The sequence below is a fragment of the Micromonospora sp. CNZ322 genome, assembly GCF_007827755.1.
Map to the genome: position 1 here is coordinate 57,672 of NZ_VITD01000018.1, position 56,812 is coordinate 114,483.

The following is a 56,812-nucleotide window of genomic DNA, read 5'->3' on the forward strand; positions in this document are numbered from 1 at the left end:
GCGTGACGACCCGGGTGGGCCCGGCCACCGACCCGCGTTCGCGGGTGGACGGCCTGGGTTGGGTGAGCCGCGCGGTCTTCCCGGACGACCGGGTCGGCCTGACCGTGGCCGGCGCCCCGCCGGCCGGTCACCAGGCGGTGGCCCGGTACGCGGTGGTGCCGTCGGTCGCCCGGGCCCGGTTCCTGGTGCCGTTGGGCGCGCCCCGGGCCGGGGCGGCGTCCCTGTTGGCGTACAACGCCCTGCGGCCACCGAAGGTGCGCGCGCTGCGGGCGGTGCTCGGTGGGCTGGCCCGGTTCGGTCGGGTGGGGCTCGCGCCCTTTCCGACGTTGACCGTCTCGGTGCCGGCCGGGGTGCCGGCCGCGGAGTTGCTGCTGAGCGAGCGGCTCTCCGCCGACCTGGGTGACACGCCGCTGCTGGCCGCGTTCGGGGTCCGCCCACCGGACCCGAACGGCAAGCCCACACTGCAACTCTTCAGCGCCGACGGGCGGCCGCGTGGCTACGCGAAGATCGGCTGGAACGACGCGACCCGCGCGCTGGTCAGCGCGGAGGCGGCGGCGCTGCGGGCGTTGCGCGAGGTGGTCGGCGTCGCCGACCATCCGATGCCGCCGCGGCTGCTCACCGAGACGTCGTGGGCGGGCCAGGTGGTCGCGGTGATCGAGCCGTTGCCCCCGGCGGTACGCGGTGTGCCGGTGGACGACCCGCCCCGGATCGCGGCGCTGCTCGCGGTCGCCCGGCGGGGCGGCCCGGCGGGCACATCTCGACCGCTGGTCGACTCGACCTTCCTGCGCCGGCTGGCAGATCAGGCCGGCCGGGCCGCCGCGACCGAGCCGGCGGGTGCGCGGGCGGTCGCCGCGGTCTCGGCGTTGGCCCGCCGGCATGGCGACACCAGCGTCGAGTTCGGTCACTGGCATGGTGACTGGGTGCCGTGGAACCTGGGCTGGCACGCCGGCCGGTTGGTCGCCTGGGACTGGGAGCACAGCGGGCCGGACGTGCCGGTCGGCTTCGACCTGGCGCACGACGCGTTCCAGCGGGCCCTCGTGCTGCGCGGGGAGCCGGCCGACGCCGCCGCGGCGGCCGTGGACGGATATCTGAGTCGGTACGGCGATCGGCTCGGCCTCGACGCCGCGCAGTGTCGGCTCGTCGCCGACGCGTACCTGGTGGAGATGTGGTTGCGGACGTGGCGGCTGGCCGACGCGGGCGCGGGCTGGAATGCCGCCCTGCATCCCGCACTTCTGGACGTCATCGAGAAAAGACATAGCGGCTGATCTGGAGGAACCGCGGCGACGACGGTGCGCCGCAGAGTGACGACATAATCGCAGGTGGTGATGACGATCGATGGACCTCGGACGTTCGGTGCACCGCACCGGCCATCGTGGAGATCGTCATCTCGGCCGGTCGCGCTATTCAACGACCGGGGATCGTGTGATCTGCTTCTGCCTGGCGTGAACTGAAATTCCAAGCGAACTTGTGGGGAGTCGCGTGGACACGAACAACGACGACAGTGGGGCGCCGGTGCTGCTGCTGGTCGGCTCCAGCGGCGGCCATCTGGCCCAACTACTGGCCCTGCGGCCCTGGTACGAACAGTGGCGGCGCTGCTGGGTCACCTTCGACACCCCGGAGGCGGTCTCGCTGCTGGCCGGCGAGGACCTGGTGCCGGCACACCACCCGACCACCCGCAACGTGCCGAACCTGCTGCGCAACGCGCTGCTGGCCTGGCAGGTGCTGCGGGCCCGGCGGGTCGCCGCCGTGGTCACCACCGGCGCCGGGGTGGCGGTGCCGTTCGTGGTGCTGGCCCGGCTGCGGCGCATCCCGACCGTCTACATCGAGGTGTACGACCGGATCGACACCCCGACGTTGACCGCTCGGCTCTGCCGGCCGTTCCTGTCCGCGATGCTCGTGCAGTGGGACGAGCAGCGCCGGCAGTACCCCGAGGCGACCGTCGTCGGGACGCTGCTGTGACCGGGGAGACGGGCACCGCCCGGCGTCCGCAACCCCGGCCGGCCACCGAGGCGGCCCGCCTGCCGCGCCAGCGCGACAGCTCGGCGGTCGCCCAGCTCCGACTGCTGGTCGCGGTGGGCACCGACAAGCACCCCTTCGACCGGCTCGTCGACTGGTTGGCGCAGTGGCACGCGCAGGCCGCCGGCCCGATCGGGCTGACCATGCAGCACGGGCACACCACCGCGCCCCAGCTGAGCGGCGCGGTGCCGTTCCTCGGCCACGACGCGTTGCAACAGGCGATGATCGATGCGGACCTGGTGGTCTGCCACGGCGGCCCGGCGACCATCCTGGAGGCCCGCCGGCACGGCCACCTGCCCATCGTGGTGCCCCGCGATCCGGCCCGCGGTGAGCACGTCGACAACCACCAGCTCCTCTTCGCCCGCCGGCTCGGCGCCGCCGGGCTGGTGGCGCTCTGCGAGACCCGGGAGGCCCTGCACGACGCGTTGGCCGCCGGGGTGGCCGACCCGTCCCGGTACGCGGTGGCCGCCGACCCGGAGGCACACGAGGCACGACGGGCGGCGGTGGCCCGGGTCGGGCAGATCGTCGACGACCTGGTGGCCCGTTCGACCCCGCGCCCACCCCGGTGGCGGGTCTGGTCCCGGCCGCGCCCGGGTACGAAGGAGATTCGATGACCCAGCAGCCGACCGTCAGCGTCGTGGTGCCCACCCGGGACCGCCCCGAGCTGCTGCGGGCCGCGGTGCGCGCGATCCTGGCACAGGACTACCCGGGCCTGATCGAGGTCGTCGTGGTGTTCGACCAGTCCGCGCCGGACGAGTCGCTGACCGAGCTGGGGAGCGGCCCGACCCGCGTGGTGCGGGTGATCCGCAACGCCCGTACCCCCGGGTTGGCCGGTGCGCGCAACAGCGGCACCCTCGCTGCCGAGGGCGAGCTGGTCGCGTTCTGCGACGACGACGACGAGTGGCTGCCGGGCAAGCTGGCCGCCCAGGTCGACGCGCTGGCCGGCGATCCGGCCGCCGAGTTCGTCTGCTGCGGCATCCGGGTCAACTACGACGGGCACACCGTCGACCGGGTGCTCGACAAGGACCGGATCACCCTGGACGACCTGCTACGGGACCGGATGACGGAGCTGCACCCGTCGACCTTCCTGATCCGCGCCACCGCGTTGCGCAATGGGTTCGGGCTGGTCGACGAGGAGATCCCGGGCAGCTACGCGGAGGACTACGAGTTCCTGCTGCGGGCCGCGCGCAGCGCGCCGCTGATCAACCTGCGGACGCCGTCGGTGCTGGTGCGCTGGCACAAGCGCTCGTACTTCGCGCAGCGCTGGGACACCATCTCCGAGGCGTTGCAGTGGTTGCTGCGGCGCTACCCGGAGTTCGCCAGTCAACCGGCCGGCGAGGCCCGGGTGGCCGGGCAGATCGCGTTCGCCCAGGCCGCCTCCGGCGACCGCCGGGGCGCGCTGCGCTGGGCCCGGCGCACCCTGCGGAGCAACCCCCGCGAGCCGCGCGCCTACCTGGCCCTCGCCGTCGCCGGTCGGGTGGTCCGGGCCGACGCGGTGCTGCGCACCCTGCACAAGCGCGGTCGGGGGATCTGAGCCGCCGCCCGCGTGAGCGGGCGGCGGCGTCCGCTGGGCGGGACGCGACGGGGAGCGCGCCGCGTCGGTGGCCCGCCGTGACAGACTGACCGCTGTGTTGCGCTGGTTGACTGCAGGTGAATCGCACGGTCCCGCCCTCGTCGCGATGTTGGAGGGGGTGCCGGCCGGCATTGAGGTGACCACCACCGAGATCGCCGACGAGCTGGCCCGTCGACGGCTGGGCTACGGGCGGGGTGCCCGGATGTCGTTCGAGCGAGACGAGGTCGAGCTGCTCGGCGGCCTGCGGCACGGCGTGACCCTGGGCAGCCCGGTGGCGATCCGGGTCGGCAACTCCGAGTGGCCGAAGTGGCAGACCGTGATGGCCGCCGACCCGGTCGACCCCGACGAGCTGGCCCGGCAGGCCCGCAACGCCCCGCTGACCCGCCCCCGGCCGGGCCACGCCGACCTGGCCGGCATGCAGAAGTACGGCCACACCGACGCCCGGCCGATCCTGGAGCGCGCCAGCGCACGGGAGACCGCCGCCCGGGTGGCCGTCGGCACTGTCGCCAAGGCGCTGATCCGTCAGGCGCTCGGCATCGAGATCGTCTCGCACGTCGTCGAGCTGGGCCCGGTGGCCGCGAAGCCCGGGCTGCGTCCCACGCCGTCCGACACGGCCCGGATCGACGCCGACCCGCTGCGCTGCCTCGACCCGGAGGCCAGCGCCCTGATGGTCGCCGAGGTCGATGCCGCGAAGAAGGCCGCAGACACCCTCGGCGGCGTGGTCGAGGTGCTGGCGTACGGGGTGCCACCGGGGCTGGGCAGCCACGTGCAGTGGGACCGCAAGCTCGACGCCCGGCTGGCCACCGCGCTGATGTCCATCCAGGCGATCAAGGGCGTGGAGATCGGCGACGGCTGGCAGCAGGCCCGGTCCCGCGGCTCGGAGGCGCACGACGAGATCATCCCGTCGGCCACCGGCGTCCGCCGGGTCACCGACCGGGCCGGCGGGCTGGAGGGTGGCATCACCACCGGTGAGCCGCTGCGGGTCCGCGCCGCGATGAAGCCGATTTCCTCGCTGAACCGGGCCCTGTCCACAGTGGACGTCACCACCGGCGAGCCGGCCACCGCGATCAACCAGCGCTCTGACGTCTGCGCGGTGCCCGCCGCGGCGGTGGTCGCCGAGGCGATGGTGGCGCTGGTGCTGGCCGAGGCGGCCACCGAGAAGTTCGGCGGAGACTCGATCGCCGAGATCCGCCGCAACCTGGCCGGGTACCTCGACGCGCTGGTCATCCGCTGATGGCACCGGTCGTCGTGCTGGTCGGCGCGCCCGGCTGCGGCAAGACCACCGTAGGGCGGGCGCTCGCCGCCACCCTCGGCGTGGAGTTCCGCGACACCGACACCGACATCGAGCAGATGGCCGGCAAGCCGATCCCGGAGATCTTCATCGACGAGGGTGAGGCGCACTTCCGTACCCTGGAACGGGCCGCCGTGGCCGCGGCGCTGGCCGGCGGCACGGGCGTGCTCGCCCTCGGCGGCGGCGCGGTGCTGGCCGAGGAGACCCGAGCGGCCCTGATCGGGCACCGGGTGGTGCACCTCTCGGTCGAGCTGCCCGACGCGGTGCGGCGGGTCGGGCTCGGCGCCGGCCGGCCGCTGCTGGCGATCAACCCACGGGCCACCCTCAAGCACCTGCTGGACCAGCGCCGGCCGCTCTACGCGGAGGTCGCCACCGAGACGGTGGTGACCGACGGCCGGGCCCCGGCGGAGGTCGTCGCCGAGGTCGCCGCCCTGCTGCCCCGCTGACGTCGCCCTGCCCCGCCGATCTTGCAGTAGCTGCCCCGACGTAGGGGACATTCCCCGCATCTGGGCAACCGGAACTGCAAGATCGGCGCAGTGGGCTGGTTCTCAGCCGCGGGCGATCAGGTCGAGGACGTCGGCCAGAGCCTTCGGCTCGCTGAGCATCGGCCAGTGCCCGGTGGGCAGCTCGTGCAACTGGCCGTCGGCCAGGCCGGTGAAGAACGGATGCTCCTGTTGGATCATCTGCTGCACCACGCTGAGCGGGAACGTGCTGGCGACCAGCGCGGTCGGCACCGGGCGTCCGCCGGTGCGTCGGACCGGGTCGGTGGCGGCCCGCAGCGGCTGCGGGGTGGCCCGGCTACCCAGCAGCGCGAGCGTCGGCTCGTCCAGGCCGGCCAGGTTGGTCGGGTCGGCGGCCGGATCCCAGGCCGGCGGCGGCAGCAGGTGCCCGGCGCCGATCGCGGCCCGCAGTCGCTGCTGCTCCTCCGGCGGCAGCGTGTCGAACTGCGCCGTGCCGTCCGGCAACGGCCCACTCTCCACGTAGACGATCCGGGCGATCCGGTCCGGGATGCGGTCCACCGCCTGGGCGGCCGGCATTCCCCCGCCGGAGTGCCCGACCAGCAGTACGTCGCGCAGGTCCTCGACCTCGATCAGTCGGACGATGTCGGTGGTGTGTGTGTCCAGGCTGACCTCCGGTCCGGCGAGGTGGTCGCGTTCGGCCACCCCGGTCAGCGTCATCGGATAGACCTCGTGCCCCTGCGACCGCAGCGCGACGGTCACGTCCCGCCATGCCCAGGCACCCAGCCAGAATCCCGGCACCAGCACGAATGTCGCCATCTGTGGCTCCTTCTCTCGGTTACCGACAGACCGTACGATCTATTCCGGACAGGATCCGCCCGGATTGAAGGAGTGGCCCGTGTCACATCCCGCCGGGCGCGTGCTGGCCCTGCTCGAACTGCTGCAGACCCGGCACCGGTCGACAGCCGCCGACCTCGCCGGTCACCTCGGTGTGGACGAGCGGACCGTGCGCCGGTACGCGACGACGCTTGTCGAGCTGGGCATTCCCGTCACCGCCGACCGGGGCCGCTACGGCGGCTACCGGCTGCACTCCGGTTACAAGCTGCCGCCGCTGATGCTCACCGACGACGAGGCGGTGGCCGTGCTGCTCGGCCTCGTCGTCGCCGAACGGGTCGGGCTCGCCACCGAGCAGCCCGCCACCGCCACCGCGCTGGCGAAGATCCGCCGGGTGCTGCCGGCGGCGCTCGCCGACCGGCTCGCCGCCGTCCAGGAGCACCTGGGCTTCACACTGCGTCGTCCGGAGCTGGAGCGCGGACCGGCCTCCGGCACCCTGCTCGCGCTGGCTTCGGCCACCCGGCACCGGCAGCGGGTGGCGCTGGACTACCGCTCCTGGCGGGGCGAGCAGTCGCACCGCGAGCTCGACCCGTACGGGCTGGTCTTCCACGCCGGCCGTTGGTATGTCACCGGCCACGACCACCGGCGCGGGGAGATCCGCACCTTCCGACTGGACCGGATCGGTGCGGTGACGCCCGGCGCGGCGACGTTCACAGTGCCGGACGGCTTCGAGGCGGTGGCGTGGGTGACCCGGTCGCTGGCCGGCGTGCCGTATACGCACGAGGTGGAGGTGGTGCTGGAGACCGATCTGGTCGCCGCCCGCCGCCGCATCCCGCCCAGCGTGGCCGAGTTGACCGCCACCACCGACGGGGTGCTGCTGCGGGCCCGAGCGGAGAGCCTGCCCGGGATGGCGGCGCTGCTCGCCGGGCTGGGCTGCCCGTTCACAGTGCGGCATCCGGACGCGCTGCGCGCCGCGGTGGCCGAGCACGCCCGCCGGTTGGCGGACTGGGCCGCTCGGCCAGCAGGTGGACAGCCGCCCTCCCCGCGCCGCCCGCTGGACTAGGCTGCCGGCGATGGACGAGGTGACCCGAATTCCGGTCGGCGGCGAGCGGCCGTACGACGTCTTGGTGGGACGCGACCTGCTGGGTGCGCTGCCTGGCCTGCTGCCCGGCGCGACCCGGGTGGCGGTGCTGCACGCGCCTCCGCTCAAGGCCCTCGCGGACGCGCTCGGCGAACGCCTGCGCGCGGCCGGCATCGAGCCACTGCCGATCGAGGTGCCCGACGCCGAGTCGGGCAAGCACATCGAGGTGGCCGCCTCCTGCTGGGACCGGCTCGGAGCGGCAGGCTTCACCCGTACCGACGCGGTGGTCGGGGTGGGCGGCGGCGCGGTGACCGACCTGGCCGGCTTCGTCGCGGCCTGCTGGTTGCGGGGGGTGCGCTGGGTGCCGGTGGCGACCTCGCTGCTGGGCATGGTGGATGCCGCGGTGGGCGGCAAGACGGGCATCAACACGGCCGCCGGCAAGAACCTGGTGGGCGCGTTCCACCCGCCGGTCGGGGTGTTGGCCGACCTGGCCACTCTGGACAGCCTGCCCCCGGTCGACCTGGCGGCCGGGTTGGCCGAGGTCGTCAAGTGCGGATTCATCGCCGACCCGACGATCCTGGATCTCATCGAGAACGACCCGGAGGCCGCCACCGACCCCCGTGGGCAGGTGAGCCGGGAGCTGATCGAGCGGGCCATCCGGGTCAAGGCCGACGTGGTCGCCGGCGACCTGCGCGAGTCGGGCCTGCGGGAGGTGCTCAACTACGGTCACACCCTGGCCCACGCCATCGAGCAGAACGAGGGCTACCGCTGGCGGCACGGCCACGCCGTCGCCGTCGGTCTGGTGTACGCGGCCACGCTGGCCCGGCTCGCCGGGCGACTGGACGCGCCGACCGCCGACCGACACCGGGTCACGCTGAGCGCGCTGGGTCTGCCGGTGAGCTACCCGGCCGACGCCTGGCCGCAGCTGCTGGCCGCGATGCGGGTGGACAAGAAGACCCGGGGCAGTCTGCTGCGCTTCGTGGTGCTCGACGGGCTGGCCCGCCCGGCGATGTTGGAGGGCCCCGACGACGCGTTGCTGGAGGTCGCCTACCGGGAGGTGGCAACCCCGTGAAGGTCTACGTCCTGAACGGGCCGAACCTGGGCCGGCTGGGCACCCGCGAGCCCGACGTGTACGGCGCGACCAGCTACGCGGACCTGGTGGCCCTCTGCGAGAGCACCGGTCGGGAGCTGGGGCTGGCGGTGACGGTCCGGCAGACCGACGCGGAGCACGAGCTGCTCGGCTGGCTGCACACGGCGGCCGACGAGGGCGCCGCGGTCGTGCTCAACCCCGCCGCCTGGTCGCACTACTCGTACGCGGTGCGGGACGCCTGCGCCATGCTGCGGGGGCCTTTGGTGGAGGTGCACATCTCCAACATCCACACCCGCGAGGAGTTCCGGCACCACTCGGTGGTCTCGGCGGTGGCGACCGGGGTGATCTGCGGTCTTGGCATCGACGGCTATCGCCTCGCCCTGCACCATCTGGCCACCCGCTGACGGCCCACCGACTGGGCGCTCCGAACGGGGGGCCGTCCGATTCGACGCAGCTTGTAGACTTGCCAGGTCTGTCCGCCAATTGATGATCAAGGCAGGAAATGGCCTCCACCAACGACCTCAAAAACGGCCTGGTACTCAACCTGGACGGCGAGCTCTGGGCCGTCGTCGAGTTCCAGCACGTCAAGCCCGGTAAGGGTGGTGCCTTCGTGCGCACCACGCTGAAGAACGTGCTGTCCGGGAAGGTGGTCGACAAGACCTTCAACGCGGGCACCAAGGTCGAAACCGCGACCGTTGACAAGCGCACGATGCAGTACCTGTACGCCGACGGTGAGGACTTCGTCTTCATGGATCTGGAGACCTTCGACCAGATCACCGTGCCCGGTGGCACCGTCGGTGAGGCAGCCAACTACCTGCTGCCCGAGGCGGAGGCGACCGTCGCCCAGCACGAGGGTGTGCCGCTCTACATCGAGCTGCCCACCAGCGTCGTGCTGGAGGTCACCTACACCGAGCCGGGCCTGCAGGGCGACCGTTCGACCGGCGGCACCAAGCCGGCGACCGTGGAGACCGGCGCCACCGTGCCGGTTCCGCTGTTCATCACCACCGGCGAGAAGATCAAGGTCGACACCCGCGACGGCCGTTACCTCGGCCGCGCCTGATGGCTGAGGGTTCCAAGCAGCAGATGCCGGCGCGCCGCAAGGCGCGCAAGCGGGCGCTGGATGTCCTTTACGAGGCCGACCTGCGGGACAAGCCTCCGGTGGAGGTGCTCGCCGGCTACGTGCAGCGGATCGAGCAGCCCCGACCGGAGCATCTTGGCTACGCGGTGGGCCTGGTCGAGGGGGTTGCCGAGTACCTCGACCGGATCGACGAGCTGATCGCCAGCTACGCCGAGGGTTGGACGCTGGAGCGGATGCCGGTCGTCGACCGTAATCTGGCCCGGATCGCCGTCTACGAGTTGCTCTACGTCGACGAGATCGACGACGCGGTGGCGATCAGCGAGGCCGTGGAGCTGGCTCGGCAGATGTCCACCGACGATTCGCCGCGCTTTCTCAACGGGGTGCTCGGGCGGATCGCCGAGTACGCCACCCGCTGAGCGTCCGCACCGAACACCGCAGATCCGAAAGGGCCCGTGCCAGTCGGCACGGGCCCTTTCGGTGAAGCGGCAGATCAGGTGAAGCGGCAGATCAGGAGGCGAAGAACGCCCGGGGGTCGGCCACCAGCACGCCGTGCTCGGTGAGCCGCTCGATCAGGCCCGACGGTGAGGCGTCGTAGACGATCGCGAGCGCCCGCAGGTCGTCGGCGCGGATGGAGAGCACCCGGCCGTTGTAGTCGCCGCGCTGCTGCTGGATGGCGCGGGCGTAGCGGGCGACGTAGGCCAGGTCCTCGGAGGCCTCGTCGTAGAGCCGCTCCAGGTCCAGAACAATCTTGCTGGTGGGCTCGTGACGGACGCCACTGCCGTCAGGCAGCAGCTCCGAGACGGGTACGCGGTAGAACTCGGCCAACTCGGCCAGACGGGACACCGTCACGGCCCGGTCGCCACGCTCGTACGAGCCGACCACCACGGCCTTCCACCGCCCGTTCGACTTCTCCTCCACACCCTGCAGGGACAGACCCTGCTGCTGGCGGATGGAGCGCAGGCGGGCGCCCAGAGACTTGGCGTATTCAGAGGGCATTCGGACACTCCCAGTGCTGCTCGGGGTTCTCCCGTCGATCGCTACGGAGCGTGACGGTACGGGGAATGCGACACGTGGTCAAGTGGTCGTGCCCCTACCGTTGCGGAGCGTCCGGGGAGTTTTCTCCTTTTCCAGTGCCTGACCCGGTGGTCAGCGGCCGCCGTCCATCACCCCGGTGACCACTGGTAACGTGGCGGAAGCCCCGGCCCAGGTCCGCTGAGCGGTCCGGCCGGAGGTGCCCGACATCCTTTAACGACCCGTCCCGTGAGGCGGGGAAGGAGGTCCGCCGTGGCATACCCACAGGCTGCCCGCTCGTCACCACCGCAACAACCCTCGGTGAAGGTGATCCTCGCCAGCGCCGACGTGCAGCGCGTGGTCGACCGCATCGCCCACCAGATCCTGGAGAAGACCCAAGGCGCCGCCAACACGGTGCTGCTGGGGATTCCCACCCGGGGCACCCCCCTCGCCCGGCGGCTCGCCGACCGGATCAGCACCTTCGAGGACGTCGCCGTTCCGGTCGGTGTGCTCGACATCACCCTGTACCGCGACGACCTCCGTCGGCACGCCACCCGCGCGGTTGGTCCGACCGAGCTGCCTCCCGGCGGGATCGACGGCAAACGGGTCATCCTGGTCGACGACGTGCTCTTCTCCGGCCGCACCGTCCGGGCCGCGCTCGACGCGCTCAACGACGTGGGCCGCCCGGCCTCGGTGCAGCTCGCCGTCCTGGTCGACCGGGGCCACCGGGAGTTGCCGATCCGCGCCGACTACGTCGGCAAGAACATCCCGACCTCGCTCGCCGAGAGCGTCAAGGTGACGCTCGCCGAGATCGACGGGACGGACGAGGTCAAGCTCTACGGGGGACCTGCCTCATGATCAAGCATCTGCTCTCCGGCGGGGACCTGGACGCCGACACCGCCACCGAGATCCTGGACACCGCCGCCGAGATGGCCACCGTCGCCGGCCGGGAGATCAAGAAGCTTCCCGCGCTGCGCGGACGGACCGTGGTGAACCTCTTCTACGAGGACTCCACGCGTACCCGGATCTCCTTCGAGGCGGCGGCGAAGCGGCTCAGCGCCGACGTGATCAACTTTTCCGCGAAGGGGTCCAGCGTCACCAAGGGTGAGAGCCTGAAGGACACCGCGTTGACCCTGCAGGCCATGGGCGCGGACGCCGTGGTCATCCGACACCCCGCCTCCGGCGCGCCGCACCGCCTGGCCAACTGGGTGGACGGGTCGGTGGTCAACGCCGGCGACGGCACCCACGAGCACCCCACCCAGGCGCTGCTGGACGCGTACACCATGCGGGCCCGGCTGGGCCGGCTCGCCGGCCTGTCGGTAGCGGTGGTCGGGGACGTGCTGCACTCCCGGGTGGCCCGCTCTAACGTGCTGCTGCTCTCCACCCTCGGCGCCAAGGTCACCCTGGTCGGCCCGCCGACCCTCATCCCGGTCGACATCGCGGGCGCCCTCGCGCCCGGCACCGACGTCTCCTACGACCTCGACTCCGTTCTGCCGAACGTGGACGTGGTGATGATGCTGCGCGTGCAGCGGGAGCGGATGAACGACTCCTACTTCCCCTCCGCACGGGAGTACGCCCGCCGCTACGGGCTGGACGGGCCGCGGATGCGCCGGCTGCCCGAGCACGCGATCGTCATGCACCCCGGCCCGATGAACCGGGGGATGGAGATCACCCCCGAGGTCGCCGACTCACCCCGCTCCACCATCGTCGAACAGGTCACCAACGGGGTCTCCGTGCGGATGGCTGTCCTTTACCTGCTGCTCGGAGGGAACAACCGGTGACCGCGTACCTGATCACCAGCGTGAGTGTCGTCGGCGCCGCGCCGACCGACCTGCTGATCCGCGACGGCGTGATCGCCGAGGTCGGTGCCGGCCTGACCGCGCCGGACGCCACAGTCGTCGACGGCACCGGCCTGGTTGCCCTGCCCGGCCTCGTCGATCTGCACACCCACCTGCGCGAGCCCGGTCGGGAGGACGCCGAGACCGTGGAGTCCGGTTCCCGGGCGGCCGCGCTGGGCGGCTACACGGCGGTCTGCGCGATGGCCAACACCTCCCCGGTGGCGGACACCGCCGGTGTGGTCGAGCAGGTCTGGCGGCTCGGCCGCGAGGCAGCCCTGGTCGACGTGCAGCCGATCGGCGCGGTCACCGTCGGGCTGGCTGGCGAGCGGCTGGCCGAGCTGGGCGCGATGGCCGACTCGGCGGCCCGGGTGCGGATCTTCTCCGACGACGGGCACTGCGTCGCCGACCCGAAGTTGATGCGCCGAGCCCTGGAGTACGTCAAGGCGTTCGACGGGATCATCGCCCAGCACGCCGAGGAGCCCCGGCTCACCGAGGGCGCCCAGATGCACGAGGGTGAGGTCTCCACCCGGCTCGGCCTGATCGGCTGGCCGGCGGTCGCCGAGGAGGCGATCATCGCCCGGGACGTGCTGCTCGCCGAGCACGTGGGCAGCCGACTGCACGTCTGCCACGTCTCCACCGCCGGCAGCGTCGAGGTGCTGCGCCAGGCAAAGGCCCGCGGCGTACGCGTGACCGCCGAGGTGACCCCGCACCACCTTCTGCTCACCGACGAACGGGCGGAAACCTACGACCCGGTCTACAAGGTGAACCCGCCGCTGCGCACCGCCGCGGACATCGCCGCGCTGCGTGCCGCCCTCGCCGACGGGGTGATCGACGTGATCGCCACCGACCACGCCCCGCACGCGGTGGAGGACAAGGAGTGCGAGTGGGCGTACGCCCGACCGGGGATGCTCGGTCTGGAGACGGCCCTCTCCATCGCGCTGGACGTGCTCGGCCCCGAGTGGGACCTGATCGCCGAGCGGATGTCGCGCACCCCCGCGCGGATCGCCGGCCTCACCGGGCACGGCGTCGACCCCGCGCCGGGTGTGCCGGCCAACCTGACCCTGATCGACCCGGCCGCCCACCGCACCATCGAGCCGGCGGAGCTGGCCAGTCGCAGTCGCAACACTCCGTACGCCCGCATGACGCTGCCAGGTCGCATCGTGGCGACCTTCCTGCGTGGCGAGCCGACGGTCCTGGACGGAAAGGCTGTCAAGTAATGGTCAAGCGCAGACCCGCAATCCTGGTGCTGGAAGATGGGCGCACGTTCCCAGGCGAGGCGTACGGCAGCGTCGGAGAGACCTTCGGCGAGGCGGTCTTCAACACCGGCATGACCGGTTACCAGGAGACCCTGACCGACCCGTCCTACCACCGTCAGGTGGTGGTGCAGACCGCGCCGCACATCGGCAACACCGGCGTCAACGGCGAGGACGACGAGTCCGGTCGGATCTGGGTGGCCGGCTACGTCGTGCGCGACCCGGCCCGGATCGGCTCGAACTGGCGGGCCACCGGTGGTCTCGAGGACCGCCTCGCCACCGAGGGCGTGGTGGGCATCAGCGGGGTGGACACCCGGGCGCTGACCCGGCACCTGCGCGAGCGGGGCGCCATGCGGGTGGGCATCTCCAGCATCGACAACGACCCGCAGAGCCTGCTGGCCCGCGTGCGCCAGGCGCCGCAGATGGCCGGCGCGGACCTGTCCGCCGAGGTGAGCACCGCCGAGCCGTACGTCGTCGAGGCCCTGGGCGAGCACCGGTTCACAGTGGCCGCGCTGGACCTGGGCATCAAACGCAACGTGCCGCGTCGGCTGGCCGCCCGTGGGGTGACCACCCACGTGCTGCCGGCGTCGTCGAGCATCGACCAGATGCTCGCCACCGGCGCCGACGCGATCTTCCTGTCGCCCGGCCCGGGCGACCCGGCCACCGCCGACGCCCCGGTGGCGCTGGCCCGGGAGGCGCTGCGGCGGGAGGTGCCGCTGTTCGGCATCTGCTTCGGCAGCCAGATCCTCGGTCGGGCGCTCGGCTTCGGCACCTACAAGCTGGGCTACGGCCACCGGGGGATCAACCAGCCGGTGCTCGACCGGGTCACCGGCAAGGTCGAGGTGACCAGCCACAACCATGGCTTCGCCGTCGAGGTGCCCGGTGTGGGCGCCGGCGCGGTCGTCCCCGACCAGGTGATCGACACCGACTTCGGTGGCGTACAGGTGTCGCACGTCTGCCTCAATGACAACGTGGTCGAGGGGCTGCGGGCCGTGGACCTGCCCGCGTTCACCGTCCAGTACCACCCGGAGGCGGCGGCCGGCCCGCACGACGCGGACTACCTCTTCGACCGATTCGCCGATCTCATCGAGGGCCGGACCCACAGCAAGGGGCGCAGCAATGCCTAAGCGGACCGATCTCAAGCACATCCTCGTGATCGGCTCCGGGCCGATCGTCATCGGGCAGGCCTGCGAGTTCGACTACTCCGGCACCCAGGCGTGCCGGGTGCTGCGCAGCGAGGGGATCCGGGTCAGCCTGGTCAACTCCAACCCGGCGACGATCATGACGGACCCGGAGTTCGCCGACGCGACCTACGTCGAGCCGATCACCCCGGAGTTCGTGGAGCTGGTCATCGCCAAGGAACGCCCGGACGCGATCCTCGCGACCCTCGGCGGGCAGACCGCGCTGAACACGGCCGTCGCCCTGCACGAGGCCGGCGTCCTGGAGAAGTACGGCGTGGAGCTGATCGGCGCGAACATCGACGCCATCAACCGGGGCGAGGACCGGCAGCTGTTCAAGGAGATCGTGGCGAAGGCCGGCGTACGGCTGGGTGTCGACGACCCGACCGGGCTGGTGCCCCGCTCGCGGGTCTGCCACTCGATGGACGAGGTCGAGGCGACAGTCGCCGAGCTGGGACTGCCGGTGGTGATCCGGCCGTCGTTCACCATGGGTGGCCTGGGCTCCGGCATGGCGCACAACCCGGAGGACCTGGCCCGTATCGCCGGCGACGGCCTGTCCGCCAGCCCGGTGCACGAGGTGCTCATCGAGGAGAGCGTGCTCGGCTGGAAGGAGTACGAGCTCGAGCTGATGCGCGACCGGCACGACAACGTGGTGGTGGTCTGCTCGATCGAGAACATCGACCCGATGGGTGTGCACACCGGCGACAGCGTCACAGTGGCCCCGGCCATGACGCTCACCGACCGGGAGTACCAGCGCCTGCGTGACCTGGGCATCGCCGTGCTGCGCGAGGTCGGGGTGGACACCGGCGGCTGCAACATCCAGTTCGCGGTCAACCCGGTCGACGGCCGGATCGTCGTGATCGAGATGAACCCCCGGGTGTCGCGGTCCTCGGCGCTGGCCTCCAAGGCGACCGGCTTCCCGATCGCGAAGATCGCCGCGAAGCTGGCCATCGGCTACACCCTCGACGAGATCCCCAACGACATCACCCTGAAGACCCCGGCGGCGTTCGAGCCGACCCTCGACTACGTGGTGGTGAAGATCCCCCGGTTCGCGTTCGAGAAGTTCCCCGGCGCGGACCCGGAGCTGACCACCACGATGAAGTCGGTGGGCGAGGCCATGAGCCTCGGGCGCAACTTCACCGAGGCGCTGAACAAGGCGATGCGCTCGATGGAGACCCGATCATCTGGGTTCTGGACCACTCCGGACCCTGAGGGCGCCACCCGCTCGGACACCCTCGCCGCGCTGCGGATCCCGCACGACGGCCGGTTGTACACGGTGGAGCGGGCGCTGCGGCTCGGCGCGTCGATCGCCGAGGTCGCCGAGGCGTCCGGCGGGATAGACCCGTGGTTCCTGGACCAGATCGCCGCGCTGATCGAGCTGCGCGCCGAGATCGTCGACGCGCCGGTGCTCGACGCCGACCTGCTGCGCCGCGCCAAGCGGGCCGGTCTGTCCGACCGGCAGCTCGCCGCGCTGCGCCCGGAGCTGGCCGCCGAGGACGGCGTACGGACCCTGCGCCACCGCCTGGACGTGCGCCCGGTCTACAAGACCGTGGACACCTGCGCGGCCGAGTTCGAGGCGACCACGCCGTACCACTACTCCACGTACGACCTGGAGACCGAGGTCGTGCCGTCGGACCGGCCGAAGGTGCTGATTCTGGGCTCCGGCCCGAACCGGATCGGGCAGGGCATCGAGTTCGACTACTCGTGCGTGCACGCCGTCCAGGCGTTGCGGTCGGCCGGTTACGAGACCGTCATGGTCAACTGCAACCCGGAGACGGTCTCCACCGACTACGACACCGCCGACCGGCTCTACTTCGAGCCGTTGACCTTCGAGGACGTCCTGGAGGTCTGGCACGCCGAGGACTCGTCCGGTCGCGCGGCCGGCGGGCCGGGTGTGGTCGGGGTGGTCGTCCAACTCGGCGGGCAGACCCCGCTGGGGCTGGCGCAGCGGCTCAAGAACGCCGGTGTGCCGATCGTCGGCACCTCCCCGGAGTCGATCCACCTGGCCGAGGAGCGCGGCGCGTTCGGCGCGGTGCTGGCCCGCGCCGGACTGCGCGCGCCGGCGCACGGCATGGCCACCTCGTACGACGAGGCCAAGACGATCGCCGACGAGATCGGCTACCCGGTGCTGGTCAGGCCGTCGTACGTGCTGGGCGGTCGAGGCATGGAGATCGTCTACGACGACCCGACGCTGCGCGACTACATCGGCCGGGCCACCGACATCTCCCCGGACCACCCGGTGCTGGTGGACCGGTTCCTCGACGACGCCATCGAGATCGATGTGGACGCGCTGTGCGACGCCGACGGCGAGGTCTACATCGGCGGCGTGATGGAGCACATCGAGGAGGCGGGCATCCACTCCGGCGACTCGTCCTGCGCGCTCCCGCCGATCACGCTCGCGGGCTCGCACCTGGTCGAGGTCCGCCGCTACACCGAGGCCATCGCGCGTGGCGTCGGGGTCCGTGGCCTGCTCAACGTGCAGTACGCCCTCAAGGACGACGTGCTCTACGTGCTGGAGGCCAACCCGCGTGCGTCGCGGACCGTCCCGTTCGTCTCCAAGGCCACGGCGGTGCCGTTGGCCAAGGCGGCGGCCCGGATCGCGCTCGGGGCGAGCATCGCCGAGCTGCGGGCCGAGGGCCTGCTGCCGGCGACGGGGGACGGGGGCACGATGCCCGCCGACGCGCCGGTCGCGGTCAAGGAGGCGGTGCTGCCGTTCAAGCGTTTCCGGACCCGCGCGGGCAAGGGGATCGACTCGCTGCTCGGGCCGGAGATGAAGTCGACCGGCGAGGTGATGGGCATCGACACCAACTTCGGGCATGCCTTCGCCAAGAGCCAGTCGGCCGCGTACGGGTCGCTGCCGACCGCCGGGAAGATCTTCGTCTCGGTGGCCAACCGGGACAAGCGCGGCATGATCTTCCCGATCAAGCGGCTGGCCGATCTGGGCTTCGAGATCGTCGCCACCGCCGGCACGGCCGAGGTGCTGCGCCGGCACGGCATCGCCTGTGAGCAGATCCGTAAGCACTACCAGGCGGGTGCGGGCGACGACGCGGTGTCGCTGATCGGCGGCGGCCACGTGGCGCTGGTGATCAACACGCCGCAGGGTTCGGGTGCCAGCGCCCGCTCCGACGGCTACGAGATCCGCAGCGCGGCCGTCACCGCGGACATCCCCTGCATCACCACGGTTCCCGGCGCAGCCGCGGCGGTGATGGGCATCGAGGCGCGGATCCGCGGCGACATGCAGGTCCGCCCCCTGCAGGACCTGCACGCCATCCTGCGGGCGGCCCAGTGACAGTGTTCGAGCAGGCGGTACGGCCGTGGTTGTTCCGGCTGGGGGGCGGGGACGCCGAGGCGGCGCACGAGTGGACGCTGCGGCGGTTGGCGGCCCTGTCGCGGCGGCCGGCCGCGCTCGCCGCACTGCGGGCCCGCTATGCGGTCGACGCGCCGCGCACGGTGTTCGGGGTGCGGTTCCCCAACCCGGTCGGGTTGGCCGCCGGCATGGACAAGGACGGCGCGGCGCTGCCGGCCTGGCCGGCGCTCGGCTTCGGTTTCGTGGAGGTCGGCACTGTCACCGCGCACGCCCAGCCGGGCAACCCTCGGCCGCGGCTGTTCCGGCTGCCGGCCAGCGAGGCGGTGGTCAACCGGATGGGCTTCAACAATGCCGGGGCCGCCGCGCTGGCCGCCCGGCTGGCGGCGCTGCCGCGCCCGCTCGGGGTGCCGCTGGGCATCTCGCTGGGCAAGTCCAAGGTGACGCCGCTCGACGAGGCGGTCGAGGACTACCTCGCCTCGTACCGGGCGCTGCGCGGGCACGGCGACTACTTCGCGGTGAACGTGTCCTCACCAAACACCCCGGGTCTGCGGTCGTTGCAGGACCGTGGCCACCTGGACGCGCTGCTCGGCGCGTTGGTGGGGGAGAAGCCGGTGCTGGTCAAGATCGCACCAGACCTGACCGAGGCGGCGATCGCCGAGCTGCTGGAGGTCTGCCTGGCCCGGGGTGCCGCCGGGGTGATCGCCACCAACACCACGCTGTCGCGGGACGGCCTCGCCGGCGTCGACGTCGAGCGTGGCGCGCAGGCCGGTGGTCTCTCCGGTCGGCCGCTCACCGGGCGGGCCCGCGACGTGGTCGCCTTCGTCCACTCCGAGACCGGCGGCCGGCTGCCGATCATCGGCGTCGGCGGGGTGCTGGACCCGGACGACGCGGCGCGGATGTTCGACGCCGGCGCCGCCCTGGTGCAGCTCTACACCGGCTTCATCTACCGAGGACCGGCCCTGGTCCGTGCCGCCGTCCGCGCGGCGGCCGCAACGGCGGCACCGGACGCGGTCGCCGGCCGGTGACCGCTCCCGGTCCGGTGCTGGCCCGGAGGTTCGATCCGGCCGCAGGACGTCCGCCGTCCGGACCGCTTGAGGCGCAGAGGAGTACGCGTGACACCCGAGGAGATCCTGGCCGCTGACCGGGCGCACGTCTGGCACCCGTACGCCGCGCTGCCGCCGGCCAACCCGCCGTACGTGGTGCGCGGCGCCGAGGGGGTACGGCTCACCCTGGCCGACGGGCGGGAGCTGGTGGACGGGATGTCGTCCTGGTGGGCGGCGATCCACGGGTACCGGCACCCGGTGCTGGACGAGGCGGTGACCGACCAGCTCGGCCGGATGAGCCACGTGATGTTCGGCGGGCTCACCCACGAGCCGGCGGTGCGGCTGGCCCGGACCCTGGTCGAGCTGACCCCGGACGGCCTGGAGCACGTGTTCCTGGCCGATTCCGGCTCGGTCAGCGTCGAGGTGGCGGTGAAGATGTGCCTGCAGTACCAGCGGGCCGTCGGGCGGCCGCAGCGGCGCCGGCTGGCGACCTGGCGGGGTGGCTACCACGGCGACACGTTCCACCCGATGAGCGTCTGCGACCCGGAGGGCGGGATGCACCACCTGTGGGGCGACGTGCTGCCCCGGCAGGTGTTCGCCCCGGTGCCGCCGGGCGGCTTCACCGATCCGCCCGACGACGCGTACGTGGCGGCGCTGGTGGAGACGGTCGAGCGGCACGCCGACGAGTTGGCCGCCGTGATCGTCGAGCCTGTCGTCCAGGGCGCCGGCGGGATGCGCTTCCACCACCCGGGCTATCTGCGGGTGCTGCGCGAGGTGACCCGAGCGCACGGGATTCTGCTGATCTTCGACGAGATCGCCACCGGGTTCGGCCGTACCGGCGAGATGTTCGCCGCCGAGCACGCCGGGGTGACGCCGGACGTGCTCTGTGTGGGCAAGGCGCTGACCGGCGGGTACCTGACCCTCGCGGCGACAGTGTGCACCGCGGAGGTTGCCCGGGGCATCTCGGCGACCGGCGTGCTGGCGCACGGGCCCACGTTCATGGGCAACCCGCTGGCCTGCGCGGTGGCGAACGCCTCCATCGGGCTGCTGCGGGCCGGAGACTGGGCCGGCCAGGTCGCCAGGGTCGGCGCCGGCCTGCGCGCCGGTCTGGAGCCCCTGCGCGGCACGCCGGGCGTGGCCGACGTACGGGTCCTCGGCGCGATCGGCGTGGTCCAGCTCGATCACGAGGTCGACCTCGGCGCGGCGACCGCGGCCGCTGTCGCCCAGGGGGTGTGGCTGCGTCCGTTCCGCGACCTGATCTACACGATGCCGCCGTACGTCACCGACGACGCCGACCTGGCCCGGGTCGCGACCGGGGTGGCGGCGGCGGTGGCGGCTGGCTGAGTCGGCCCGGTCACCGGGTCGACGGGTTACCCGGGCGGGTCGGCCGCCCGGACGAGAAGAGGAGAACACTCCGATGGAGAGCTTCGGTACCCGGCTGCACCGGGCGATCACCGAGCGGGGCCCGCTCTGTGTGGGCATCGACCCGCATCCCGGTCTGCTGGCTCAGTGGGGCCTCCCGGACGACGTTCAGGGGCTCGAACGCTTCAGCCGGACCGTGGTGGAAGCGCTCGGTGACCGGGTTGCGGTAGTCAAGCCTCAGTCGGCCTTTTTCGAGCGGTTCGGGTCCCGAGGTGTGGCGATTCTTGAGTCAACTATCCGACAGTTACGAGATGCCGGCTCGCTCGTTCTGCTTGACGTCAAGCGCGGCGACATCGGCTCGACGGTGAGCGCGTACGCCGCCGCGTACCTTGATCCATCCAGCCCCGTGTATGTCGACGCGGTCACCGCGAGCCCCTACCTCGGGGTCGGTTCGCTGGCGCCGATGTTCGAGCTGGCCGCCGAGCACGGCGGCGGGGTGTTCGTGCTGGCCCTCACCTCCAACCCCGAGGGCGCGGCCGTGCAGCGGGCCGTCACGGCCGACGGCCGCACCGTGGCGCAAACCGTGATCGACGAGATTTCCCAGCTCAACATGGGTGCGTCCCCGCTCGGGAGCTTCGGTCTGGTGGTCGGCGCGACCATCGGTGACACCGGTCACGACCTCTCCGGTGTGGGCGGCCCACTGCTCGCTCCGGGGCTCGGCGCGCAGGGTGCCGGCGCAGCCGATCTGCGTACCGTCTTCGGTTCGAGCCTCGCCTCGGTGCTTCCGTCGTACTCCCGGGAAGTGCTCTCGGCAGGTCCCGATGTGGCCGCGCTGCGGGCCGCCGCGGACCGCGTGTTGGTCGACTGTCGGGCCGTCCTGCCTGCCCGGTGACTGACTGACGGGTCGGTCACTCTACGGTGATCATGCGGCCCCCACGTTGCCGAAAGCTCCGTTGGCCGCTAGTTTTCCCCGCGCTGGGAACCATGGACCCCTTGGTTCACAGCGACACCACGTTTCACAGATGCGGCGGTGCGCCCCGCCCGCCGCGATAGGGACCTGAGGAGAACTGGTGCCGCTCCCGTCACTGACCCCCGAACAACGCGCTGCCGCGCTCGAGAAGGCCGCGGAGATCCGCAAGGCCCGTGCTCAGCTGAAGGAGCAGCTCAAGCAGGGCAAGACCACCCTCGGTGCCGTCCTCGAGCGGGCCGAGAACGACGACGTCGTTGGCAAGCTCAAGGTGTCGGCCGTCCTGCAGGCCATGCCGGGCATCGGCAAGATCCGGGCTACCCAGATCATGGAGAAGCTCAAGATCGCCGACAGCCGTCGCCTGCGTGGCCTCGGCGAGCAGCAGCGCAAGGCACTGCTTGGAGAGTTCGCCGCCAACTGAACCTGGCAGCGTGTAGAAACAAGCAGTGAGCACGGATGACGAGGCGCGCCCGGCGGCTCGGCTCACTGTCCTGGCTGGACCTTCGGGTTCCGGCAGGGAGAGTGTCGTCGAGCTCGTCCGGGCGCGTTCTCCGTCCGTGTGGATCCCGGTCGCGGCAACCACCAGGCCGCGCCGGGAGTCGGAGATCGACGGGGTGGACCGCATCTTCCTCGCCCCCGCCGAGTTCGATCGACGGATCGTCGACGGCGAGCTGCTGGAGTGGTCCCGGATCGGTTCGCACCGCCGGGGCACCCCGTACCCCCCGCTGCGCGCCCGGCTCGACGCCGGGCAGCCGGTGCTGCTCCCGCTCGACCTGCGCGGCGTCCCACTGATCCGGGCGCGACTGCCCGATGCCCGGCTGGTGTTGCTGAGCCCACCCGGGTACGCGCCCGACGCCACGGTGGCCGCCACCGTCGAGCACGCGCTGACCCACGACCACACCGAACGGGTGGTCGAGGAGCTGGTAGGCTTACTCGGTTCTTCTTATCCGGATCCGGCCTGGTCGCGCGTGCGTGGCTGACGGTCGGCCGCCGTTGAGACTCAGCACCGCGTCCGCGCGGCTCGAAAGACGCAGAGGTTAATTCGTGGGATCCATCGCCAACCCCGAAGGCATCACCAACCCGCCGATCGACGAGCTCCTCGAGAAGACGACGTCGAAGTACGCGCTGGTCATCTTCGCCGCCAAGCGCGCGCGCCAGGTCAACGCCTACTACAGCCAGCTCGGTGAGGGTCTGCTGGAGTACGTCGGCCCGCTCGTCGAGACCACCCCGCAGGAGAAGCCCCTCTCCATCGCCATGCGCGAGATCAACTCGGGCCTGCTCACCGCCGAGCCGACCGACCAGCCGTAAGCCCCCGCTGGCCGATGTCCGCCTCGATCGTCCTCGGGGTCGGTGGCGGCATCGCCGCCTACAAGGCGTGCGAGCTGCTGCGACTCTTCACCGAATCCGGTCACCGGGTTCGGGTCGTGCCAACCGCGTCGGCGCTCCGCTTCGTTGGAGCGCCGACCTGGGCCGCGCTCTCCGGTCAACCGGTCGCCGACGACGTCTGGACCGACGTCCACGAGGTGCCGCACGTCCGGCTCGGTAAGCAGGCCGACCTGGTGGTGGTCGCTCCGACCACCACCGACCTGCTCGCCAAGGCCGCCCACGGCCTCGCCGACGACCTGCTGACCAACACCCTGCTGACCGCCCGCTGCCCGGTCCTGCTGGCCCCGGCCATGCACACCGAGATGTGGGAGCACCCCGCCACAGTGGCCAACGTGGCGACGTTGCGCTCGCGGGGGGTCCGGGTCATCGAGCCCGCCGTCGGCCGGCTCACCGGCGCCGACACCGGCAAGGGTCGGCTGCCCGACCCGGCGGAGATCTTCGCCGTCGCCGGACGGCTCCTGGCCCGCGGCGACTCCGCCCCCGCCGACCTGGCCGGTCGCCGGGTGGTCGTCACCGCCGGTGGCACCCGCGAGCCCCTCGACCCGGTGCGTTTCCTGGGCAACCGCTCGTCGGGCAAGCAGGGCTACGCGTTCGCCCGCGCGGCGGTCGCCCGGGGTGCCCGGGTCACAGTGATCTCGGCCAACGTCGGCCTCGCCGACCCGGCCGGGGTCGACCTGATCCGGGTGGGCACCACCGCCGAGTTGCGGGAGGCGACCGTCAGGGCCGCCGTCGAGGCCGACGCGGTGGTGATGGCGGCGGCTCCGGCCGATTTCCGGCCCGCGACGTACGCGACTGGCAAAATCAAGAAGTCGGACGACGGTGTCGCGCCCACCATCGAGCTCGTCACGAACCCGGACATCGCGGCGGAGCTCGGCCAGCGCAAACGACCGGGGCAGGTGCTGGTGGTGTTCGCCGCCGAGACCGGCGATGCCGAGGCCAACGGCCGGGCGAAACTCGCCCGGAAGCGGGCCGACCTGATCGTGGTCAACGAGGTCGGTCCGGACCTGGTCTTCGGCGCCGACACCAACACGGTGACGGTCATCGGAGCGGACGGTTCGGTCAGCCGGCTGCCCGAGCAGGCCAAGGAGGCTGTGGCCGACGCCGTGTGGGATCTCGTCGTGGCGCGGCTGCCCGGCCGCTCCTGACGGGTGGAACAGGGCGCGACCGATCCCGACACCGGCCGCAGTGGTGATTAGACTGCCGCGGAACGACCTCACACGCTTAGGAGTGCCGTGACACGCCGTCTCTTCACGTCCGAATCGGTCACGGAAGGCCACCCGGACAAGATCGCTGACCAGATCAGCGATGGCATCCTCGACGCGCTGCTGACCGAGGATCCCCACAGCCGCGTGGCCGTGGAGACCATGATCACCACCGGTCAGGTGCACATCGCCGGTGAGGTGACCACCAAGGCGTACGCCGACATCCCGACGATCGTCCGCCGGACCATCCTCGACATCGGCTACGACTCGTCGAAGAAGGGCTTCGACGGCGCCTCCTGCGGGGTCAGCGTCTCCATCGGCGCGCAGTCCGAGGACATCGCGCAGGGTGTGGACAACGCCTTCGAGCTGCGCACCGGGGCGTCGGAGAGCGCGCTGGACGCGCAGGGTGCGGGCGACCAGGGCATGATGTTCGGCTTCGCCTGCTCGGAGACGCCCGAGCTGATGCCGCTGCCGATCGCGCTCGCGCACCGGCTGGCCCGCCGCCTCTCGGCGGTGCGCAAGGACGGCACGATCCCGTACCTGCGGCCGGACGGCAAGACCCAGGTCACCATCGAGTACGAGGGGCTGCGCCCGGTCCGGCTGAACACCGTTGTCGTGTCCAGCCAGCACGCCGCCGACATCTCGCTGGACTCGCTGCTCACCCCGGACGTGCGCGACCACGTGATCGCCCCGGAGCTGGAGAGCCTCGGCCTGGACACCGACGGTTACCGGCTGCTGGTCAACCCGACCGGCCGGTTCGAGATCGGCGGCCCGATGGGTGACGCCGGGCTGACCGGCCGCAAGATCATCGTCGACACCTATGGCGGGTACGCCCGCCACGGTGGCGGCGCGTTCTCCGGCAAGGACCCGTCCAAGGTGGACCGCTCGGCCGCGTACGCGATGCGCTGGGTTGCCAAGAACGTGGTCGCCGCCGGTCTGGCCGAGCGGTGCGAGGCGCAGGTCGCCTACGCCATCGGCAAGGCGCACCCGGTGAGCCTGTTCATCGAGACGTTCGGCACCGAGACCGTGCCCGTCTCCTCGATCGAGAAGGCCGTCACCGAGGTGTTCGACCTGCGTCCGGCCGCGATCATCCGGGACCTCAACCTGCTCCGCCCGATCTACCAGCAGACCGCCGCGTACGGCCACTTCGGCCGGGAGCTGCCGGACCTGACCTGGGAGAGCACCGACCGGGCCGCCGACCTCAAGTCGGCCGCGGGAGCCTGACCGCCACCAAGCGCAGCGACCGGCGACCCGCGGACGGGTCGCCGGTCGCGCGCGTCTGCGTGGATGTGGGACTGGCGCACCTGGACCGGCCGTTCGACTACCTGGTGCCGACGGAGCTGGACGAGGTGGCGGTGCCCGGCACCCGGGTGAAGGTGCGCTTCGCCGGGCAACTCGTCGACGGGTGGTTGCTGTCACGCGCCGACGACTCCGGGCACACCGGCCGCCTCGCGTACCTGGAGAAGGTGGTCTCCCCGGAGCCGGTGCTTGCCCCCGAGGTCGCCCGGCTGGCCCGAGCGGTCGCCGACCGGTACGCGGGCAGCCTCGCCGACGTGCTCCGGCTCGCCGTGCCACCCCGGCACGCCCGGGTGGAGAAGGAGCCCTGCGACGAGCAGCCCACCCCGGCGGCCCCCACCGAGGCGGTCGACCCGCGCGGGTGGCGCGACTACCCGACCGGTCCGGCCCTGCTGCGGGCGCTCGCCGACGGCCGGGCGCCCCGCGCGGTCTGGTCGGCGTTGCCCGGTGAGGACTGGGCGGCCCGTTACGCCGACGCGGTGGCGGCCACCGTCGCCGGTGGGCGCGGCGCGGTGGTGGTGGTGCCCGACGCGCGTGACCTCGACCGCCTCGACGCCGCGCTCACCGGCGTGCTCGGCCCGGGACGGCACGTCAGCCTCTCCGCCGCGCTCGGCCCGGCCCGGCGGTACCGGGCCTTCCTCGCCGCTCGGCGTGGCCAGGTGCCGGTGGTGATCGGCACCCGGGCGGCGATGTTCGCCCCGGTGGCCCGGCTCGGCCTCGTCGCCGTCTGGGACGACGGTGACGACCTGCACTCCGAGCCCCGGGCGCCCCACCCGCACGCCCGCGACGTGCTGCTCACCCGCGCCCACCTCGCCGAGGCCGGCGCTCTGGTCGGCGGGTACGCCCGGACGGCCGAGGCGCAGCTGCTGGTGGAGACCGGCTGGGCCGCGGAGGTGGTCGCCGACCGGGCCACCGTGCGGGCCCGGATCCCGGCCATCGCGCCGACCGGGGACGACCCGCAACTGGCCCGCGACCCCGGGGCCGCCACCGCCCGGCTGCCCAGCCTGGCCTGGACGGCTGCCCGCGACGCGCTCCGCCAGGACCTGCCGGTGCTGGTGCAGGTGCCCCGCCGCGGCTACCTCCCGTCGATCTCCTGCGCCGAGTGCCGCACCCCGGCGCGCTGCGCGCACTGTGCCGGCCCGCTCGCGCTGCCCTCGGCCGGCGGCACCCCGGCCTGCCGGTGGTGCGCCCGGGTGGCGGCCGCGTACGCCTGCCCGGAGTGCGGTGGGCGGCGGCTGCGGGCCGCGGTGACCGGCGCCCGGCGGACCGCCGAGGAGCTGGGCCGGGCGTTCCCCGACGTGCCGGTGCGCACCTCGGGGCGCGAGGAGGTGCTGACCGACGTGCCCGGTGGCGCGGCCCTGGTGGTGGCCACCCCGGGTGCCGAGCCGGTCGCCGAGGGCGGCTACGGCGCGGTGCTGCTGCTCGACTCGTGGGCCCTGCTGACCCGGGCCGACCTGCGCGCCGGCGAGGAGGCACTGCGCCGCTGGCTGGCGGCGGCGGCGCTGGCCCGCCCGGCGCCGGCCGGTCGGGTGGTGGTGGTCGCCGACGGCGCGCTCGCCCCCGTGCAGGCGCTGCTGCGCTGGGACGCCGGCTGGTTCGCCGGTCGGGAGCTGACCGAGCGCCGCGAGCTGGGCTTTCCGCCGGCCGTGCGGATGGCGAGCGTCACAGGAGCGGCCGAGGCGGTGGCGGACCTGCTGGCGGCGGCGCGGCTGCCGGACGACGCCGAGGTGCTCGGGCCGGTGCCGGCCGAGGAGGGCCGGGAGCGGATGTTGGTCCGGGTGCCCCGGGCCCGGGCCGCCGCGCTCGCCGAGGCGTTGCACTCGGCCGCCGGCGTCCGGGCCGCTCGCAAGGCCGCCGATCCGGTTCGTCTCCAGGTCGATCCGCTGAGCCTGTTCTGAGGCGTTTCGGCCGGTGCCGACGGTCGCGGACCTCGCCCGCTGCCGGGGGCCCTCGCACACCGCGTCCGGCAAAGCGGTGGCGCCCGAGTGGTAGCATCGCCCGTCATGCCAAGGCGTACGACGGGCTCCAGTTCGCGAGGGGGCGTCAGCCGCGCCGAGCTGGAGCCGTCGCGGGATGGCGCGACGGACGATGGCGGGAACGCGTCGGTCGGGCGCGAGGTCGATGATGTCAATGAGCCGGTGATCAGGGGTGGACCAGTCGTGACCGTTGGACAATCGATCGTCTTCAACGGCGACCTCGGCAGCGGCAAGAGCACCGTGTCGGTCGAGATCGCCAAGCGGCTCGGCATGCGCCGGGTCAGCGTGGGGGATCTGTACCGGGAGATGGCGCAGCAGCGGCAGATGACCGCGCTGCAGCTCAACCTGCACGCCGAGCTCGACCAGGCGGTCGACGGCTACGTCGACCAGCTTCAGCGGGACATCGCCGCCTCCGGTGAGCGCCTCATCATGGACTCCCGGTTGGCCTGGCACTTCTTCACCGACGCGCTCAAGGTGCACATGATCACCGAGCCGGGCGAGGCGGCCCGCCGGGTGCTCGCCCGCCCCTCCGGGCCGGCGGAGAGCTACGCCTCCCTGGACGAGGCCAAGGCCAAGCTCCGGGAGCGCAGCGCGAGCGAGCGCAGCCGGTTCATCATCCGTTACGGGGTGGACAAGGCCCGGCTGCGCAACTATGACCTGATCTGTGACACCACCCGGGCGTCCGCCACCGAGGTGATCGAGCACATCGTGGCCGCGTACGAGGGCACGCTCGGCGCCGAGGTGCTGCGCGACGCGCCGCCGCTGCTGCTGCTGGACCCGGCCCGGGTCTACCCGACCGAGGACATCGCCACCCTGCGCGGTCTGTGGGACACCGACTTCGTCGGTGGGGTGGCCGAGGCCGGCGACGAGGCCCTCGAACCGCTGAAGATCGGGTTCACCGGCGAGTACTTCTTCGTCGTCGACGGCCACCGCCGCCTCAGCGCCGCCCTGCAGAACGGGTTCTCCCTGGTCCCCGCCCAGCTGGTCGCCGAGGTCGACGAGCCGGTAGTGGGTGGGATGACAGCGATCGACTACTTCGCCGCCCAGGTGCGCCCCGGCCTGGTCTACGACTGGGAGGCGGCTCACAAGATCCAACTGCCGCTGCCCGAGCCAGCCCTGCTCCGCGGCGACGCGGTGCTCGCGGGCGACCCGGGCGCCAGCGTCTGAACCCGGCGTGTGGCCGGGCCGACGCGCGGGGTACGCGCGCCGGCCCGGCCACCGAGTCGTACGGCGGTCGCCGAGACGGCTCAGCCGAGGATGACGCCTGAGGCGCCCACTCCGGCCATGCCGGAGAAGATGTCCTCGTAGTACATCCGCCAGGCGCAGACCCGGTTAGTGGTCACGTAGCCGGTGCAGGGCACCGAGGTGTTGGTGTCGTCGATGGCGGTGTTGGTGCCGGTCGCCCAGACCTGGAGGGTGTTCGCCGCGTTCACGATCTCCACGGGGCCGCCGCTGTCACCCTGACCGACGGCGTTGGTACGCGTGGTGTTCTCGGCCTGCACCTGACCGCAGACAGTGCCGAAGTCGCGGACGTTGATGCAGAGGTTGCGGGCCTTCACCTGGATCGAGCACCGGGTGCCGGAGTACGCGCCCGAGGTGCACACGAAGTTGCCGACCTGGCTGGCCGACGCGCCGATCACCTGATTGCTGAACTCGCTGACCACTCCGCCGGCCGCGTTGGTGCTGTTGTTGAAGACCCGGCCGCCCGAGCTGCCCGCGAGGAGCAGGGTGTCCGTGCCGGTGTTGCGGGTGCCGACGATGCCGATCGTCTGCCCGGTCGGGTCGGTCGCGAGAACGTTGAGGTTGGCGCAGTGCGCGGCGGAGAGCATCCGCGCCACCCCGCCCTGGAAGACCCCGAAGCCGGTCGAGCAACCACCGCCGGTGGCGGTGTTGCGCCACGCGGCGCCACCCCACCACGGCGCCGTGTCGTCCCACCGGGTGGCGGGCGCGGCGGCGACCCCGGTCTGCACTGTCACCGGTACGCCGGCGAGAGCCGTCGCACCGAGCAGCCCGTCCTGGGTGCCGACGAGCAGGCCGGCGCCGTCGGCGCGCGGCCCGACCGTGGTGATCTTGTTGCCGGCTGCGGCCCGCAGCCGCTCCGCGGCGACCATGAGTTCCCGCTGTGAGTACGCGGCGGGCAGCACCTGGGTGGCGACGGTGGCCCGGGCGGTGGCCACCAGGTTGGCGGGCGGCTCACCCTTCCAGTAGACCTGGAGCTGGCGGCTGGTGGGATCGGCGACGATACCGGCGAAGCCGGAGTTCGCGCTGCGCTGTGCCGCGTTCGTGATCCGGGCGGCGGCGGTGTTCATGCGCTGCTGCAACCGGAGCAGCTCCGACCAGGAGGCGAAGCCGCCGGGGACCGGTGTGCTGTCGACGAAGGATCCGGTGGTGGCGGCCTTGCCGCCCGGTGCGGCGGTGGCCGGGGTGGCGGTCACGCCCGCGGCGAGCAGCGTGAGACCGATCGCGGCGACGGCGACGCGACGCAGCATCGCCACGGGACGCCGGGTGGTCGGGTGTGGACGGATCATCGGGTACCTCTTCCCCCAGGGAGCGTGGAGCGGGCCGAGCCCGCACCAGGACGGTGGCAGGGGCATCGACGCCACGGGGCGGATCCTGGACGGGACTGGACACCGCTGGACACCGCTGGACGGTGAAACGGTCCGCAGTGGAACTGTCATACATTGGCAGGCGTCTATCGAATGGCGTGGGGCCGGAATTACCCTGCCCGTGCGCATCCGGGGGGCCGGATGACCGGGGTGGGGGTCGCATGTCCGAGCAGTGGATACCGTCCGGCACTCATCAGACGTCACATGGGTCAGCCGAGCTGGCCCGCGCCGGCGCCGAGGCGCAGACACTGCCCGAGTTGGCCGGGTTGCTGCGCCAGTTGCGCCGCCGCGAGGCCCGGCAGCAGGGCGAGACCCTGCTGACGTACCGGCAGTTGGCCGCGAAGACCGGCTGGTCACGCGGGATCATCGGGGAGTACTTCGCCGGCAACATCCTGCCGCCGCCAGAGCGGTTCGACGCTCTCATCCGGCTGCTCGGGGCCACCCCCGCCGAGCAGGGGGTGCTGGCCACCGCGCGGGACCGGGTCGAGGAGCGACGCCGACGCCCGAACCGGGAACACGCGACCACCGGACGGGCGGTCGCGCGGGCCAGGGTCGTCGGCCCGCGCGCCGGCACCACGTCCCCCCGGTTCCCGATACCCCGCCAACTGCCCCCGGCGCTGCCCGGGTTCGTCGGGCGTGCGACCCAACTCGCCCAGCTCGATGCCGAATGCGCTCGCGCCGTGGCGCCCGAGAACGACGGCATGGCGTCGGTCACCGTCATGACCCTGTCCGGTACGGCCGGGGTCGGCAAGACGACCCTGGCGGTCACCTTCGCGCACCGGGTCGCCGATCGCTTCCCGGACGGCCAGCTCTACGTCGACCTGCGCGGGTTCGACGCCACCGGAACGGTGGTGACGGCCGTCGAGGCGGTCCGAGGTTTCCTGGAGGCCCTCGAGGTACCGCCCGAACGCATCCCCACCCACCTGCCCGCGCAGGTGGGCCTCTACCGCAGCCTGCTCGCCGGCCGCCGGATGCTGGTGCTGCTGGACAACGCCCGCGACGCCGACCAGATCCGCCCCCTGCTGGTCGGCAGCCCGAACTGCCTGGTCCTGGTAACCAGCCGCAACCGGCTCGCCGGGCTGATCGCCGCCGAAGGTGCCCGGCCGATCGGCGTCGACCTGCTCAGCACCGCCGAGGCCTGGCAACTGTTGGCCCGGCGGCTCGGCACGGACCGGTTGGCGGCCGAGCCGCAGGCGGTGGACGAGATCATCGAGCGGTGTGCGCGACTGCCGCTGGCGCTGGCCGTGCTCGCCGCGAGAGGTGCGGAGAAGCCGACGTTCCCGCTGGCCACCCTCGCGGCCGAACTGTGGGCGGCGCCGCGACCACTCGACTCGTTCGACGGAGGGGACGCCGGCACCGACGTGCAGGCCGTCTTCTCCTGGTCGTACCGGAGCCTGAGCCCGGCGGCGGCCCGCCTGTTCCGGCTCTTCGGCTGCCATCCCGGACCGGACATCGGGTTCGCCGCGGCGGCCAGTCTGGCCGGGCTGCCCCGGGCCCAGGTGCCCCGACTGCTGGCCGAGCTGGCCCACGCGCACCTCGTCACCGAGCACGCCCCCGGCCGGTTCGGCGCGCACGACCTGCTCCGGGCGTACGCGGCCGAGCAGGTCGAACGTCTCGAACCGGAGCAGGCCCGGCGGGCCGCGATCCGGCGTGGGCTGGACCACTACCTGCACACCGCCCACGCTGCGGCGCTGCTGCTGCAACCGGGTCGGGACCCGGTCACCCTCACCACCGCCGCGCCAGGTGTGCTGCCCGAGGAGATCACCGACCTCGGTCAGGCGCTCGCCTGGTTCAGCGTCGAGTATCCGGTGCTGCTGGCGGCGGTCGCCCACGCGAGGCGGGCCGGGTTCGACGGCCATGCGTGGCAGCTGGCCTGGACACTGGTGGACTTCCTGCAACGCCGGGGGCGGTGGCCGGACCTGGCCGTGGCCCAGCGCAACGCCCTGGCCGGGGCGCAGCGGGCCGGCGACCGACCCGGGCAGGCGAACGCCCACCGCGACCTCGCCCGGGTGCTGTCCCGGCTGGGTCGGGTGAACGAGGCGGCGAGGAACTACCGGCAGGCCCTGGTGATCTTCGCGGAGTTGGCTGACCACACCGGGCAGGCGCGCACCCACCGGGCGTTCGGCGCGATGCTCGACGGGCTCGGCCGGCACGCCGAGTCCCTGGAGCAGAGCGAGCGGGCCCTGGCGCTGTACCGGGCCGCCGGGCACGTCGCCGGGGAGGCCAGCGCCCGCAACGCGGTGGGGTGGGCGTACGCACAGCTCGGCCGGTACGAGCCGGCGCTCGGGCACTGCCGGGAGGCGTTGGCGCTGCTGCGGACGACAGGCGACCGGCACGGCGAGGCGAACACCTGGGACAGCCTCGGCTTCATCCACGCCCGCCTCGCTGACCACCGGGCGGCGATCCGCTGTTTCCAGCGGGCCATCGGGCTGTACCGGCGGGTCAGCGACCGCTACGACGAGGCGGACACCCTGTCCCGGCTCGGCGAGAGCCGGCAGGCGGTGGGGGACGCGGCCGGCGCCGCGCGTACCTGGCGGCGGGCCCTGGGCATCCTCGACGATCTCGGCCACCCGGACGCCGAGCGGGTGCGGGAGCTGTTGGCCGGGGAGCCCGCCGTGACGCTGGGCACACCGGCGGTGGTTGAGCGAGGTGCGCCGCCCGACGCCCGGCCGGGCACTCCGTAGACTGGTACGGCACCGCTCGTCCACCCGAAGAAGGAGCCGTCCCGCGTGACCGTCCAGCCCATCCGTCTGTTTGGGGATCCGGTGCTGCGCACGCCGGCCGATCCGGTGGTCGACTTCGACGCCGAGCTACGTCGGCTCGTCGCCGACCTCACCGACACGATGCGTGAGCAGAACGGCGCCGGCCTGGCCGCGCCGCAGCTCGGTGTGAGCCTGCGGGTGTTCACCTTCGACGTCGACGACGTCCTCGGGCACCTGATCAACCCGGTGCTGGAGTTCCCCGACGAGGAGGAGCAGGACGGCCCGGAGGGCTGCCTGTCGATCCCCGGGCTCTACTTCGACACCAAGCGTCGGCAGAACGTCGTCGCCAAGGGCTTCAGCTCGTTCGGCGACCCGATGCAGATCGTCGGCACCGGCCTGATGGCGCGCTGCGTGCAGCACGAGACCGACCACCTCGACGGGGTGCTCTTCCTGGACCGGCTTGACGCGGAGGGGCGCAAGGAAGCCATGAAGGCGATCCGCCAGGCCGACTGGTACGACGCGTCGGCCCCGCCCACTGTCAAGCTCAGCCCGCACATCAGCGACCCCTTCGGTCTGGGGCGCTGACCCGGATGCGCGTGATCTTCGCCGGTACGCCGGCCGTCGCCGTTCCCGCCCTGGCCGCCGTCGCCGCCTCCCGACACGAGCTGGTGGCCGTGGTCACCCGGCCCGACGCGCCCGCAGGCCGCGGACGGGGCCTGTCCCGGTCGCCGGTCGGGGCGTGGGCAGACGAGCACGGCGTCGAGGTGCTCACGCCCGCCCGCCCCCGCGAGCCGGAGTTCCTCGACCGGCTACGCGAGCTGGAGCCGGACTGCGTGCCGGTGGTCGCCTACGGCGCGCTGGTGCCGCCGGCGGCCCTGGAGATCCCCCGGCACGGCTGGATCAACCTGCACTTCTCCCTGCTGCCCGCATGGCGTGGCGCCGCGCCCGTGCAGCACGCCGTGCTGCACGGCGACGAGCTGACCGGGGCCAGCGTCTTCCAACTGGAAGAGGGTCTGGACACCGGCCCGGTGTACGGCACGCTGACCGACGAGATCCGCCCCACCGACACCTCCGGCGACCTGCTGGGGCGGCTCGCCGATTCCGGCGCCGGGCTGCTGGTGGCGGTGCTCGACGCGATCGCCGACGGCACCGCCCGCGCCGAGCCCCAGCCGGCCGACGGAGTGTCGCTGGCGCCGAAACTGACAGTGGACGACGCGCGGGTGCGCTGGGGCGACCCGGCCTTCGCCGTGGACCGGCGGATCCGGGCCTGCACGCCCGCGCCGGGCGGCTGGACCACGTTCCGCGACGAGCGGGTCAAGCTCGGCCCGGTCGTCCCGGTGCCCGACGGCCCCGAGCTGAAGCCGGGGGAGTTGCTGGTGGAGAAGTCCCGGGTGCTGGCCGGCACGGCGACCGTGCCGGTACGTCTCGGCGAGGTCCGCGCCGCGGGCAAGCGGGCGATGGACGCGACCGACTGGGCGCGCGGCGTCCGGGTCGGCACAGGAGAGGACTTCGCGTGACGGCACCGGAGGGAACCCGACCGACGCGCTCCGGCCCGTCGACCGGCCGTGGCGGGGATCGCCGCCCGGTCCGACCACCGCTGGACCGACCGCGCCGCGCCGCGTACGAGGCGGTGGCGGCGGTGCACCGGGACGACGCGTTCGCCAACCTGGTGCTGCCCATCATCCTGCGGGAGGAGGGGCTGTTCGGTCGGGACGCGGCCTTCGCCACCGAGCTGACCTACGGCACCCTGCGCCACCTGGGCACGTTGGACGCGATCCTGACCGACGCGGCCGGCCGGGACGTGGCCCGGATCGACCCGCCGGTACGCGACGCGCTGCGGCTCGGGGCGTACCAACTGCTGCACACCCGGGTGCCGGCGCACGCCGCGGTCTCGTCGACTGTGGACCTGGTCCGTTCGGTCGCACCGGGCGCTACCGGCTTCGCCAACGCGGTGCTGCGCGAGGTGTCCAGCCGTGACGCGGACGCCTGGGTGGCGAAGCTCGCCCCACCGATGGAGACGGACCCGGTCGGGCACCTCGCGTTGGCGTACAGCCACCCGCAGTGGATCGTGCGGGCCTTCTCTGAGGCGCTCGGCGGCGATCTGGGTGAGACGGAGCGCCTCCTTATCGAGGACAATGAGCGCCCTCCGGTGCACCTGTGCGCCCGGCCCGGCCTGATCGACCCGGTCGAGCTGGCCGACCAGGTCGGCGGTGCGCCCGGTGCCTTCTCGCCGTACGCCGTCTATCTCCCCGGCGGGTCGCCGGGCGACATCCCTGCGGTCGTCGACGGCCGGGCCCACGTCCAGGACGAGGGCTCCCAGTTGGTGGCCACCGCGCTCGCCGACGCGCCGCTGGACGGCCCGGACGGGCGTTGGCTGGACCTGTGCGCCGGCCCGGGTGGCAAGGCCGGGTTGCTCGGCGCGCTGGCCGCGCAGCGGGGTGCCCGGGTGACCGCGGTGGAGGTGGCCGAGCACCGCGCCCGGCTGGTCTCCCTGGCGACCCGGGACCTGCCGGTGACCGTGCTGACCATGGACGGCCGTGAGGTCGGCGGCGACCCGAAACTGCCGGAGCAACACTTCGACCGGGTGCTGGTCGACGCACCGTGTACCGGGCTGGGGTCGCTGCGTCGTCGGCCGGAGTCGCGCTGGCGTCGCCAACCGTCCGACCTGCCGCCGCTGACCCGGCTGCAACGGGAACTGCTCGGCGCGGCGCTGCGGGCGGTCCGCCCGGGTGGCCTGGTCGCCTATGTCACCTGTTCGCCGCACACCGTCGAGACGCACGTGACGGTGACCGAGGCGGCCCGCCGTAGCGGGGTTGCGGTGGACTTCGTGGACGCCCGCCCGCTGCTGCCGGCCGGCATGCCCGGTCTCGGTGACGGGCCGACAGTGCAGCTCTGGCCACACCGCCACGGCACCGACGCGATGTTCCTCGCCGTCCTGCGCCGAGGCTGATCCGTTCCACGCGTCCGGCCGGTCAGCAGACCGGCCGGACGCCGTGCGCTCACGCTCTGGGCGACCGACACTCCCTAGGTGACCGGGAGGCCCTTGGTGCCGGCGTTCTTCATCGAGCGGGTCAGGTTCCGGTCGGAGATCCAGAGGAAGCACTGCACGCCCCGGTTCCCGTTGCGCCACTCCTCCTCGTACGGCTGGTAGTAGATCGTGCCGGCGCGGAAGTCGAGCTGGGAGTTGTCCGGGACCTTGGCGTACTTGGCGATCATCGTCTGGCAGGCCCGGTGGGTCCGCTTGGTGCTGCGGGTGAACTCGGCGTAGCTGGTGTCCGGCGCCTGCCAGACGCCGACGAACTCGGCGTGGTGCTTGGCGGTGCAGGAGACCGGGACCATCTCGTCGATGTCGTCCTTGACCATCTTCGGGTTGAAGCAGCGGTAGGCCAGCGGAGCCGCTCCGGACAGCGTGCCCCGGAGGCTGCCGGTGCGTAGGTCGACTGCTGTGTCGTCGATGCTGGCGATCTCGGTGACGTCGCAGCGGTACCAGCGGGCTCCGCCCGACCAGGCTTGCGGCGAGGGCAGCACGACGGTCAGGCCGAGCCGCCCGGAACGCCAGTCGGCCCCCACCGCCTTGTTGACCGCCGTGTCGCACCCGGTCTGCGCGGCCCGCATGCCGGCCGAGCCGGGCTGCGGGGGCGTGCCGCCGCCGGCGCCCGGGCCGGTGAGGGTGCCGACGTGCATGGTCTCCACCCGGTGCGCCTCGGTGCACGCCGTCGGGTTGTAGCCGGTCAGGAAGCCGACCTGCTGGGAGCTCTGGTGGCAGACGTCGGCGGCGGGGACGAACTGCTGCGCCGCGACGGGCGCCGGCCAGTCGTCGATGAGGTCACTGTCGATTCCGGCGGGTGCGCCGCACCCGGCCAGTGCCAGGGCCAGCGCCCCACCTCCGGCGAACGCCGCCAGCCACCGTCGCATCCCGACCTCCCGCCGCTGCTGGCCCCCGACCGGCCCCAGCCGGTCGATAGCGCCACGGCGCAGCAGCATACGGCAACGATGCTCAGATCGCGGGCAGTCCCTCGGGACCGGCGCCGCGCATCGAGCGGGTGAGTTTGCGGTCGTCGCTCCACAGGAAGCAGCGCACTCCACGGTCGCCCTCCTCCCACTCCCGCTGCGACGGTGGGTAGTAGATGGACCCGGCCCGGTACGGCAGCTCGCTGTTGTTGGGTACCGCCGCGAACTTGGCGATCAGCGCCATGCAGCGCCGGTGCGCCTGCTCGGCGGACTTGGCGAACTCCGCCCAGCTCATGTCCCGCTCCTCGTAGACGCCCACGAACTCGGCGCGGTGCGGCTCGGTGCAGAGCACCGGCGCCATGTAGTTGAGGTTGTCGCCGATCAGTTTGGGGTCGAAGCAGCGGTGCGTCAGGGGCGTGTCGCCGATCAACGCGCCGCGCAGACTGCCGGTGCGGTTCACCGCGCGGGTGTTGTCGATGCTGCCGGTCTCGCTGATGTCGCAGCGGAACCAGCGGGCGCCGCCGGCCCAGGCGGGCGCGGACGGCAACGCGAGGGACAGCGCGAGCCGGGCCGTGTGCCAGTCGCCGCCGAGCACCTCCCGGGCCCGCTGGTCGCACTCGGCGCGAGCCGTGCGCAGCGCCGACGATCCGGGTGCCGGTCGGGCCTCGGTCAGCGCGTCGGGCCCGACAAAGGTGCCGACGTGGATGGTCTCGGCCAGGTGGTTGCGCGCGCAGTCCACCGTCTCGTACGTGCTGGCCTGCACGACCGTGGCGATCCGTGGCAGGCAGGTGTCGGTGGCGGGGGTGAACGGCTTGGGAACCCGCAGCGTCGGCCAGTCGTCGGTGAGATCACCGTCCGCGCCCCGCGCCGGCGTGCAGCCGGCCAGCAGCATCGTCGTGACGCTGGCCAGCACCAGCGCTGGAAGCCACCGTCGCATCGTCCGCCCTCCCGGGAGCTGGCGGCCGGTCGCCGCGCCCCGCGGCGAGACCCCGGCGGGCGTGCAGCCTACGGCACCGTCCCGGTTGGAGTGTCGTCGCGTTTCCGTCGATCGGCCAGTGGCTGATGTCTGTTCGTCCGGATTCAGGGGTCCGGAGCGTCCAATTCTGCACCAATGGTCACTGCTGAATCACAGCGCGTCCCCAGAGGTGCCGCGATGCGGGTGGCGGGTGGCCACGTTCGTACACTGGCCCCGTGACCGTACCGCCGCCGATCGTCGCGCCGAGCATCCTGGCCGCCGATTTCGCCCGCCTCGCCGAAGAGGTCCGTGCCGTCGAGGACGCCGCGGACTGGTTGCACGTCGACGTGATGGACAACCACTTCGTGCCGAACCTGACCATTGGGCTGCCCGTGGTGCAGAGCCTGCGGGCTGTCACTGCGATGCCCTTCGACGTGCACCTGATGATCGAGGACCCGCGCCGGTGGGCCCCCGGGTACGCCGATGCCGGGGCGTACAACGTCACCTTCCACGCCGAGGCGTCCGACGACCCGGTGGCGCTGGCCAAGGACCTGCGTTCGGCCGGTGCGAAGGCGGGCCTGGCCATCGACCGGGACACCCCGATCGAGCCCTATCTGGACCTGCTGCCCAGCTTCGACACCCTGCTGATCATGACGATCAAGGCGGGCTTCGGTGGGCAGCGGTTCATTCCGCAGCTGCTGGAGAAGGTGCGGACGGCCCGGCGGCACGTGTCGGCCGGGCACCTGGAGCTGCGCATCGAGGTGGACGGCGGGATCGCCGCCGACACCATCGAGCAGGCGGCCGCGGCCGGCGCCGACGCGTTCGTGGCCGGCACCGCCGTGTACGGGGCCTCCGACCCGGCGGAGGCGGTTCGGCACCTGCGGGCACTGGCGGAACGCGCGGCGCCCGGGGCCTGAGGTGGAGCCCGAGGCCGACCGTAAGGACATCATTCTCGTCGTGGACGACGACGAGGACATCGCCCGGTTCGTCGAGTTCAACCTGCGGCTGCACGGCTTCGAGGTGGTCCACGCCAGCGACGGCCAGGAGGCACTGGAGATCATCGAGCGCCAGCGGCCGGACCTGGCGGTGGTCGACCTCATGATGCCCCGGATCGACGGGCTGGAGCTGACCCGCCGGTTGCGCGCCGACCCGATGACGTCCGCCCTTCCGGTGATCATGCTGACCGCCAAGGGGATGACCGTCGACAAGGTGCACGGGCTCAGCGCCGGCGCGGACGACTACCTGGTCAAGCCGTTCGACACCGCCGAGCTGGTGGCCCGGGTCTCGTCCACGCTGCGCCGCAACAAGGAGTTCCGGGAGGTCTCCCCGCTGACCGGGCTGCCCGGTAACAGCCGGATCCGCCGGGAGATCAGCGATCGGGTCCGAAACGGCGTGGACTACGCCGTCGGCTACGTCGACATCGACCGGTTCAAGAGCGTCAACGACCGGTACGGCTTCGTGCGCGGCGACGACTTCATCTCCGCGCTCGCCCGCAGCCTGCACCGGGCGGTGGTGGGCGTCGGGCTGCCACCGGCCTTCCTCGGCCACGTCGGCGGCGACGACTTCGTCATCGTCTGTGCCCCGGACCAGGTGCGCCCACTGACGTCCCGGGCGGTCGTCGACTTCGAGAACGCCGCCGACACGCTCTACGACCAGACTGACCGGGAGCGCGGCTTTGTCGAGTTGAAGGATCGACGCGGCAACATCCGGCGGGCGGCCCTGGTCACGCTCTCCATCGGGGTGTCCCTCTCCGACGCCGGCAAGCGGTTCACCGACCCGCTCGAAGCGATCGCGGTGGCCTCGGAGATGAAGACGGTGGCCAAGAGTCAACCGGGCTCGTACGTGGCGGTGGACCGGCGTCGCGGCGTCACCTGAGCGTGATACCGCTGTGAAGTAGCTCGCCTAGGTGGCGGCGGAGCCGGATCGGCGTGTAAGACTTCCCGTGTACCCACCACGCGCTGGCGGGACTCGGTGAAATTCCGAACCGGCGGTGATCCACGGTCCAACCGTGGTCAGCCCGCGACCCGGACGGCTCTGCCGTCCGGTGGACCTGGTGAAAATCCGGGGCCGACGGTTGGGGGCGGTTCGTCCGCTCCCAGACAGTCCGGATGGGAGACAGCGCGCGGGACGGACGGGTCCGAGCCGGCCGCTGGCTTCAGCGTGCCGTGCCGACCCTCCCGGGGCGGCTGTGCCGTTCCCGGAATCCGCCACCGCCTGCCCGTGGCCCCATGGCCACCGCCTCCCTGACCGCCCGCGCGCGGACCGGCGAGTGAGAGGGCAGGGGCAGGGCGATGGCCAGCGTCTCCGTTGATGAGGCGATGCGGCGTGCGATCGAGTTGGCAGCGCGCGGGCTCGGCACCACCAGCCCCAACCCCGTGGTCGGGTGCGTGCTCCTCGACCCCGACGGCGAGGTCGTGGGCGAGGGCTTCCACGCGTACGCCGGGGGGCCGCACGCCGAGATCGTCGCCCTGGCGCAGGCCGGGCGGCGGGCCAAGGGCGGCACCGCTGTCGTCACTCTGGAACCCTGTGACCACACCGGCCGCACCGGCCCCTGTAGTTCCGCGCTCGTCCAGGCCGGGGTGGGCCGGGTGGTCATCGCCGTGCCCGACCCGAACCCGGTCGCCTCCGGGGGCGCCGCCACCTTGCGCGCCGCCGGGGTCCGGGTCGACCTGGGGGTACGCGGTGAGGAGGCCGAGGCCGGCAACGTCGCGTGGTTGACCTCGATGCGCCGGGGCTGGCCGTACGTGATCTGGAAGTACGCCGCCACGCTCGACGGGCGCTCCGCCGCGGCGGACGGCACCAGCATGTGGATCACCTCGGAGGCGGCCCGGATCGACGTGCACGCGCTGCGCGGCACTGTCGACGCGGTCATCGCCGGGGTGGGCACCGTGCTCGCAGACGACCCCCGGTTGACCGCCCGCAACCTGCGCGACGGCAGCCTGGCCATCCGGCAGCCGCTGCGGGTGGTGGTGGACAGCTCGGGGCGTACCCCGGCTGACGCCCGGGTTCGCGACGGCGCCGCACGGACGTGGATCGCAACCGCCGACGAGGTCGGCGCCGACCCGGACGGCCGGGTCGACCTGTCGGCGCTGCTCGCGGCGCTGCACCAGCGCGGGATCCGCGCGGTGCTGCTGGAGGGCGGCCCCCGGCTGGCCGGCGCGTTCCTGGAGGCCGGCCTGGTCGACAAGATCGTCGGGTACGTCGCGCCGCGGTTGCTCGGCGCCGGCCCGACCGCTCTGGTCGACGCGGGAGTGACCACCATCGCCGAGGCCATCGATCTGGAGTTCGTCGACGTTACGCAGATCGGTCCGGATCTCCGGATCACCGCTTTGCCCCGCAAAAGGGAGGGCTGAGATGTTCACCGGCATTATCGAGGAATTGGGCGAGATCGTCCAGGTGGCGCCGACGGCAGGCGATTCGGCGCTGCTGGGCGTACGTGGCCCGCTGGTCACGTCCGACGCCCGACACGGCGACTCGATCGCCGTCAACGGTGTCTGCCTGACCGTCGTGGAGGTGGCCGACGGTGTCTTCACCGCCGACGTGATGGGGGAGACGCTGCGCCGCTCCGCGCTGGGCGCGCTGCGTCCCGGCGACCCGGTCAACCTGGAGCGGGCCGCCGCGCTCGGTAGCCGGCTCGGCGGGCACCTGGTGCAGGGCCACGTCGACGGCGTCGGTGAACTGATCTCCCGGGAGCCGGCCGAGCAGTGGGAGACCGTCCGGTTCCGCCTGCCCGCCGCCCTGTCCCGGTACGTGGTGGAGAAGGGCTCGATCACCATCGACGGTGTCTCGTTGACAGTGGCCGCTGTCGGCGCGGACGAGTTCGCCGTCGGGCTGATCCCGACCACGCTCAAGCTGACCACGCTCGGCGCGAAGGGCGTCGGCGACCCGGTCAACCTGGAGGTCGACGTGCTGGCCAAGTACGTGGAGCGGCTGCTCGGCGACCGGCTCACCGACGCCAGCGGGGCGACCGCGCAGCCGGGCGGGGTGGCCTGATGGGCCCGCTCAGCTGGCTGCTCGACGCCCAGGTGCACGTCGCCGGCTCGCCGGTGCTGGCCAGGGAGATCGTCGGCAACGCGTTCGGGCTGGTCTCGGCGCTGCTCGGGTTGCGCCGGCTGGTCTGGGCGTGGCCGGTCGGCATGATCGGTAACGCGTTGCTCCTCACCGTCTTCCTCGGCGGGGTGTTCGCCACCCCGCAGGAGCACGACCTGTACGGGCAGGCCGGCCGGCAGGTGTTCTTCTTCGCGGTCAGCGTCTACGGCTGGTGGCGCTGGCAGCGCAACCGTCGCGCCGACGCCGGGCAGGCCGCTGTCGTGCCGCGCTGGGCCACCGGACGGGAGCGACTGATGCTGCTGGTGGCCGCCGTGATCGGCACCGCCGCGGCGTACCCGCTGCTCAAGGCCCTCGGCTCCTGGGGCCCGCTGCCCGACGCCTGGATCCTCACCGGCAGCCTGCTGGCCACGTACGGCATGGCCCGCGGCTGGGTGGAGTTCTGGCTGCTCTGGATCGCTGTGGACGCGGTCGGTGTGCCGCTGCTGCTGCGCGGCGGGTTCTACCCGTCGGCCGTCATGTACCTGATCTACGGCGCCCTCTGCGTCTGGGGCTTCGCCGCCTGGTGGCGCACCTCCCGCGCCGCCCGACCGGCGACCGTCCGTACGCCCATCTACACGGAGGCTGTCGCATGACCAGCTTTGGGGATATCGAGCAGGCGATCGCGGACATCGCGGCCGGCCGGCCGGTCGTCGTGGTCGACGACGCGGACCGGGAGAACGAGGGCGACCTGATCTTCGCGGCCGAGTTGGCCACGCCGGAGCTGATGGCGTTCATGGTCCGCTACACCTCCGGCTACGTCTGCGTGGCGCTGACCGAGAGCGAAGCCGACCGGCTCGACCTGCCGCCGATGCACCACACCAACCAGGACCGGCGCGGCACCGCGTACACGGTGACAGTGGACGCCCGCGAGGGGGTCAGCACCGGCATCTCGGCGGCCGACCGCGCGCACACCAGCCGACTGCTCGCCGGCGCGGCGACCGATCCGACCGACCTGGCCCGCCCCGGGCACGTGGTGCCGCTGCGCGCTCGCGAGGGCGGGGTGCTGCGCCGACCGGGGCACACCGAGGCGGGCATCGACCTGACCCGGCTGGCCGGGCTGCGTCCGGCGGGTGTGCTCTGCGAGCTGGTCAATGACGACGGCACCATGATGCGCCTGCCGGACCTGGAGAAGTTCTCCGCCGAGCACGGCCTCACGCTGGTCACCATCGCCGACCTGATCGCCTACCGGCGGCGTACCGAGAAGCAGGTCGAGCTGGTCGCCGACGCCCGGATGCCGACGAAGCACGGGGTGTTCCGGGCGCTCGGCTACCGCGCCGAGCACGACCCGGCCGAGCACGTCGCGATGGTGCTGGGTGACATCGGTGACGGCCAGGACGTGCTGGTCCGGGTGCACTCCGAGTGCCTGACCGGGGACGTGTTCGGCTCGCTGCGCTGCGACTGTGGGCCGCAGCTGGACGCCGCACTGGCTCGGGTCGGGCAGGAGGGCCGGGGCGTGGTGCTCTACGTCCGTGGGCACGAGGGGCGCGGCATCGGGTTGCTGCACAAGCTGCAGGCGTACCAGTTGCAGGACCTGGGCCGCGACACCGTCGACGCCAACCTCGACCTGGGCCTGCCGGCCGACGCCCGCGACTACGGCACCGGCGCGCAGATCCTCTACGACCTGGGCGTGCGGTCGATGCGGCTGCTGACCAACAACCCGGCCAAGCGGGCCGGGCTGGAGGGGTACGGGTTGACCATCACCGGCCGCGAGGGGCTGCCGGTCGGGGCGCACCCGGAGAACATGCGCTACCTGCGCACCAAGCGGGACCGGATGGGTCACCTGCTGGACGAGTTGGACGAGGTGTCCGAGGCGCCGCTGGGGCGTCCGGTCGCCAACGACGAGATCGGAGCATGACGATGGCGGGTTTCGGTGAGCCGGGAGTCGAGGCGGTCGACGCCGCGGGGCTGACCGTCGGGGTCGTTGCCGCCCGCTGGCACGGCGAGCTGACCGATCACATGCTGGAGCGTGCGGTGGCCGCCGCCGAGGCGTGCGGCGCGCGTTCCGTGGTCGCCCGGGTCGCCGGCTCGGTCGAACTGCCGGTGGTCGCGCAGGCCCTCGCCCGCCGCTGCGACGTGGTGGTCGCCCTCGGCGTGGTGGTCCGCGGGTCCACCGCCCACTTCGACTACGTCTGCCGTTCGGTCACCGACGGGCTGACCCGGGTGGCGCTGGACGAGGGCAAGCCGGTGGCGCACGGCGTGTTGACAGTGGAGACCATCGAGCAGGCCCGCGACCGCGCCGGTCTGCCCGGCTCGGCGGAGGACAAGGGCTGGGCCGCCACCGTGGCGGCACTCGACGCGGCGCTGGCCGTGCGGACCGTGGCGGCGGGCAACGCCCAGCGGGTCGGCTTCGGCGGCTGAGGCCTCTGCCGTCTCTGAAGGCGGGCCTTCAGAGACGGCCCGCCTCGATGATCCGGCGCAGGAACTGCCGGGTACGGGGCTGGGTCGGCTCGCCGAGCACCTGCTCGGGCGGGCCGCTCTCGATGACCCGCCCGGCGTCGAGGAAGCACACCTCGTCGGCGACCTCCCGGGCGAAGCCCATCTCGTGGGTGGCCAGCACCATGGTCATGCCGTCGGCCTTCAGGTCGCGGATCATCGCCAGCACCTCGCCGACCAGCTCCGGATCGAGCGCGGAGGTGACCTCGTCGAGCAGCATCAGTCGAGGTGAGTTGGCCAGCGCCCGGACGATCGCCACCCGCTGCTGCTGCCCGCCGGAGAGCCGGTCCGGGTAGGCGTCCGCCTTGGCGCCGAGCCCCACCCGGTCGAGCAGCTCCCGGGCCTGCGCCTCGGCCTCCGCCCGGCCCCGCCGATGTACGCGGCGCGGCGCGAGGGTGATGTTGTCCAACACGCTCAGGTGCGGAAAGAGGTTGTACGCCTGGAACACCATGCCGATCCGCCGCCGGACCCGGTCCGGGTCCACCCGGGGATCGGAGATGTCCTCCCCGTCCAACTCGATGGTGCCGTCGTCCAACTCCTCCAGCAGGTTGACGCAGCGCAGCAGTGTCGACTTGCCGGACCCGGACGCGCCGATCAGCGCCACCACCTGATGTTCGGCGACGGTCAGGTCGAGCTGGTCGAGCACGGCGTGCCCGCCGAACTCCTTGCGCAGGCCCCGACAGCGCAGCAACGCCATGGGTCAGCCTCCCGACTGTCGGCGGGCCGCGCGCAGCGTCACCCAGTCGGTGACCGCGATCAGCGGGATCGCGAGCAGCACGAAGAGCACCCCCGCCACGACGTACGGCGTGTAGTTGAAGGTCTGAGCGGTGGCGATCTGCGCGGCGCGGACCGCGTCGATCGGCCCGGCCAGCGAGACCAGCCCGACGTCCTTCTGCAACGCCACCACGTCGTTGAGCAGGGGTGGCGCCACCCGGCGGACGGCCTGCGGCAGGACCACGTGCCGCATCGTCTGCCGGTAGGTCAGGCCCAACGAGCGGGCCGCGGCGAGTTGGCTGGAGTGCACCGACTCGATGCCGGCCCGGAACACCTCGGCGAGGTAGCCGCCGTAGGTGAGGACCAACGCGATCCCACCCAGCACCAGCACCGGCGGCATGCCCTGCAACCGCAGCCCGGGCACGCCGAGGGTGAGCAGGTACAGCACGATGATCAGTGGTAGGCCGCGGAAGGTGTAGGTGTAGCCGGCGGCCAGCGCGCGGACCGGGAAGAAGACCGGCCCGCGCAGCGTCCGCAGCACGGCGATCACCAGCCCGAGCAGCAGCGCGCCGACCGCACAGCAGACCAGCAGCCGTACGTTGAGCCAGAGCCCGCTCAGCACCGTGGGCAGCGCGTCGCGGGCGATCTCCGGATCCAGGAACGACCGCCGGACCCGGTCCCAGCCCGGCGCCCCGGTCACCGCGATCACCAGCAGCGTGCCGAGCGCCGCCGTCGAGGACGCCGCGACGAGCACGCTGTAGACGGTCTGCTGACGCCGGTACGCCGACCGCCGCAGCTGCGCCTCCGAGGGCACATGATCCAGAAGCGTCACCGCAGCTCGGCCGCCCCCGCCACCTGCGCGAGCCACTTCTGTTCCAGCTCCTTCAGCGTGCCCGCCGTGGTGAGTTGACCGACCGCCGCGCTCACGCAGGAGGTCAGTGGGGAGTTCTTGTCCAGCAGCAACCCGAACGCCTCGGGCGTACCGACCTGCGGCACCTGCCCGACGATCGTCGCGTCGGTGATCTCCGCGCCGGTGATGTAGAAGGCGGTCGGAAGATCCACCACGAGACCGTCCAGCTGCCCGTTCTGGAGGGCTTTCTTGGCGTCGTCGTTGCTGTTGTAGACCTGCGGCTTGGCCGTCGGCTTGATCACGTCGGTGATCGCCTGGTAGCTGGTGGTCCCGACCTGCGCGCCGAGCCGAGCGTCCTTCAGCTCGGCCAGCGACTTCCGGCCGGCGATCTTCGAGGACTTCAACGCGATGACGGTCTGCCGCACCAGGTAGTACGGCGCCGAGAAGTCCACCGCCTGCTTGCGCTCGTCGGTGATGGAGAACTGGTTGATGTCGAAGTCGAAGTCCTTCGGCCCCGGCGCGATGGCGGTGTCGAACTTGACCCGGGTCCAGGTGACGTCGCCGCGGGCGTAGCCGAGCTTCTCGGCCACCGCGTACGCGACGGCGGATTCGAAGCCCTCGCCGCTGTCCGGCTTGTCCTTGGCGAACCAGGGCTCGTACGCGGGCTGGTCGGTGGCGATGGTCAGCTTGCCCGGCGTACGCGTGGGCAGGCTGTCCTTGGCGCAGGACGGCGCGGCGGTGACATTGGGGGTGGGTTTCTCGTCCTGTGGCGCGCATCCGGCGGTGGCTACGACGACGGCACCGGCGAAGATGAGCGCGAGGAGACGTGAGCGGCTGGCCATGGCGGACAGCGTAGAGCTCCATGGGCATCGATCGACAATTGTCCCACCATGTTGGTAGGGAATTGTCCGCTTGCTGGATTCCGACGGACCCGGACGGGGGGCGTCACCCGGGTGGCTGGAAGAATCGTTCCCCGTGAAGACGTTCGAGGAGTTGTTCGCCGAGCTGCAGGCCAAGGCCGCCGCCGGCACCCCGGGCTCGGGCACCGTCGCCGCGCTGGACAAGGGCGTGCACTTCATCGGCAAGAAGGTCGTCGAGGAGGCGGCCGAGTCGTGGATGGCCGCCGAGCACGAGGGGCCGGAGCGCACCGCCGAGGAGATCTCCCAGCTGCTCTACCAGGTCCAGGTGCTGATGCTCGCCAGCGGTCTCGAGCTCAAGGACGTCTACCGACATCTGTGAGTGCCTCCCACCCCTGTTGATCACCAACCGGACCCAAGGAGCACTCCGTCATGCTGCGTGTCGCCATTCCCAACAAGGGCACCCTGGCCGAACCGGCCGCCCAGATGCTGCGCGAGGCGGGCTACCGCCAGCGCACCGACCCCAAGGACCTCGTCTGCCGGGACGAGGCGAACGACGTCGAATTCTTCTACCTGCGCCCGAAGGACATCGCCACCTACGTCGGCTCCGGTGACCTCGACCTCGGGATCACCGGCCGGGACCTGCTGATCGACTCGGCCGCGCCGGCCGAGGAGGTTGTCGACCTCGCCTTCGGCCGGGCCACGTTCCGCTTCGCCGCCCGCCCCGACGACATCGCCTCCGTGCAGGAGTTGGGCGGTCACCGCATCGCCACCGCGTACCCGGGGCTGGTCGAACGGCACCTCGGCGAGGTGGGCGTCAAGGCCGACGTGATCCGCCTCGACGGCGCGGTGGAGAACGCCGTACGCCTCGGCGTCGCCGACGTGATCGCGGACGTGGTGGAAACCGGCGCGACCCTGCGCCAGGCGGGCCTGGTGGTCTTCGGTGAGCCGCTGCTGCGCTCGTCGGCGGTGCTGGTCCGGCGCGCCGGCGCGCCCGCCCAACCACAGGCCGAGCAGTTGCTGCGTCGCCTGCACGGTGTGCTGGTGGCCCGCCGCTACGTGATGCTCGCCTACGACGTGCCGGCCGGTCTGCTGGACCGGGCCAGCGGGCTCACCCCGGGCATCGAGTCGCCCACCGTGTCGCCGCTGCACCGGGAGGGCTGGGTGGCGGTGCAGGCGATGGTGCTCCGCGACGACGTGCACCGCATCATGGACGAGCTGTACGAACTGGGCGCCCGCGCCATCCTCGTCACCAACATCCACGCCTGCCGCCTCTGATCGTCGCGGCCTCGGCGCGCGCGGGATTTCCCGACGGCCCCGTCCCCGACCGGCAAGATCGCGCTCGATCATTGAAGTAGTGGTCTCGATCTCGACGGAGGCCACTGGATCCTGGATCGAGCGCGATCTTGAGGTGGCTGGTGGCTGGTGGGCTCGGGGTGGTGGCTCGGCGGGTGGTGCGTTCGATGACCGGGTGCGGATGGCAGACTGATGGGGTGAGTGAAACCGAACTGGTCCGCCTGAAGCCCCGCCGCATCCGCGTGGTCTGCTGGTCGGCGGCGGCTGCCCTGGTGGTGGTGTTCGGTCTGGTCGCCACGTCGCTGAGCGGCCCGACCGGCGATGGCTACGGCAGCTTCCAGCGCGGCGACCAGATCGCCATGATCGGCCTGGGCATCTTCGGGGCGCTGGGCTTCCTGCTGTTCACCCGTCCCCGGGTGGAGGCGGACGCACGGAGCATCCGGGTCCGTAACGTCATCAGCTCCTACGAGCTGCCCTGGGAGGTTGTCCGGGGCGTCCGCTTCGACCGGGGCGCGCCGTGGGCCAGCCTGGAGCTGCACGACGACGACCTGCTGCCGATGGTCGCGTTGCAGGCCGCCGACAAGGAGTTGGCCGTCGACGGGGTCCGCGCGCTGCGCCGGCTGCACGAGGCCCACCAGGCCCGCCTCGCCGAGCGCGCCGTCGGCCGCTGACCCGGCCGAACCGCCGCACCCTGCGGCAGCAGTTCAGAGGAAAGTGCGCGGATCTTGACGCGCGACGGCGACGCGGCGCGGCCGCAGGTCGTGCCCGGTTTGGGGGTCGCCGGGGCGCCGGTGTAGTGTTATCGAGTCGACCAGGCTGTCTCCGCGTGCGAGCAGACAGCCTTGAAAGCGGAGCGCCTGCTCCCACCCGAGTCGCCGCTACGGTGGCCGGGTCCGGTCACCGGTTCCGGGCATGTCCCGGTGCCGGATGCGCGATCCTTGTGATCGTGCTGACCGGTCGAGCGGGCCCTGGCATGCGCCGGGGCCTTCTGCTTTTCGGGTCGGTTCCCTCCCGGGAGCCGCAGGGGTCGGCGACTGAGCAGAAACGACTCGAGGAGGCCCCATCAGCGTCGAACCACGCGTGAACGAGCAGATCCGGGCACGTGAGGTCCGACTGGTCGGCCCAGAGGGTGAGCAGGTGGGCATCGTCCCGCTGGAGCGCGCTCTTCAGCTGGCCGCGGACGTCGATCTGGACCTGGTCGAGGTTGCGCCGATGGCGCGCCCGCCGGTGTGCAAGCTCATGGACTTCGGCAAGTTCAAGTACGAGAGCGCACTCAAGGCGCGCGAAGCGCGGCGTAATCAGCAGCAGACCGTCATCAAGGAAATGAAGCTTCGGCCGAAGATCGACCCGCACGACTACGAGACCAAGAAGGGTCACGTGGTGCGGTTCCTCAAGGCGGGCGACAAGGTCAAGGTGACGATCATGTTCCGCGGTCGCGAGCAGAGCCGCCCGGAGCTGGGTTACCGGCTCCTGCGCCGGCTCGAATCCGAGATCACGGAACTGGGATACGTCGAGGCCGCTCCGAAGCAGGACGGTCGAAACATGATCATGGTTCTCGCCCCGCATCGGGCCGTCAAGGCCTCCGCGGTCGCCGCTACGGCGTCTCGCGGCGGACCTCGGGACCGGGCAGCGGACGAGTCCGCCACTCCGGAAGCCGATGAGACCGCGGCGGTCAGCGAGACCGCAGCAGCCGGTGACACCGGCCTCGCCGCCGACACCAGCGGCGAGTAACAGGGGAGAAGACGTTCCACATGCCGAAGATGAAGAGCCACACGGGGATGGGTAAGCGGGTCAAGGTGACCGGCAAGGGCAAGATCGTTGCCCAGCAGGCCGGCCTCCGCCACAACCTGGAGAAGAAGCCCTCCACCCAGACCCGCCGGCTGACCGGCACGGTCGTGCTGGCCAAGGCCGACGTCAAGCGCATCAAGAAGCTGCTCGGCCGCTGACGCGCGCCACCTTTACGTAATTAGGAGTTGAGATGGCACGCGTCAAGCGGGCTGTAAACGCCCAGAAGAAGCGTCGTACCCTGCTGGAGTCCGCGAGTGGTTACCGCGGTCAGCGCTCCCGCCTGTACCGCAAGGCCAAGGAGCAGGTGCTGCACTCGATGCAGTACGCCTACCGGGACCGTCGCGACCGCAAGGGCGACTTCCGGCAGCTGTGGATTCAGCGGATCAACGCGGGCGCCCGGGCCAACGGGATGACCTACAACCGTCTGATCCAGGGCCTGCGTCTGGCCGGCATCGAGGTCGACCGCAAGATCCTGGCCGACATGGCTGTCAACGACGCCGCCTCTTTCGCGGCGATCGTCGAGCTGGCCCGGGCCGCGGTCACGGCCGAGGGCACCGGCGGCGCGGCGGCTCAGGCCGCCTGATCCCCACGCACCAGAGCGAGGCGTCTCCCGTGTCGGCACCGCCGTCCGGGGGGCGCCTCAATCGTGCCGGAGGAGCGCACATCATGGCTTTCACCCCGCGTACCCCCAGGGTTGTCGCCGCCCGCCGCCTGCAACGCCGCCGGGACCGCGACGCCACAGGCCGTTTCCTGGCCGAGGGCCCGCAGGCGGTCCGCGAGGCCCTCGCGCGGCCGGAGGTGGTCACCGAACTGTTCGGTACGACCACCGCGCTCGACCGGTATCCGGAGTTGGCCGCCACGGCGGCCCGCGCCGACGTGCCGGTCTCCGAGGTGACCGACGACGCCCTCGCGGCGCTGACCGAGACCGTCGCCCCACAGGGGTTGGTGGCCGTCTGCCGGCACCTGGACGTCTCACTGGAGCAGGCCCTCGCGGGTGCGCCCCGGCTGGTGGCGGTGCTCGCCGAGATCCGCGACCCGGGCAACGCCGGCACGGTGCTGCGCACCGCCGACGCGGCCGGTGCGGGTGCGGTGATCTTCGCCGGAGACGCCGTCGACCCGTACAACGGCAAGTGTGTGCGGGCCTCGGCCGGCAGCCTCTTCCACCTCGACGTGGTGCGCGCCGCCGACCCGGTCGCTGTGGTCGACGGGCTGCGCGCCGCCGGGCTGTCGATCTTCGCCACCACCGGGTACGGCGACAGCGACCTGGACGACCTGACCGACTACGGTCGGCTCGTCGGGCCCACCGCCTGGCTGTTCGGCTCGGAGGCGCACGGGCTGCCCGAGGAGTTGACCTCGGCCGCCGACACCACGGTGCGGGTGCCGCTGTACGGGCGCGCGGAGAGCCTCAACCTGGCTGCCGCCGCCGCGGTCTGCCTGTACGCTTCAGCAAGAGCGCAGCGCTGAGGGTGATTGCCTCCGGCGCCACTGACAGCAGGGGAGAGCGTCCGTCCATGAACGCGACACGGCGTTCGTTTAGCCAGCCCGCCGGTGTCGGCGGGCGGCGGGCCTGACCTGCTCCCTGCGCAACTCCTACCGGCGGGCTGCGGCACAGCCGCGCGTCCGTAGACTCGCCTAGCCGCCCCGGTGAGGGCTGGCGCCGCCGTGAGGGAGTGCCCGTACGCCATGAGCTACCGCAACGATCCGTACGACCCGAAGCAGGTCGCCCTGCTCGACCCCGCCGCCCTGGCCGAGGCCGTCGCTGACGCCACGAAGGCGTTCGAGGCCGCGGCCGACCCGGACGCGCTGACCGCGCTGCGCTCGGTGCACCTGGGTGACCGGTCACCGGTCTCCCTCGCGCGCCGGGAGATCGGCGCGCTGCCGCCGGCCGCGAAGTCCGACGCCGGCAAGCGGGTCAACGAGGCCCGCCGGGCGATCGAGTCCGCGTACGCCGAGCGCGCCGAGGTGGTGGAGCGCGAGCAGGCCGAGCGGGTGCTGGTCGAGGAGCGGGTGGACGTCACCCTGCCCTACGACCGGCGTCCGCGCGGCGCCCGGCACCCATTGAGCACCCTGATGGAGTCGATCAGCGACCTCTTCGTCGGGATGGGCTACGAGGTGGCCGAGGGGCCCGAGGTCGACCTGGAGTGGGTCAACTTCGACGCGTTGAACATCCCCGCCGACCACCCGGCGCGCGGGTTGATGGACACCTTCCACATCGCACCGGAGGGCTCCGGCCTGGTGCTGCGTACGCACACCTCGACGGTGCAGACCCGCACGATGCTCAGCCGCAAGCCGCCGATCTACGTGATCGTGCCGGGCCGCGTCTACCGCACCGACGAGATCGACGCCACCCACAGCCCGGTGTTCCACCAGGCCGAGGGCCTGGTGGTCGACAAGGGCATCACGATGGCCCACCTGCGGGGCACGCTGGACCACTTCGCCCGGGCGATGTTCGGCCCGGAGGCGAAGACCCGGTGGCGGCCGCACTACTTCCCGTTCACCGAGCCGTCGGCGGAGTTCGACGTGTGGTTCCCGGAGCACCGTGACGGCCCGCAGTGGGTCGAGTGGGGTGGCTGCGGCATGGTCAACCCCCGGGTGCTGCGCGCCTGCGGCGTCGACCCGGAGGTCTACTCCGGATTCGCCTTCGGCATGGGCATCGACCGGACCCTGATGGTCCGGCACGGGGTCAGCGACATCCGCCATCTCTTCGAGGGCGACGTGCGGTTCAGCCGCGCGCTCGGGACCGGGGCATAGGCGATGCGGGTACGAGACACGGGAACGGTGGTCTGAAGTCATGCGAGTTTCTGTCAGTTGGCTGCGGGAGTACGTCGACCTCCCCGCCGACCTGCCCACCGGTGACCTGGAGCAGGCCCTGGTCGACCTCGGCATCGAGGTCGAGTCCGCTGTGGACCTGGCCGAGACCGTCACCGGCCAGTTGGTCGTCGGTGAGGTCTGCGAGATCGAGGAGCTCACCGGCTTCAAGAAGCCGATCCGGTTCTGCCGGGTCGACGTGGGTGCCGCCAACGGCACCGGCGAGCCGCAGGAGATCGTCTGCGGTGCCCGTAACTTCGCCCCGGGTGACCGGGTGGTGGTGATCCTGCCCGGCGGCGTGCTGCCCGGCGGGTTCGCCATCGGCGCCCGCAAGACGTACGGGCACAACTCGGCGGGCATGATCTGCTCCGCCAAGGAACTGGGCCTGGGCGACGACCACTCCGGCATCATCGTGCTGGGGTCGGACGTGACGGCCAAGCCGGGCGACGACGCGCGCCCGGTGGTCGGCCTCGACGACGTCGTCCTCGATCTGGAGATCACCCCTGACCGGGGGTACGCGCTGAGCCTGCGCGGCCTGGCCCGGGAGCTGTCGCACGCGTTCGACGTGCCGCTGCGCGACCCGGCCCTGGCGCCGGCCCCGGGTGGCACCGAGACGCCGGCGTACCCGGTGGAGGTCCGCGACACGGTCGGCTGCGACCGGTTCACGGCCCGCCTGGTCCGCGGGGTCGACCCGACCGCGCCCACACCGTCCTGGATGCAGCAGCGGCTCGTCACCGCCGGCATCCGCAGCATCTCGCTGCCTGTCGACATCACCAACTACGTGATGTTGGAGCTGGGCCAGCCGATGCACGCCTTCGACGCCGACCGGATCGCCGGGCCGCTGGTGGTCCGTCGCGCCGACGCGGGGGAGAAGCTGACCACCCTCGACGGGGTCAACCGGGTGCTCACCGCCGACGACATGGTGATCTGCGACGACACTGGCCCGATCTCCCTCGCCGCGGTGATGGGCGGCGAGACCAGCGAGGTCGTCGCCGGCACCACCACAGTGCTCTTCGAGGCGGCGCACTGGGACCCGGCGATGGTCGGGCGCACCGCCCGCCGGCACAAGCTGTTCAGCGAGGCCGCGAAGCGCTGGGAGCGGGGCGTGGACCCGGCCGTGGCGCTGGTCGCGCTGGAGCGTGCCGTGCGGCTGCTCGCCGAGCACGGCGGGGGCACGCCGAGTGCGGAGATCCTGGACATCGACCACGTCCGGCCGCGTACCCCGATCAGTCTTCCGGCGGACCTGCCGACCCGCCGGGTCGGCGTCGAGTACCCGCCGGCGCGGGTGGTCGCCCTACTGGAGCGGGTCGGCTGCACTGTCGCCCAGGGCGCGGACCGGTTGTCCGAGGACCCGGGCGCGGTCGGCGTGGCCAGCGGCGTCGGGACGGTGCTGAGCGTGACCCCGCCGACTTGGCGGCCCGACCTGACCGACCCGGCCGACCTGGTCGAGGAGGTGGTCCGCCTCGACGGGTACGACCGGGTGCCGTCGGTGCTGCCGACCGCGCCTCCGGGGCGCGGTCTGACCCCGCGGCAGCGTCGCCGCCGGGCCGTCGCCGGGTCGCTGGCCGAGCGGGGGTACGTGGAGGTGCTCGCGCACCCGTTCGTGTCGCCGGAGCTGGCCGACCAGCTCGGCCTGCCGGCCGACGACCCGCGTCGGCCCGCGGTGCGGCTGGCCAACCCACTGTCCGAGGAGGAGCCGCTGCTGCGCACCACGCTGCTCGGCCCGCTGCTCGGCATCCTCAAGCGCAACCTCGGCCGGGGTCACCGCGACCTCGCCCTCTACGAGATCGGTGCGGTCTTCCACCCGCGCCTCGGCGCCGGCAGCCCGCCGGCGATGGGCGTGGACCGGCGCCCCACCGACGAGGAGTTCGCAGCCGCCGACGCGGTGGTGCCGGCGCAGCCGGTGCACGTCGCGGTGGTGCTCTCCGGCGACCTGGACCCGGCCGGCTGGTGGGGTGCGGGTCGACCGGCCGGCTGGGCGGACGCGATCGAGGCGGCCCGTGACGTGCTGGCCGCCGCCGGGATCCCCGACGAGCGGGTCGAGGTGCGCGCTGCCGAATACGCCCCGTGGCACCCGGGTCGCTGCGCCGAGCTGCGGGTCGACGGCTCGGTCGTCGGACACGCCGGCGAGCTGCACCCGGTGGTGGTCGCGGCGTTGGAGCTGCCCCGCCGCACCAGCGCGATGGAGCTGAACCTCGACACGCTGCCGCCGACCCCGGTGACGCCGGCGCCGACGGTCTCCGGCTTCCCGCCGGCGCTGATCGACGTGGCCCTGGTGGTGGACGAGTCGGTGCCGGCGGAGCAGGTGCGCCGGGCGCTGGAGGCGGGCGCCGGTGAGCTGCTGGAGGACGTGCGGCTGTTCGACGTGTACTCCGGCGCGCAGCTCGGCGCCGGCCGCCGCTCGCTGGCGTACAAGCTCACCTTCCGGGCACCGGACCGGACGCTGACCGTCGAGGAGGCGGTCGCGGCGCGGGACGCGGCGGTCGCCGTCGCGGCGGAGCGATTCGGCGCCACCCTGCGCGGCGCCTGACGCGACCCACGACGGCCCCGGTACCCCGCAGCGGGTAGCGGGGCCGTCGTCGTTTCGCCGCCGGCTGCGCCGTGTCGGGCTTCCGACAGGCCGCGCCGGCCCTCGTCGGCGGCGAGGCCGTCCCTGGCAGGTTGCGGTGGCTCGGCACCAGGCATCCGTCGGCGGTGGCATGTGTCGGCGTCGATACCTGGTGCCCTTCGGGTGATCGGCCGGGGGCTCGGTGTCGACGTTGCCGACCATGTCACGAGCCTTTCCGAGGTCGACACGAATCGGTAGCCTTGCCTGGCGAAGGGGTGAGTGCCGACGCCTGTCGCAGGCCTTCAGGTCAAGGAGCAGCGCATGATCGAGGCAATCGTCGCCGCGGCGCTCGTCAAGATCGCCGAGGGGTCCGGGGCGGCACTCGTCGACATGATCCGGCGGCGATTCGTCCGCAGTGACGAGCCGGTGGGGATGCTCGAATCCCTTGACCGGGTCGCGCAGGGCGACGCCTCGGCGGACGACATGGCGCAACTCCGTGCGCTCCTGGCCCGTTTCGCGGCCGAGGACCCGGAGTTTCTGCGGGAGCTCCGGCAGGGGCCCATGTCGATCGGCAGCACCAACGTGGTGGCCTCCAGCAACGTGGGCAAGCTGGTGCAGGCCCAGCGCGTCGGCGACATCACGATGTAGCCGGAAGGTGGCCGACATGGAGCCCGCCTCCGGAAGCTCGTCGCACAACGTGGCCGAAGGCCTGTTGGCGCACCAGGTCCTCCAGGTGGGCTCCTCCGGCCCGATCTACGTCGAACAGCCGCGAGCGGCGGCGCGGGTGCCCGAGCCACCGCACATGCTCCCGGGCGGCATCGGGAGGATCGTCGGCAGGCACCACCTGCTGCACGAGATGGACGAGGCGATGACAACGCCCGGCTCGCGCTGCTGCATGCTGTGGGGTCTGGCCGGCTCGGGCAAGACCACCCTCGCGGTCGCCTGGGCCAGCTCGCGCATCGCCGAATATCCCGACGGGCAGTTCTTCGTCGACATGTGCGCGTACTCCGGCACACCGCGCATCGAGACCCGGGACGCCCTGCGCAGCTTCCTCGCCACGCTGGGGATCAACCGGTCCGACCTTCCTGACAACGAGGCGGAGTGGGGCGGCGTCTTCCGCGCCGTCACCGCTGGCCGACGTTGCCTCGTCATTGTGGACAACGTGGGTTCCTACGAGCAGGTTCGGGACCTGGTGCCGGGCTTCGGGTCGGTGCTGGTGGTCACCAGCCGCCGGGCGATCCCTGAGATGAGCGTTCGTCACGACGCCCGGGTCATCAAACTTCCGTTGCTCACCCTCGACGAGGGGGTGGAGCTCATCGCCGAACGTGTCGGGTTCGTCCGCGTCGAACGGGAGCAGGCCGCCGCCCGGCGCATCGTGCAGCTTCTGGAGGGGCACCCGTTGGCGCTGGCCATCGTCTCGGCGAAGCTTGCCATCCAGACCACCTGGACGATCGACGACGCCGCGAGGGGAATCGAGGAGGAGCAGAGCCCACTTCGCTTCCTCGATGACGCCGGCCTGGGCATCGAGGTCGGTCGCGTCATCTCCTGGTCACTCGACGACCTCGACGCGGCGACGACGAAGGTCCTCTACGTCGCGTCCATGCTGCCCAGCAACGAATGCTCGGTGGCGGTGCTGTGCCTCGTCCTCGACCAGCCCAGGCGGGTGTGTGACCGCAGTCTTCAAGCCCTGTGCCTGGCATCTCTCATCGACGAGATCAGCCCTGGCCGTTACCGCTTCCACGACCTGATGAAGGCCTATCTCGCGGAGACGCTCGGGCAGGTGCTGGACCCCGCCGAGCAGGTTCTGACCGCGCGCCGCATCCGCACCGTCCACCTGGCGTTGAGCTACGCCGCCGATCGCGCCATCGACCCACACCGGGACTCCCTGCCCGCGGACCAGGAGCTGCTGGCGGTCGTCGGGTCGGCCAGCTTCACAGTGGCGCAGGCCCTCTCCTGGTTCGAGTCGATCACCGCG

General features: G+C 72.3%; 57 protein-coding genes and 1 riboswitch (2 of these 58 only partly in view). Of the genes, 49 read left to right on the forward strand and 8 right to left on the reverse strand.

The features are described 5' to 3' along the window. From FB453_RS29960 to FB453_RS29990, 7 genes are all read left to right on the forward strand, one after another. Positions 1–6, forward strand: the 3' portion of a protein-coding gene (locus FB453_RS29960; protein ID WP_112700043.1) for a sulfotransferase domain-containing protein. It extends 897 nt beyond the left edge of the window; 6 of the gene's 903 nt are visible here — the last part of the coding sequence; its start codon lies beyond the left edge, outside the window; the stop codon is at positions 4–6. Then, positions 3–1,265 carry a phosphotransferase gene (locus tag FB453_RS29965; RefSeq protein WP_145795577.1) on the forward strand — a complete coding sequence of 421 codons (1,263 nt, stop codon included), beginning with the start codon at positions 3–5 and terminating at the stop codon, positions 1,263–1,265. The genes FB453_RS29960 and FB453_RS29965 overlap by 4 nt, the downstream gene beginning before the upstream one ends. 214 nt (positions 1,266–1,479) lie before the next feature. Further along, entirely contained in the window at positions 1,480–1,959 is a 480-nt protein-coding gene (locus FB453_RS29970) for a glycosyltransferase family 28 protein (RefSeq protein ID WP_091401878.1), read from the forward strand. Continuing rightward, entirely contained in the window at positions 1,956–2,630 is a 675-nt protein-coding gene (locus FB453_RS29975; RefSeq protein WP_145795579.1) for a glycosyltransferase, read from the forward strand. The genes FB453_RS29970 and FB453_RS29975 overlap by 4 nt, the downstream gene beginning before the upstream one ends. Beyond that, positions 2,627–3,550, forward strand: coding sequence for a glycosyltransferase family 2 protein (locus FB453_RS29980; protein WP_145795582.1), 924 nt, complete (start codon positions 2,627–2,629; stop codon positions 3,548–3,550). The genes FB453_RS29975 and FB453_RS29980 overlap by 4 nt, the downstream gene beginning before the upstream one ends. A 94-nt stretch (positions 3,551–3,644) precedes the next feature. Then, positions 3,645–4,823 carry a chorismate synthase gene (gene aroC / locus FB453_RS29985; protein WP_112584574.1) on the forward strand — a complete coding sequence of 393 codons (1,179 nt, stop codon included), beginning with the start codon at positions 3,645–3,647 and terminating at the stop codon, positions 4,821–4,823. Beyond that, a complete protein-coding gene (locus FB453_RS29990) occupies positions 4,823–5,326 on the forward strand; it encodes a shikimate kinase (RefSeq protein WP_112584575.1) in 504 nt (167 codons plus the stop codon). The genes aroC and FB453_RS29990 overlap by 1 nt, the downstream gene beginning before the upstream one ends. A 102-nt stretch (positions 5,327–5,428) precedes the next feature. Here FB453_RS29990 and FB453_RS29995 read toward each other — a convergent pair whose 3' ends face one another. Further along, positions 5,429–6,157, reverse strand: coding sequence for an alpha/beta fold hydrolase (locus FB453_RS29995; RefSeq protein ID WP_145795585.1), 729 nt, complete (start codon positions 6,155–6,157; stop codon positions 5,429–5,431). 79 nt (positions 6,158–6,236) lie between these two features. On the opposite strand from FB453_RS29995, the gene FB453_RS30000 reads away from it, so the two are divergent. From FB453_RS30000 to nusB, 5 genes are all read left to right on the forward strand, one after another. Continuing rightward, positions 6,237–7,235, forward strand: a complete 999-nt coding sequence (locus FB453_RS30000) for a helix-turn-helix transcriptional regulator (protein WP_112584577.1) — start codon at positions 6,237–6,239, stop codon at positions 7,233–7,235. Between the two features lie 10 nt (positions 7,236–7,245). Further along, the gene (gene aroB / locus FB453_RS30005; protein ID WP_145795588.1) at positions 7,246–8,325 is read left to right on the forward strand and encodes a 3-dehydroquinate synthase; all 1,080 of its coding nucleotides are present in this window, start codon (positions 7,246–7,248) and stop codon (positions 8,323–8,325) included. Continuing rightward, positions 8,322–8,747 carry a type II 3-dehydroquinate dehydratase gene (gene aroQ, locus FB453_RS30010; RefSeq protein ID WP_091401894.1) on the forward strand — a complete coding sequence of 142 codons (426 nt, stop codon included), beginning with the start codon at positions 8,322–8,324 and terminating at the stop codon, positions 8,745–8,747. Before aroB ends, aroQ begins: the two co-directional genes overlap by 4 nt. Positions 8,748–8,845: 98 nt before the next feature. Next, positions 8,846–9,403 (forward strand): elongation factor P, encoded by a 558-nt coding sequence (efp, locus tag FB453_RS30015; RefSeq protein ID WP_007458344.1) that lies wholly within the window; start codon positions 8,846–8,848, stop codon positions 9,401–9,403. A gap of 23 nt (positions 9,404–9,426) precedes the next feature. Continuing rightward, positions 9,427–9,837 carry a transcription antitermination factor NusB gene (gene nusB, locus FB453_RS30020; RefSeq protein WP_181518518.1) on the forward strand — a complete coding sequence of 137 codons (411 nt, stop codon included), beginning with the start codon at positions 9,427–9,429 and terminating at the stop codon, positions 9,835–9,837. Positions 9,838–9,928: 91 nt separating this feature from the next. On the opposite strand, the gene bldD is transcribed toward nusB, so the two are convergent. Beyond that, positions 9,929–10,417, reverse strand: coding sequence for a transcriptional regulator BldD (bldD, locus tag FB453_RS30025; RefSeq protein WP_007458348.1), 489 nt, complete (start codon positions 10,415–10,417; stop codon positions 9,929–9,931). Positions 10,418–10,705: 288 nt separating this feature from the next. On the opposite strand from bldD, the gene pyrR reads away from it, so the two are divergent. The 15 genes from pyrR (at position 10,706) to FB453_RS30100 (ending at position 28,407) form a co-directional block, all read left to right on the forward strand. After that, entirely contained in the window at positions 10,706–11,290 is a 585-nt protein-coding gene (gene pyrR / locus FB453_RS30030; RefSeq protein ID WP_145795590.1) for a bifunctional pyr operon transcriptional regulator/uracil phosphoribosyltransferase PyrR, read from the forward strand. After that, positions 11,287–12,213, forward strand: a complete 927-nt coding sequence (locus tag FB453_RS30035; protein WP_091401900.1) for an aspartate carbamoyltransferase catalytic subunit — start codon at positions 11,287–11,289, stop codon at positions 12,211–12,213. The genes pyrR and FB453_RS30035 overlap by 4 nt, the downstream gene beginning before the upstream one ends. Beyond that, entirely contained in the window at positions 12,210–13,487 is a 1,278-nt protein-coding gene (locus tag FB453_RS30040; RefSeq protein WP_145795592.1) for a dihydroorotase, read from the forward strand. The genes FB453_RS30035 and FB453_RS30040 overlap by 4 nt, the downstream gene beginning before the upstream one ends. Beyond that, positions 13,487–14,650 (forward strand): glutamine-hydrolyzing carbamoyl-phosphate synthase small subunit, encoded by a 1,164-nt coding sequence (gene carA / locus FB453_RS30045; protein WP_145795594.1) that lies wholly within the window; start codon positions 13,487–13,489, stop codon positions 14,648–14,650. The genes FB453_RS30040 and carA overlap by 1 nt, the downstream gene beginning before the upstream one ends. Then, entirely contained in the window at positions 14,643–17,990 is a 3,348-nt protein-coding gene (gene carB, locus FB453_RS30050) for a carbamoyl-phosphate synthase large subunit (RefSeq protein WP_145795596.1), read from the forward strand. The genes carA and carB overlap by 8 nt, the downstream gene beginning before the upstream one ends. Further along, complete coding sequence (locus tag FB453_RS30055; RefSeq protein WP_145795599.1) at positions 17,987–19,033, forward strand: quinone-dependent dihydroorotate dehydrogenase; 1,047 nt, start codon at positions 17,987–17,989, stop codon at positions 19,031–19,033. The genes carB and FB453_RS30055 overlap by 4 nt, the downstream gene beginning before the upstream one ends. Before the next feature lie 87 nt (positions 19,034–19,120). Beyond that, positions 19,121–20,395: an adenosylmethionine--8-amino-7-oxononanoate transaminase gene (locus FB453_RS30060; RefSeq protein ID WP_145795601.1), complete on the forward strand. Its 1,275-nt coding sequence runs from the start codon at positions 19,121–19,123 to the stop codon at positions 20,393–20,395. Positions 20,396–20,468: 73 nt separating this feature from the next. After that, entirely contained in the window at positions 20,469–21,305 is an 837-nt protein-coding gene (gene pyrF, locus FB453_RS30065; protein ID WP_112584584.1) for an orotidine-5'-phosphate decarboxylase, read from the forward strand. A 178-nt stretch (positions 21,306–21,483) separates the two neighbouring features. Further along, positions 21,484–21,801, forward strand: a complete 318-nt coding sequence (gene mihF / locus FB453_RS30070; RefSeq protein WP_112584585.1) for an integration host factor, actinobacterial type — start codon at positions 21,484–21,486, stop codon at positions 21,799–21,801. A gap of 25 nt (positions 21,802–21,826) precedes the next feature. Then, complete coding sequence (locus FB453_RS30075; protein WP_112726818.1) at positions 21,827–22,360, forward strand: nucleoside/nucleotide kinase family protein; 534 nt, start codon at positions 21,827–21,829, stop codon at positions 22,358–22,360. Between the two features lie 64 nt (positions 22,361–22,424). Then, complete coding sequence (gene rpoZ / locus FB453_RS30080; RefSeq protein WP_030335666.1) at positions 22,425–22,688, forward strand: DNA-directed RNA polymerase subunit omega; 264 nt, start codon at positions 22,425–22,427, stop codon at positions 22,686–22,688. A gap of 14 nt (positions 22,689–22,702) precedes the next feature. After that, the gene (gene coaBC, locus FB453_RS30085; RefSeq protein ID WP_145795603.1) at positions 22,703–23,911 is read left to right on the forward strand and encodes a bifunctional phosphopantothenoylcysteine decarboxylase/phosphopantothenate--cysteine ligase CoaBC; all 1,209 of its coding nucleotides are present in this window, start codon (positions 22,703–22,705) and stop codon (positions 23,909–23,911) included. Positions 23,912–23,998: 87 nt separating this feature from the next. Further along, a complete protein-coding gene (gene metK, locus FB453_RS30090) occupies positions 23,999–25,192 on the forward strand; it encodes a methionine adenosyltransferase (RefSeq protein WP_091401916.1) in 1,194 nt (397 codons plus the stop codon). Next, positions 25,189–27,162, forward strand: coding sequence for a primosomal protein N' (locus FB453_RS30095; RefSeq protein WP_145795690.1), 1,974 nt, complete (start codon positions 25,189–25,191; stop codon positions 27,160–27,162). The genes metK and FB453_RS30095 overlap by 4 nt, the downstream gene beginning before the upstream one ends. Before the next feature lie 261 nt (positions 27,163–27,423). Further along, positions 27,424–28,407: an AAA family ATPase gene (locus FB453_RS30100; protein WP_112604931.1), complete on the forward strand. Its 984-nt coding sequence runs from the start codon at positions 27,424–27,426 to the stop codon at positions 28,405–28,407. Positions 28,408–28,487: 80 nt separating this feature from the next. Here the strand turns inward: FB453_RS30100 and FB453_RS30105 are convergent, their stop codons facing one another. Then, a complete protein-coding gene (locus tag FB453_RS30105) occupies positions 28,488–29,768 on the reverse strand; it encodes a S1 family serine peptidase (RefSeq protein ID WP_145795605.1) in 1,281 nt (426 codons plus the stop codon). A 239-nt stretch (positions 29,769–30,007) separates the two neighbouring features. Here FB453_RS30105 and FB453_RS30110 point away from each other — a divergent pair, with 239 nt between their 5' ends. From FB453_RS30110 to FB453_RS30125, 4 genes are read left to right on the forward strand one after another with little or no spacing between them, the layout of a single operon-like run. After that, complete coding sequence (locus FB453_RS30110) at positions 30,008–32,530, forward strand: helix-turn-helix domain-containing protein (protein WP_145795607.1); 2,523 nt, start codon at positions 30,008–30,010, stop codon at positions 32,528–32,530. A 45-nt stretch (positions 32,531–32,575) separates the two neighbouring features. Next, complete coding sequence (gene def / locus FB453_RS30115) at positions 32,576–33,133, forward strand: peptide deformylase (protein WP_145795610.1); 558 nt, start codon at positions 32,576–32,578, stop codon at positions 33,131–33,133. A gap of 5 nt (positions 33,134–33,138) precedes the next feature. Then, positions 33,139–34,065, forward strand: a complete 927-nt coding sequence (fmt, locus tag FB453_RS30120; protein ID WP_145795612.1) for a methionyl-tRNA formyltransferase — start codon at positions 33,139–33,141, stop codon at positions 34,063–34,065. Beyond that, positions 34,020–35,498 carry an RsmB/NOP family class I SAM-dependent RNA methyltransferase gene (locus FB453_RS30125; RefSeq protein ID WP_112584593.1) on the forward strand — a complete coding sequence of 493 codons (1,479 nt, stop codon included), beginning with the start codon at positions 34,020–34,022 and terminating at the stop codon, positions 35,496–35,498. Before fmt ends, FB453_RS30125 begins: the two co-directional genes overlap by 46 nt. 74 nt (positions 35,499–35,572) lie before the next feature. On the opposite strand, the gene FB453_RS30130 is transcribed toward FB453_RS30125, so the two are convergent. Continuing rightward, positions 35,573–36,463 (reverse strand): septum formation family protein, encoded by an 891-nt coding sequence (locus FB453_RS30130; RefSeq protein ID WP_145795692.1) that lies wholly within the window; start codon positions 36,461–36,463, stop codon positions 35,573–35,575. Between the two features lie 82 nt (positions 36,464–36,545). After that, the gene (locus tag FB453_RS30135) at positions 36,546–37,436 is read right to left on the reverse strand and encodes a septum formation family protein (protein WP_145795614.1); all 891 of its coding nucleotides are present in this window, start codon (positions 37,434–37,436) and stop codon (positions 36,546–36,548) included. 254 nt (positions 37,437–37,690) lie between these two features. Between FB453_RS30135 and rpe the strand changes: the two genes are divergently transcribed. The 7 genes from rpe to ribH all read left to right on the forward strand — a co-directional run bounded on the left by rpe (position 37,691) and on the right by ribH (position 43,901). Next, on the forward strand, positions 37,691–38,371 hold the full coding sequence (gene rpe / locus FB453_RS30140; RefSeq protein ID WP_112584595.1) for a ribulose-phosphate 3-epimerase: 681 nt from the start codon (positions 37,691–37,693) through the stop codon (positions 38,369–38,371). Between the two features lies 1 nt (position 38,372). After that, positions 38,373–39,329, forward strand: a complete 957-nt coding sequence (locus tag FB453_RS30145; protein WP_112584596.1) for a response regulator — start codon at positions 38,373–38,375, stop codon at positions 39,327–39,329. Positions 39,330–39,407: 78 nt separating this feature from the next. Continuing rightward, positions 39,408–39,578, forward strand: a riboswitch (FMN riboswitch). Positions 39,579–39,745: 167 nt separating this feature from the next. Further along, complete coding sequence (ribD, locus tag FB453_RS30150) at positions 39,746–40,807, forward strand: bifunctional diaminohydroxyphosphoribosylaminopyrimidine deaminase/5-amino-6-(5-phosphoribosylamino)uracil reductase RibD (RefSeq protein ID WP_145795617.1); 1,062 nt, start codon at positions 39,746–39,748, stop codon at positions 40,805–40,807. Position 40,808: 1 nt separating this feature from the next. Beyond that, complete coding sequence (locus FB453_RS30155; protein WP_145795619.1) at positions 40,809–41,447, forward strand: riboflavin synthase; 639 nt, start codon at positions 40,809–40,811, stop codon at positions 41,445–41,447. Then, on the forward strand, positions 41,447–42,136 hold the full coding sequence (gene pnuC / locus FB453_RS30160) for a nicotinamide riboside transporter PnuC (RefSeq protein ID WP_112584599.1): 690 nt from the start codon (positions 41,447–41,449) through the stop codon (positions 42,134–42,136). Before FB453_RS30155 ends, pnuC begins: the two co-directional genes overlap by 1 nt. After that, positions 42,133–43,398, forward strand: a complete 1,266-nt coding sequence (locus FB453_RS30165; protein WP_112584600.1) for a bifunctional 3,4-dihydroxy-2-butanone-4-phosphate synthase/GTP cyclohydrolase II — start codon at positions 42,133–42,135, stop codon at positions 43,396–43,398. The genes pnuC and FB453_RS30165 overlap by 4 nt, the downstream gene beginning before the upstream one ends. 2 nt (positions 43,399–43,400) lie before the next feature. Beyond that, the gene (gene ribH / locus FB453_RS30170; protein ID WP_091401939.1) at positions 43,401–43,901 is read left to right on the forward strand and encodes a 6,7-dimethyl-8-ribityllumazine synthase; all 501 of its coding nucleotides are present in this window, start codon (positions 43,401–43,403) and stop codon (positions 43,899–43,901) included. Positions 43,902–43,929: 28 nt separating this feature from the next. On the opposite strand, the gene FB453_RS30175 is transcribed toward ribH, so the two are convergent. Genes FB453_RS30175 through FB453_RS30185 form a run of 3 tightly spaced genes read right to left on the reverse strand, consistent with a single transcriptional unit; the run spans position 43,930 to position 46,382 of the window. Continuing rightward, the gene (locus FB453_RS30175; RefSeq protein WP_145795621.1) at positions 43,930–44,673 is read right to left on the reverse strand and encodes an amino acid ABC transporter ATP-binding protein; all 744 of its coding nucleotides are present in this window, start codon (positions 44,671–44,673) and stop codon (positions 43,930–43,932) included. 3 nt (positions 44,674–44,676) lie between these two features. Beyond that, positions 44,677–45,522 carry an amino acid ABC transporter permease gene (locus FB453_RS30180; protein ID WP_112584602.1) on the reverse strand — a complete coding sequence of 282 codons (846 nt, stop codon included), beginning with the start codon at positions 45,520–45,522 and terminating at the stop codon, positions 44,677–44,679. After that, a complete protein-coding gene (locus tag FB453_RS30185) occupies positions 45,519–46,382 on the reverse strand; it encodes an ABC transporter substrate-binding protein (protein ID WP_145795623.1) in 864 nt (287 codons plus the stop codon). The genes FB453_RS30180 and FB453_RS30185 overlap by 4 nt, the downstream gene beginning before the upstream one ends. A gap of 133 nt (positions 46,383–46,515) precedes the next feature. Here FB453_RS30185 and FB453_RS30190 point away from each other — a divergent pair, with 133 nt between their 5' ends. From FB453_RS30190 to FB453_RS30240, 11 genes are all read left to right on the forward strand, one after another. Next, complete coding sequence (locus tag FB453_RS30190) at positions 46,516–46,779, forward strand: phosphoribosyl-ATP diphosphatase (protein ID WP_030335709.1); 264 nt, start codon at positions 46,516–46,518, stop codon at positions 46,777–46,779. Between the two features lie 50 nt (positions 46,780–46,829). Next, the gene (gene hisG, locus FB453_RS30195; RefSeq protein WP_030488425.1) at positions 46,830–47,675 is read left to right on the forward strand and encodes an ATP phosphoribosyltransferase; all 846 of its coding nucleotides are present in this window, start codon (positions 46,830–46,832) and stop codon (positions 47,673–47,675) included. Positions 47,676–47,890: 215 nt separating this feature from the next. Next, positions 47,891–48,364 (forward strand): PH domain-containing protein, encoded by a 474-nt coding sequence (locus FB453_RS30200; protein WP_181549307.1) that lies wholly within the window; start codon positions 47,891–47,893, stop codon positions 48,362–48,364. Between the two features lie 409 nt (positions 48,365–48,773). Continuing rightward, the gene (gene infC / locus FB453_RS30205) at positions 48,774–49,424 is read left to right on the forward strand and encodes a translation initiation factor IF-3 (RefSeq protein ID WP_091401946.1); all 651 of its coding nucleotides are present in this window, start codon (positions 48,774–48,776) and stop codon (positions 49,422–49,424) included. A gap of 20 nt (positions 49,425–49,444) precedes the next feature. Continuing rightward, positions 49,445–49,639 (forward strand): 50S ribosomal protein L35, encoded by a 195-nt coding sequence (rpmI, locus tag FB453_RS30210; RefSeq protein WP_007458415.1) that lies wholly within the window; start codon positions 49,445–49,447, stop codon positions 49,637–49,639. A 32-nt stretch (positions 49,640–49,671) separates the two neighbouring features. After that, positions 49,672–50,064: a 50S ribosomal protein L20 gene (gene rplT / locus FB453_RS30215; RefSeq protein WP_030488429.1), complete on the forward strand. Its 393-nt coding sequence runs from the start codon at positions 49,672–49,674 to the stop codon at positions 50,062–50,064. A gap of 83 nt (positions 50,065–50,147) precedes the next feature. Next, complete coding sequence (locus FB453_RS30220; protein ID WP_145795625.1) at positions 50,148–50,945, forward strand: TrmH family RNA methyltransferase; 798 nt, start codon at positions 50,148–50,150, stop codon at positions 50,943–50,945. A 219-nt stretch (positions 50,946–51,164) separates the two neighbouring features. Continuing rightward, complete coding sequence (pheS, locus tag FB453_RS30225; RefSeq protein WP_030335722.1) at positions 51,165–52,232, forward strand: phenylalanine--tRNA ligase subunit alpha; 1,068 nt, start codon at positions 51,165–51,167, stop codon at positions 52,230–52,232. Between the two features lie 40 nt (positions 52,233–52,272). Then, entirely contained in the window at positions 52,273–54,819 is a 2,547-nt protein-coding gene (gene pheT / locus FB453_RS30230; protein WP_145795627.1) for a phenylalanine--tRNA ligase subunit beta, read from the forward strand. A 339-nt stretch (positions 54,820–55,158) separates the two neighbouring features. Further along, positions 55,159–55,485: a hypothetical protein gene (locus tag FB453_RS30235; protein WP_145795629.1), complete on the forward strand. Its 327-nt coding sequence runs from the start codon at positions 55,159–55,161 to the stop codon at positions 55,483–55,485. Between the two features lie 16 nt (positions 55,486–55,501). Continuing rightward, positions 55,502–56,812: the 5' portion of an NB-ARC domain-containing protein gene (locus tag FB453_RS30240; RefSeq protein ID WP_145795631.1), read on the forward strand. The gene runs 798 nt beyond the window's last position; 1,311 of the gene's 2,109 nt are visible here — the first part of the coding sequence; it begins with the start codon at positions 55,502–55,504; the stop codon falls past the right edge of the window.

What these genes read in the sequence shown, in the direction of transcription:
- FB453_RS29980 (WP_145795582.1), top strand. Translation starts at nt 2,627, where the DNA reads ATGACCCAGCAGCCGACCGTCAGCGTCGTGGTGCCCACCCGGGACCGC.
- FB453_RS29990 (WP_112584575.1), top strand. Translation starts at nt 4,823, where the DNA reads ATGGCACCGGTCGTCGTGCTGGTCGGCGCGCCCGGCTGCGGCAAGACC.
- FB453_RS29995 (WP_145795585.1), bottom strand. Translation starts at nt 6,157, where the DNA reads ATGGCGACATTCGTGCTGGTGCCGGGATTCTGGCTGGGTGCCTGGGCA.
- aroB (WP_145795588.1), top strand. Translation starts at nt 7,246, where the DNA reads ATGGACGAGGTGACCCGAATTCCGGTCGGCGGCGAGCGGCCGTACGAC.
- efp (WP_007458344.1), top strand. Translation starts at nt 8,846, where the DNA reads ATGGCCTCCACCAACGACCTCAAAAACGGCCTGGTACTCAACCTGGAC.
- nusB (WP_181518518.1), top strand. Translation starts at nt 9,427, where the DNA reads ATGCCGGCGCGCCGCAAGGCGCGCAAGCGGGCGCTGGATGTCCTTTAC.
- bldD (WP_007458348.1), bottom strand. Translation starts at nt 10,417, where the DNA reads ATGCCCTCTGAATACGCCAAGTCTCTGGGCGCCCGCCTGCGCTCCATC.
- FB453_RS30035 (WP_091401900.1), top strand. Translation starts at nt 11,287, where the DNA reads ATGATCAAGCATCTGCTCTCCGGCGGGGACCTGGACGCCGACACCGCC.
- carA (WP_145795594.1), top strand. Translation starts at nt 13,487, where the DNA reads ATGGTCAAGCGCAGACCCGCAATCCTGGTGCTGGAAGATGGGCGCACG.
- carB (WP_145795596.1), top strand. Translation starts at nt 14,643, where the DNA reads ATGCCTAAGCGGACCGATCTCAAGCACATCCTCGTGATCGGCTCCGGG.
- pyrF (WP_112584584.1), top strand. Translation starts at nt 20,469, where the DNA reads ATGGAGAGCTTCGGTACCCGGCTGCACCGGGCGATCACCGAGCGGGGC.
- coaBC (WP_145795603.1), top strand. Translation starts at nt 22,703, where the DNA reads ATGTCCGCCTCGATCGTCCTCGGGGTCGGTGGCGGCATCGCCGCCTAC.
- FB453_RS30105 (WP_145795605.1), bottom strand. Translation starts at nt 29,768, where the DNA reads ATGATCCGTCCACACCCGACCACCCGGCGTCCCGTGGCGATGCTGCGT.
- FB453_RS30110 (WP_145795607.1), top strand. Translation starts at nt 30,008, where the DNA reads ATGTCCGAGCAGTGGATACCGTCCGGCACTCATCAGACGTCACATGGG.
- fmt (WP_145795612.1), top strand. Translation starts at nt 33,139, where the DNA reads ATGCGCGTGATCTTCGCCGGTACGCCGGCCGTCGCCGTTCCCGCCCTG.
- FB453_RS30130 (WP_145795692.1), bottom strand. Translation starts at nt 36,463, where the DNA reads ATGCGACGGTGGCTGGCGGCGTTCGCCGGAGGTGGGGCGCTGGCCCTG.
- FB453_RS30135 (WP_145795614.1), bottom strand. Translation starts at nt 37,436, where the DNA reads ATGCGACGGTGGCTTCCAGCGCTGGTGCTGGCCAGCGTCACGACGATG.
- ribD (WP_145795617.1), top strand. Translation starts at nt 39,746, where the DNA reads ATGGCCAGCGTCTCCGTTGATGAGGCGATGCGGCGTGCGATCGAGTTG.
- FB453_RS30155 (WP_145795619.1), top strand. Translation starts at nt 40,809, where the DNA reads ATGTTCACCGGCATTATCGAGGAATTGGGCGAGATCGTCCAGGTGGCG.
- pnuC (WP_112584599.1), top strand. Translation starts at nt 41,447, where the DNA reads ATGGGCCCGCTCAGCTGGCTGCTCGACGCCCAGGTGCACGTCGCCGGC.
- FB453_RS30165 (WP_112584600.1), top strand. Translation starts at nt 42,133, where the DNA reads ATGACCAGCTTTGGGGATATCGAGCAGGCGATCGCGGACATCGCGGCC.
- ribH (WP_091401939.1), top strand. Translation starts at nt 43,401, where the DNA reads ATGGCGGGTTTCGGTGAGCCGGGAGTCGAGGCGGTCGACGCCGCGGGG.
- FB453_RS30175 (WP_145795621.1), bottom strand. Translation starts at nt 44,673, where the DNA reads ATGGCGTTGCTGCGCTGTCGGGGCCTGCGCAAGGAGTTCGGCGGGCAC.
- FB453_RS30185 (WP_145795623.1), bottom strand. Translation starts at nt 46,382, where the DNA reads ATGGCCAGCCGCTCACGTCTCCTCGCGCTCATCTTCGCCGGTGCCGTC.
- hisG (WP_030488425.1), top strand. Translation starts at nt 46,830, where the DNA reads ATGCTGCGTGTCGCCATTCCCAACAAGGGCACCCTGGCCGAACCGGCC.
- rpmI (WP_007458415.1), top strand. Translation starts at nt 49,445, where the DNA reads ATGCCGAAGATGAAGAGCCACACGGGGATGGGTAAGCGGGTCAAGGTG.
- rplT (WP_030488429.1), top strand. Translation starts at nt 49,672, where the DNA reads ATGGCACGCGTCAAGCGGGCTGTAAACGCCCAGAAGAAGCGTCGTACC.
- FB453_RS30220 (WP_145795625.1), top strand. Translation starts at nt 50,148, where the DNA reads ATGGCTTTCACCCCGCGTACCCCCAGGGTTGTCGCCGCCCGCCGCCTG.
- pheS (WP_030335722.1), top strand. Translation starts at nt 51,165, where the DNA reads ATGAGCTACCGCAACGATCCGTACGACCCGAAGCAGGTCGCCCTGCTC.
- pheT (WP_145795627.1), top strand. Translation starts at nt 52,273, where the DNA reads ATGCGAGTTTCTGTCAGTTGGCTGCGGGAGTACGTCGACCTCCCCGCC.
- FB453_RS30235 (WP_145795629.1), top strand. Translation starts at nt 55,159, where the DNA reads ATGATCGAGGCAATCGTCGCCGCGGCGCTCGTCAAGATCGCCGAGGGG.